The following is a 57,671-nucleotide window of genomic DNA, read 5'->3' as shown; positions in this document are numbered from 1 at the left end:
GCGTGCAGAATCAGGAAGCGCGCCGCGTTGATGCGCGTCGTCATGTCAGCCAGCATGTTGGCAATGCTCTGATGCTCGCGAATCGGTTTGCCGAATTGCTGGCGCTCGTTCGCATATTGCAGCGCCGCCTCGAACGCGGCGCGCGCGACGCCAAGCGCGAGCGCCGCGATCCCGATGCGCCCACCCTCAAGGTTCGACAACGCGATCTTCAGTCCCTGCCCCGGTTCGCCCAACATGGCGTCCTCGCCGACCTCGCAGTCGACCAGCGTAATCGGACAGGTGTCCGACGCGCGAATGCCCAGCTTGTGCTCGGGACGCCCGACCTCGAATCCCTTCGTATCGGTCGGCACGATGAAAGCCGAGATGCCACGCTTGCCAGCCGCCGGATCGGTCACCGCAAACACGATGGCCACTGCCGCGCGCTTGCCGTTCGTCACAAACTGCTTGTTGCCGTTGAGCACCCACTTGTCGCCGCGGCGCTCGGCGCGCGTCTTCAGATTGCTGGCGTCCGACCCGGCTTGCGGCTCCGTCAGACAGAACGCCCCGATCTTGCGGCCTGCCGCCAGATCCGGCAGCCAGCGTTCGCGCTGAGCGTCGTTGCCGAACTTCAGGATCGGCGCACAGCCGACGGAGTTGTGCACGGACATCATCGTGGCCGTGGAAGCGCAACCCGCCGCAATTTCCTCCATCGCCAGCGCATACGCCGTGTAATCGGTGTACGACCCGCCGCACTGCTCCGGCACCATCATGCCGAGCAGGCCAAGCTCGCCCATCTGCGCGACCATCGCGTCGGGCAAGGCACACTCGCGGTCCCATTGCGCTGCGTTCGGCGCGAGTTGTTCACTGGAAAACGCACGCGCCATGTCGCGAATCATGCGTTGGTCTTCGGTATAGAAATCCATGTTATGTCTCCTGCGCCGTGACGTAGTCGGAACGTCATCCGTAAGAATCGCGATAAGAATCGTCGACGCCTTCGCCTGTCGATAGATCCAGTGTAGGGATCGCGCCCCGTTGGCACCATAGCCAAAAACGGCAAATTGGATGAGCGGAATTGCCATCGGAATCGTCTGTATTCGGCTCAGGACAAACCCTCATGGCCGCAAGGAATCGCCACGGGCCTTGCCGGACAACGCCCAAGGCACGCCTGACGCGCGGCGAGATCCCCTGTTTGCGGAGTGGATAAATCCCTCACGAACTCTGACCCGATTGGACATTGCCTGTCGCCGACGCCACCCATTAGGATGAATTTCCCCTTGCCCGCGAGCGTCGCACCCGAGAACAGACGGTGCCGCGGGCGGTCGGCGAAGCGCTCAGAGGTCGCTGCATCGCAGGCGCGCTTGCCGACCGGCATCTGTCTACAGGAGACAACCTATGACTGCGGATTACGCCCAAGCCTATGAGGCGTTCGACCTCGACGCCACCGTGCGCGCCACACTGGACGGCAACCTCGACGCAATGAATGCCTGTGTCGAATGCTGCGACCGTCACGCCCTTCCCGGGCGCATCGCCCTGTTCTGGGAAGGCAAGGACGGCACGAGCCAGACCTGGACGTTCAAACTGCTGCAAACGCTGTCGGCGCGTTTCGCCAACTTCCTGCGCGAACAGGGCGTGCAGCCCGGCGACCGCGTGAGCGGCCTGCTGCCACGCACGCCGGAATTACTCGTCACGATTCTCGGTACCTGGCGCGCGGGCGCTGTCTATCAGCCGCTTTTCACGGCGTTCGGACCGAAGGCGATCGAACACCGTCTGCAAAGCGCTCAGAGCAAGCTTGTCATTACCGACGCGACCAACCGGGCGAAGCTCGATGAAGTCGCCAATTGCCCGCCGGTCGCGACGGTCGGCGGCCCTCGCGGTCAGGGTGTACGACGCGGAGACTTCAGCTTCTGGCACGAAGTCGAGCAACACGACGAGGTGTTCGAACCGGTGATGCGCCGGGGCGACGATCCCTTCATGATGATGTTCACCTCGGGCACGACGGGTGCGGCCAAGCCGGTGATGGTGCCGCTGCGCGCGATCATGGCGTTCATGGGCTATATGCGTGATGCCGTCGATCTGCGTCCGACCGACACGTTCTGGAACATTGCCGACCCGGGTTGGGCGTACGGGCTGTACTACGCCGTCACGGGACCGCTCGCGATGGGGATTCCTACGACGTTCTACGATGGGCCGTTCACCGTCGAGAGCACGTACCGGATCATCAACAAACTGGGCATCACCAACCTCGCCGGGTCACCGACGGCGTTCCGTCTGCTCATCGCCGGTGGCGAAAAGGCGGCGACTCCCGTCAAGGGGCGACTGCGCGCCGTGTCGAGTGCCGGTGAGCCGCTGAACCCGGAAGTCATTCGCTGGTTCGCCGAGCATCTCGGTGTGACCATTCACGACCATTACGGACAGACGGAACTGGGCATGGTGGTCTGCAACCATCACGCACTCGCGCACCCGGTGCAATCGGGGGCGGCGGGCTTTGCCTCGCCGGGACATCGTGTCGTGGTGCTCGACGACGAGGGCCGCGAGTGCCCTGTCGGGCAGCCGGGCGTGCTCGCGCTGGACCGCAAGCAATCGCCGTTGATGTGGTTCGGCGGCTATTGGGAGCGGGAGACGCCCGCGTTCATGGGCGACTACTACCTTTCCGGCGACACCGTCGAGCGCAATACCGACGGCAGCATCAGCTTCGTCGGACGTAACGACGACGTCATCACGTCGGCGGGCTATCGCATCGGTCCGTTCGACGTGGAAAGCGCGCTGATCGAACATCCGGCCGTGGTCGAAACAGCCGTAGTCGGCAAGCCGGACCCCGAGCGCACGGAGCTCGTCAAGGCATTCGTCGTACTGCACGCCCAGTTCGCTCCGTCGGACGCGCTCGCCCGCGAATTGCAGGAACACGTTCGCCATCGACTGTCCACGCACGCGTATCCGCGCGAAGTCGAATTCGTGACCGAACTGCCCAAGACACCGAGCGGCAAGCTTCAGCGCTTCATTCTGCGCAATCAGGAAATCGCCAAGGCCGCGCAAGCGTCGGCCAACGCCGCCTGAGCGCCACCACTACTTATTCAGGACTCGCAATGCAAATCAAGGATCGTGTCTTTCTCGTCACCGGCGCATCGTCGGGGCTCGGTGCCGCAACCGCCCGCATGTTCGTCGACGCAGGTGCAAAAGTCGTGCTCGGCGACATCAACGCAGAAGCCGGTGCCAAACAGGCCGACGCGCTGGGCGAGGCCACGCGCTTCGTTACGACCGACATTACGCGCGAAGACGATGTGCAGCGTCTCGTCGATACGGCGAAAAGCGCATTCGGCACGCTGAACGGCGTAGTCAACTGCGCGGGCATGGTCATCGGGGAGCGCATTCTCGGCAAGCAGGGGCCGCACCGGCTCGAGAGCTTTGCGCGCGTCATCAACGTGAACCTGATCGGCACTTTTAATGTGCTGCGCATTGCTGCTGCGGCGATGGCCGAGGGCGAAGCGGATGCCGAAGGTGAGCGCGGCGTCGTCGTGAACACGGCATCGGTCGCAGCGTTCGACGGACAGATCGGTCAGGCGGCGTATGCGGCGTCCAAGGGTGGCGTCGCTGCACTGACCTTGCCCGCAGCGCGTGAGCTGGCGCGATCGGGCGTGCGCGTCGTGACGGTCGCGCCCGGAATTTTCGAGACACCGATGATGGCGGGCATGACGCCCGAGGTACAGGCTGCGCTCGGTGCGTCGGTGCCGTTCCCGCCGCGTCTGGGACGTCCGTCGGAGTACGCCGCGCTGGTGCGCCACATCGTCGAGAACACCATGATCAACGGCGAAGTCATTCGCCTTGACGGCGCATTGCGCATGGCACCGAAGTAAGCCGAAGGAAGTCTCGACGTCTTACGCTGCAATCGAAACGCCTGGTCCGCCCATCGCGCCAAATCCGCGATTTCGGAATCCTCCGATTAGCGTTTCGGACGGCGACGGAAGCGCCGACAGGGGCCGCACTGCTAGAATTCCTGCGTCCCCCTGCTACGGCACTCCGCCGGCTCCGATTCGCGACGCATGGAAAAAGGCAGCATTTCGATTCATTTTGTGATCAACGCATTGGCGCACGTCGAACGACTCGGCGGCGATCCGACGGCATTGCTGCGCGCCGCAGACATCGCCCCGTCGTTGCTTGCGCATCCCCAGGGGCGTGTCTCGGCAGATCGATACGCGCATCTGTGGCGGCTGATCAGTCTCGCACTGGACGACGAGTTCTTCGGACAGGATTCGCGACGTATGAAGGTCGGCAGTTTTGCGATGCTGTGTCACAGCGTCGTCGCCTGCCACACGCTGGAACAGGCGTTGCAGCGTGCGTGCCGCTTCATGGGGCTGTTGCTCGACGATCTGGAGATGCATCTGGTGCGCGACGACGTACTGGCCCGGCTTGAAGTCCATGAACGGCAGGATGCGAAAGCGCCACGTATCTTCGGACACGAGACGCTGCTGATCCTCTTCTACGCACTCACCTGCTGGCTGATCGCGCGGCGCGTGACGTTGGGAACGGCGTACTTCGCCTTTGACGAACCGGTCTACAGCGACGAGTACCGGACCATGTATTCCGCGCGGTTGGTGTTCGGTGCTCCGCATACCGCTATCGAGTTCGACGCTGCGTGTCTGGACTTGCCGGTCGTGCAAAACGAAGTCACGGTGAAGGATTTCCTGCGGGCGGCACCGGGCAACATCATCCTCAAATACAAGAACACCAAGGGGATGGTGGCGCGGGTCCGGCGGCGACTGAAGACCATGCCGACCGATAGCTGGCCCGCGTTCGAAGCGTTGGCGGGCGAGTTTCACACGACGCCGTCGACGTTGCGCCGAAGGTTGGAAGACGAGGGACAGTCGTACCAGTCGATCAAGGATCAGTTGCGACGCGATCTTGCGATTCACGCGCTGTGCCACACGTCCAAGCCGATGCTGGAAATTGCGCTGTCGTTGGGCTTCGCCGATCCGAGCGCATTCTTCCGGGCGTTCCGGAAATGGACGGGGGCGCGTCCGGGAGATTACCGGCGTCAGGCGGTGGAAGCCTGACGCGGAACGACTTACGTCTCAGGCCGTGCGGGCCTCCCCGGTCACAGCAGCACTTTCCTTGCCGTCGTCGTCATCGTCGTCCAGTTCGATGCGTTTGACTTCGCCGAGCAACAGCAGGTAGCACAGCACACCAGCGATGGCGAAGATGCTGATGAGGCCGAGTGCCCAGCCGAACGATCCCGTCGCTTTGACGATAAAGCCAATCGCGATGGGCGTGATGATGCCCGAGAGGTTACCGGCGAAGTTCACCGCACCGCCGGTGATGCCGACCATGCCCTTGGGAGCGATGTCTGCCACGAGCGACCACGACGCCGACGCCACGCCTTGCGCGAAGAACGCGAACGACATGATGGCGATGACCAGCCAGTTGGCGTCCGTGAGTACCGTGAGCGACATCGTCGGCACCAGCAGCAGGCCGGTGACGATAGGCGTCTTGCGTGCCGTACCGACCGCCACACCGCGACGCAGCAGCCAGTCCGAAAGCAGGCCACCGCACACCACACCGATAGACGCCGCCACGAACGGCACCGACGTCATGCCACCGGCCTTGAGCACCGTCATGTGACGTTCGGTGATCAGGTACGTCGGGAACCACGTCAGGAAGAAGTACAGCGACGAGAGCGACGCGAACTTGCCCACGCAGATCGCGATGATCTGGCGATTGCGGAACAGCGCCAGCAGCTTGCGCCACGGGAATTTCTGCGCAGCCGCAGGTTCTGCCGATTTCACTTCGACGAGCGCCCCGCCGCTCCGAATATGTTCGAGTTCTGCGGCGTTGACCCACGAGCACTTGTCCGGGTCGCGATAGCCGACGAACCAGACACCGGCCCACACGATGCCCAGCAAACCCGTCGCGTAGAAAATCTCGCGCCAGCCCCACGTGTGGGCAATCCAGAACAGCACCGGCGTGAGGGCTGCCATACCGATGTACTGCCCGACGAGGTAGACGCTCGTGGCCACACCCCGTTCACGTTGGGCGAACCAGATCGAGACCACGCGATTGTTCACCGGGAACGTCGGGGCTTCGGCGATGCCCACGCCCAGACGCATACCGAAGAGCGTGGCGAAACGCGACGTGAAGCCTTGCATGAACGTCAGCACCGACCAACTGAGAATGGCGACGCCGTAGATCGCACGTGTGCCGAAGCGGTCGATGACCCAGCCGCCGGGAATGTTGGCGATCACATACGTCCATGCGTACGCCGAGAAAATGAAGCCCAGTTCGACCGGTCCGAGACCGAACTCCTGCTTGAGCATCGGGGCGGCGACCGAGAGATTGGCGCGGTCGACGTAGTTGATGACCGTGCCGACGAAGACCAGAAAGAGCATCCAGTAGCGCACACGCGAGGGGCGCTGGGAGGATGTCGGGGGCAGAGAAACTGACATGTTGAATCTCGTGAATCTCGAAATAGGCGGCGCCGTTTTACAAACGCCGCCGAGAATCCTGCAATCATCAACATCGCCGACATCGTCGGCATCGAACGAAGTCGACGCCAACAATACCGACGATATCGAGACTTAGACGCGACCTCAGAAGCTGTGATACATCCCGACGCGCAGCAGCATCTGATCGTGATTGCTCGATGCGCCGATCGGATACGACGCGGCGTGGTTATTCCCGGTCGCGCCGATGTACGTCACTTGCGCCTGCAACTGCGTACGCTTCGAGAACGAATACAGGTCGCCCGCTTCGATCTGGTTGTAGTGCGTGTGGTTGAACGACGAGTACGAATAGCCCAGCGTCAGCGCGTTCGCTTCCGTGACGCGGTATTCCGTGCCCACGTCGTAGTTGAACATGTTGCCCGAGCCGCCCGGCGCGCGAACTTCGCTGCGCGTGTAGAGCGCGTGCACGTTCCAGCGCGACGAAATGCGGTACGAAGCGCCGATGCCGGTGTTGTTCACCGCATCCGACTGGAACAGCTTCGTGGCGGAGAGGGCTGACTGACCGAAGATCGACGAAATGCCGAGGCGCGACGAAAAATCGAACGTCCGCTTGTTGATGCTGACGTAAGTTGCAGCCATCGACAGCGCGCCGTTGTCGTACTTCACGTAGCCACCGGCTGTACGTCCTTGGGCATTACCGCCAGCGAAGCCGTACATCAGACCGCCCGTCAGTCCGTGGAAGCTCGTGCTGTTCCACTTCACGGCGTTATCGATCTGCGACGAATTCGCCAGATTGTCGAGGTTGCCCGGGTGATAGGCGTACAGATTGTGCTGCCAGAAGCCGTTCGAGAAGCGGATCGAGACGTCTTGCATGAAGTCTGTCTGGTGCCCGATCGATACCGTGCCGAAACGATCGCTGGCGAGCCCGACCCAGGCCTGACGATTCCACTCGACGCCGCTATTGATCAGCGCGCCGGTGCTCGTATTGAAGCCTTGTTCGAGTTGGAAGACGGCGGCGAGACCGCCCCCGAGATCCTCACGTCCTTTAATGCCGAAGCGGTCGGGTTGACCGATACCGGCGTCCATTTTGAACAGACGTCCGCCGCCCTGATTGCTCACATAAGTGAGGCCGTCGTCGACCGTCCCGTAAATCTGCAACGAATTGCCAGCGGCATGTGCCGCGCCAACGCATGCCAATAGGCAGGCTGCGCCGATACTGCGTCTCTTCACCATCCACTCCTGTTTGCCTCTGATGCCCGGGGCTGTTGACGCCCGTTGCCGGCACGCTCGACGTCATTCCCAACGTCCCGGCTGCCGCATCGTTATTGTCTTACCTATGAAACACTGATTAATAGGTGAGACAATTATGTCGAAGTGGCTACTATGAGACAAGCAGAAAATAAGTAAGCATTTATTGATGTTGCGCAAATGCTAATGACAAAGGTGACGCGCGTCTGCGGGAAAAAATAGGGGAATGACACGACAGCGGCGCCAAGCGGGGCCGATCAACAGATGGCAAGACAATCGCGACAAAGCGCGCAACAAAGGGGAGGCGGAGAAAAATGGGGCGCGTGAGTGGCGGCGATCCCCGGCCCCCTGACGCAGTGACTTAAAGGTAGTGGAACGGAGTCAGGGGGCCGGGGATTGCTGCTGCCCGGAGGGTATTAGGGGTGGCGAGGGATTGGGCCAGACGGTTTTACGCGCCACGCCCCACACCGCAGCAACAAGCAAAATCGAGTGAGCGGTGCAAAAACGGGGGCGCGGGAGTGGCGTCAATCGCCAGCCCCCTGACGCAGTGACTTAAAGGTAGTGGAACGGAGTCAGGGGGCTGGGGATTGGCGCTGCCCGGAGGGTGATAAGGGTGGCGGAGGTATGGGACCGTCGGTGTCAAGACGGTCGGCGTTAAATCAGGGACGCCCACCCAAAGGCGCAACTCCGGCGCGCTCAGAGCGATAGTTCAGCTTGTGAGAAAGCTCATCGGCGGCAGAGACCACCTTCTCGACGATCCCGTTCTCGAGCAAATCGGCTTCGACGCGTGCCTGAGGAATCGTCACGCTGATAACCGCGGCAATTTGCCCGCGATGATTTCGCACTGGTGCGGCGATCGTCGAAATGTTCTGTTCGAAGAAGGCTTGGCTCATGCTGTAGCCGCGGGCGATGTCTTCCTGCACCACGCGGTGGAGCGCGTCGACCGTGGTGGGCGTATGCGCCGTGTAAGCCTCGAGCTTGCGCTCCGGATAGAGCTGCTTGAGCGACGGCAGCGAATAATCGCCGAGCAGAATGTGCCCGACGGCGGTCGCATGAGCGGGCAGACGCGTGCCCACCCGCACCGTACCGAACACCAGTTCGCGGCTGGCCGCCTTCGCGACGAACACCGCATCGCGCTGATCGAGAATCAGGATGTGACTGGAGAAGCCCGTCGCGTCGCGCAGCTTCTCGATCACCGGCGTCCCGAGGTCCGTCAGCTCAAGCGAGTTCAGATACTCGAAGCCGAGGCGCAGCACCGCCACACCGAGCCGGTAATGACGGTCGTCGCCCGCCTTCTCGATAAAGCCTTCGGCTTCCAGCGTCTGCAACAGACGGAACACCGTCGAGCGAGGAATGTCCAGCCGCCGGGCAAGGTCCGCCCCCGCCAGCACCGGCTCGCGCGCCGAAAAAGTCATGAGGATCCGCAGACCTCGCTCCAGGCCCGGGACCGAATATTTGTTATCGCTGTCGTTGCTCATGCCGTTTGCGCACAATGGCGCCGACCGGTGTGCGGCGGTTCCGCGCAGCCGATAGACGATATTCATGGAAGGCGCACATTATAGGCTACGGTCCCGCCACCCGACCATGACGGAAGACCATGAGTCGACCGGGCCACTTTCTCACCCTGCGAGACCGAGTTGCGCCGATGGTATCGCGACGGTTGCGCTTGGTTGCGCCCGTTCTCGAAACACCATGCCCTATGCAAGCGCAGGCTGGCACCCATCCAGGGCAAGCGGGGCGGGCTTTTGGGCGATTTCGGGGCCAGAAGCCCCCGCCCGGCAGCATGCACCGCAATGGGGGTAATTCCGAAGCGCGTCGACTCGCGGTTTTTGTCATGATTGCGGCTGCAAGCTTGACAAGCTGGCGCATGTGGAGCGAGACACCGTGGCCCGAGCCGAGAACAATAAACGATCCGGACTGGCCAAAAGGCACGTATTCCTTTTCTCCTGACGCTTTTGCGATTGCCTATCCCAATAGCCACTCAGGAGCTGCGCCCACCTGCCAAGTGGGCGTTTTTTTGCTGGTCAAACGCTCCCTTCGCAGTGTGGTTCGACCCGCCCGCGGCGTTCTTCAAAAGAGAACCCGATGTCCTGGCATGCTTGTTGCTTGTATTTCCAGCATCGGGGATCGACGCCGCCTTGGCCGAGTTTTGACGATAAGTACGCACCAGATTGCACCGGTTCGTACCAGATCGCGAAACCCGGACTCGCCCCCTGCGGCGCCTCCGTTTGTTTTGGGTCGAGGTGTTATGTTTAATGAACTGAGCGACGTTGAATGGCACGCCCTGCGTGATCTGATTTGCGACCGACCGGTCCGTACGGAACGACGCGGCCGCCCTCAAGTCGAGCAGCGCACGCTGACCAATGCTGTCTTGTGGGTGCTGTTCACTGGCGAGAGCTGGTCCAAGCTGCCCATGCAGTACCCCTCCGTGCCGACCTGCCGTCGCAAACTGAACGAATGGCGCGAATCGGGCATGCTCGATACGATTCTGAAACGCCTGCAACAATCGGGCCGCGATATCAGCGCCTGTGCAGGTCAGATCAGCAAACCGGCACGTAGCACGCCGTGCGGCGACACCGATCGCTTGCGTGGTGTGTTCTGGACGAATCCCGCTTCGTGGAAGCCGCCGGTCGCCGTGCGGTAATGGATATCGAGTGGCGCTGATGGGTCGCCGATGTGCCGACCCGCGCACCGGATCGAATCCATCGATGTCACGATGCCCCCGGACAGGATTGCTGCGCAACGTTCGCAGCACCGCCAGGAAGACATCACGGGGTTAGCCAGATAGCAGACATGTGCGAGATGTGGCCGGGCGGCCCATCTCGCGGTTTGTCGCCTGACGTCTCCCGTCAGGAAAGTGCGGTGCGCACTGCCTCCGCAATCGCCAGCGACGCCGTCAGACCCGGCGATTCGATGCCGAACAAATTGACGAGCCCCGCCACGCCATGCACCGCCGGTCCATCGATCCGGAAGTCTGCCGCCGGTTCGCCCGGTCCGCTGATCTTCGGTCGAATTCCCGCATAGCCCGGTTGTAACGCGCCATCCGCCAACGTCGGCCAATAGCGTCGCACTGTGGCGTAGAAACCATCGCCATCGGACGGATTCACCGTGTAATCGATCTCGTCCACCCACTGCACGTTCGGACCGAAACGCGCCTGACCTCCAAGGTCGAGCGTCAGGTGAACGCCCAGCCCGCCTGGCTCCGGCACCGGATAGATCAGATGCGTGAACGGCGCGCGCTGCGCACAGGTGAAGTAGCTACCCTTCGCGTAATACCGCTGGGGAATGTGTTCCGACGCCAGGCCGTCGAAGCGACGAGCGATATCGACAGCGTAAAGCCCAGCACTATTGATGACCGTGTTGGCGAGCAGCGTCGACGTGATGCCTTCGGTCTCCACATCGAGTTCGATGCCGTCGGCACCGCCCATGCGAGCGCCTGTCACACGCGCCTCGAAGGCCAGCATCGCCCCCGCGTTCTCCGCGTCGCCCTGCAACGCAAGCATCAGCCCATGACTGTCGACAATGCCCGTCGACGGGGAGAGTAATGCACCAAATGTGTGCAGCGCAGGCTCTCGTTGTGCCACTTCCGCCGCCGTCAGCCACTGAAGATCGTCGACCCCGCTCGCGCGCGCGTTGGCGGCAATCGCTTCGAGCTCGGCGACCTGATGGTCGGTCGTCGCGACGATCAGCTTGCCGCAGCGACGATGCTCCACGCCGTGCGAGGTGCAAAATTCGTACAGACGGTGTTTGCCCTCGACACACAGCGTCGCCTTGCGCGACCCGGGGGGGTAGTAGATACCGCCGTGGATGACTTCGCTGTTGCGCGAACTCGTGCCGGTGCCGATGGCGCGCTCGGACTCCAGCACGACGACTTCGCGTCCGGCCATGGCCATCGTTCGTGCGACGGCCAGTCCCACCACGCCTGCGCCGATCACGACGCAATCGACTTTGTCCATCGCTGTTCCCTGTTTGCCGTTCGAGATGTCCGATTCGGATGAAGACGCACTTGCACGCGTCTTCATCCGAATCGGCTGCGGGATCGACGCCCGCAGCCGAACGTCTTACAGCGCGCTCGTCAGTTCCGGCACGACGGTGAACAGATCGCCCACCAGACCGTAATCCGCCACCGAGAAAATCGGCGCTTCCGGATCCTTGTTGATCGCCACGATCACCTTCGAATCCTTCATGCCCGCCAAGTGCTGGATCGCACCCGAGATGCCGACCGCTACATACAGTTGCGGCGCGACGATCTTGCCCGTCTGGCCAACCTGATAGTCGTTCGGCACGTAACCGGCATCGACCGCTGCGCGCGATGCACCCAGCGCCGCACCCAGCTTGTCCGCCAGCGGCTCCAGCACCTTCGTGTAGTTCTCGCCGCTGCCCAGACCGCGACCACCCGAGACGATGATCTTCGCCGAGGTCAGCTCCGGACGGTCCAGCTTCGTCACTTCACGGCCCACGAACTGCGACACGCCTGCATCCGGCGTCGCGGCGATGCTCTCTACTGCGGCGCTGCCACCCGTGGCGGCTGCCGGGTCGAAGCCCGTCGAGCGCACCGTGATGACCTTCACCTTGTCGGCGCTTTGCACCGTCGCAATCGCGTTGCCTGCGTAGATCGGACGCTCGAACGTGTCGGCGCTGTCGACCTTTGTGATATCCGAAATCTGCGCGACGTCGAGCAACGCTGCGACGCGCGGGGCGATGTTCTTGCCGTACGCGGTGGCCGTGGCCAGGATGTGCGAGTAGTTGCCCGCAATCGACACCACTTCGTCAGCGATGTTCTCAGCCAGACCGTCGCCGAAGTAGGCCGCGTCTGCCAGCAGCACCTTCTTCACACCGGCGATCTGCGCGGCAGCGTCGGCCGCAGCCTTCGCGTTGCTGCCCGCGACCAACACGTGCACGTCGTCGCCGCATTGCAGCGCTGCCGTGATCGTGTTCAGGGTCGCCGATTTGATAGCGTTGTTGTCGTGTTCTGCAATGACCAGAATGCTCATATCGTCGTCTCCCTTAGATAACCTTGGCTTCGGTCTTAAGCTTGTCGACGAGCGCTGCCACGTCCGCCACCTTCACGCCTGCGCTGCGCTTGGGCGGCTCGGCCACCTTCAGCGTCTTCAGACGCGGGCTCACATCCACGCCCAGGTCCGCAGGCTTCACGGTCTCCAGCGGCTTCTTCTTCGCCTTCATGATGTTGGGCAGCGTCACGTAACGCGGCTCGTTCAGGCGCAAGTCCGTCGTGATCACGGCGGGCAGCGACAGCGACACGGTCTCGAGACCGCCGTCCACTTCGCGCGTCACTTGTGCACGGTTATCCGCGACCGACACCTTCGAGGCGAACGTCGCCTGCGGCAGCTTTGCCAGCGCCGCGAGCATCTGACCGGTTTGGTTGGAATCGTCGTCGATCGCCTGCTTGCCGAGGATCACCAGTTGCGGTTGTTCCTTGTCCACCAGCGCCTTGAGCAGCTTGGCAACGGCCAGCGGCTGCAACTCTTCGTCAGACTCGATGAGAATCGCGCGATCCGCACCGATGGCCAGCGCCGTACGCAGCGTCTCTTGCGACTGGGCTACGCCCGCCGACACCGCGATCACTTCCGTCGCTACGCCCGCTTCCTTCAGACGCACCGCCTCTTCCACCGCGATTTCGTCGAACGGATTCATCGACATCTTCACGTTCGCAATGTCGACGCCACTGCCGTCGCTCTTCACGCGAACCTTTACGTTGTAATCCACTACCCGTTTGACCGGTACCAGGATCTTCATGCGGAACTCCCTTGAATCAAAAAAACCGGACGGCCTGCCGACACTACGGCAACGGCCGTCCTCGAACATACGAAAACTGTGTTGCGAATTCTGCCAAATGCGCTGCGAACCGACTCGCGAACTTACTCGATCTCGCGCCCTTTCGTCTCGGGCAACATGAACGCGGTGATCAGCACGACGATGTACGCGCCACCGGCAAACATCCCGATGGCCGAGCCCAGACCGCTCGTCTTGGCGAGATAGCCGACCAAGCTCGGGAACAGTGCGCCGATGCCGCGCCCGAAGTTATACGCGAAGCCCTGTGCATTCGCACGCACCGCCGACGGAAACAGCTCCGTCAGATACGCGCCCATGCCGCTAAAAATGCCCGACGACGCGAATCCCAGCGGGAATCCGAGAATCAGCATCTGGTCGTTGCTCAGTTGAAGCTGCGTGTAGACGAAAATGCTCACGCCCGAGAGCACGGCAAAAATCAGCAGGTTCGCGCGACGCCCCAGACGGTCGGTCAGATACGCCCCCGTCAGGTAGCCGATGAACGAACCGAGAATGATCACCAGCAGATAGCCGCCCGTGCCGATCACCGACAGGTGGCGCTCCGTCTTCAGGAACGTGGGCAACCACGTCGTCACGGCATAGTACCCGCCCTGCACGCCCGTGCACAGCAGTGCCGAGAGTGCCGTCGTCTTGATCAGCGCCGGCGAGAAGATCGCCCACGCCGACGTGCGCTTTTCTGCGGCATCCTCGCGCTTGCGCGTGCGCTGGAACAGTTCGGGCTCAGGCACGTTCTTCCGGATGAAAAGCACGAACAATGCCGGAATCACACCGATCCAGAACAGCACGCGCCACGCATACTCTTCCGGCAGAAACGAGAACGACGCCGTATAACAAAGCGCCGCCACCGCCCAGCCGATGGACCAGCCGCTTTGCACGGTCCCCACAGCGCGGCCGCGATACTCGGTACGCACGATCTCGCCCATAAGCACAGAACCCACGGCCCACTCGCCGCCGAAACCCAGGCCCTGCAACGCGCGCAGTACGAAAATCTGCTCGAAGTTCTGCGCGAAGCCGATCAGCACCGTGCAGACGGAGAACCAAAGAATCGTGACCTGCAGGATACGCACCCGTCCGTAACGGTCGGCCAGCACCCCGGCAAGCCAGCCACCGATAGCCGAGAACAGCAGCGTCACGGTCGCCAGCATCCCGGCCTGTCCCTTGTCGATGCTGAACACGGTGATCAGTGTCGAGATCACGAAGGTGAACACCATGAAGTCGAGCGCATCGAGCGCCCACCCGCCGAACGCGGCAATAAACGTGTGCCGCTCGGTCTTGTTCATCTGGCGATACCAATCCATCTTGTCTCCTCCTGAACCTCTTGAACTTCAAGAGCGCTAAACGCGCCCGGAATGGGTAAAGAAATCAGATCGAAAATCAGATCGTTTTCGGAAAGCCGTACAGACGTGCCGGGTTGCCCACCAGAATGCGCCGACGTGTCTCGGCGTCGGGTGCCCACTGCGGCAGCAGATTGCGCAACGCGCCGGTGTTCGGCATGCGCGCGAGCGACACGTGCGGCCAGTCGCTGCCCCACACCATGCGATCGGGGGCGTCTTCGATGAGCGCCTGTGCGAACGGCGTCACGTCGTCGAACGTCGGGAAACGCTCGCTGATCCGGTAAGCGCCCGAGAGCTTCACCCAGTAACCGTGGTCGCGCACCAGCGAGCGCAGCGCCGAAAAGCCCGGCGAATTCAGGCCTTGCGCCACCGGCGTATGGCCCATGTGATCCACGATGCCCGGCACCGGCAGCGACGTCATGCGCGGCATGAGTTCAGGCAGTGCACTCACGTCCATAAGGAACTGCATATGCCAGCCCAGATCCTTAATGCGATGCGCGAGCGTCTCCATCGCCGTGAAACCGATACCGCCACCGAACAACACGTTGATGCGCAACCCGCGCACCCCTGCTGCGTGCATCGCTTCCAGTTCGGCATCGGTGACGTCAGGCGACACCACCGCGATGCCACGAAGGCGATCCGGATGACGGCGCAACGTTTCCAGCATGTACCGGTTGTCGGTGCCGTAGACGCTGATCTGCACCAGCACGCCATAGGTCATGCCCGTCGCATCGAGCATGGCGAGGTACTTGTCCTCGGGCGCGGGCGGCGGCGTGTAGCTGCGCTCGGGCACCATCGGGTACGCGTCACTCGCGGCGACCACGTGTGCGTGCGTGTCGACAGCGCCGAACGGCACCTCGAACGCGGGCGGATCGATCTCCGGCAGCGGGCCCAGACACAGCGGCGCACCGGCGGCGGAAGTTGCGGTCATGTCGACTCCTCAGGGAAAACGTCATCGGACGCCGAGGTTCGGCGTCCGCGATGCAGAAAACCGTTACAGCAGCTTGCCCGGGTTCATGATCCCGGCCGGATCGAACACGGCCTTGATCTCGCGCATCAGACGCAGTTCGAGCGGCGATTTGTACTTGGCGAAGTAATCGCGCTTGAGCTGTCCGATGCCATGTTCGGCGCTGATGCTGCCACCGAAGCGTGCGACTTCATCGAGCACTTCGGCCGTGATCGCTTCACCGTGCTTTGCCATGAAATCCGCCGCCTCGCCTGCCGGGCGCGACAGGTTGTAGTGCAGGTTGCCGTCGCCAAAGTGGCCGAAGATGAACGGACGCACCTGCGGACAAACACGTCGCACGCGCGCTTCGGCGCTCATCATGAATTCCGGAATCGATTCGATGGGCAACGAGACGTCGTGCTTCAGATGCGGGCCGTCGGCACGTTGCGCCTCGGAGATTTCTTCACGCAGCTTCCACATCTCTTCGACCTGGCCCAGCGTGGACGACACCACGGCGTCGGCACACAGATCGCGCTCGATAGCGGCTTCGATCACCCGTTCGAGCAGTGCCCCGAGGGCTTGTTCGTCCGCCGTATCGGCCAACTCCACCAGCACATAGCCCGGGTGACGCTCGCCAAACGGGGCGCGCACGCCCGGCACATGCGCCATCACCAGATCCACGCACTCGCCGGTGAAGAACTCGAACGCCTGCATGCGTGGGCCACATTCGGCGAACAGCAACTCATAGAGTTCGAGCGCCTGACGCGGCGACGTGACAGCGGCGATGACCACCTGCCGTACCGGCGTGGGCGCGTACAAACGCAGCGCCGCCGCCGTAATCACGCCGAGCGTGCCTTCCGAGCCGATGAGCAACTGCTTGAGGTCGTAACCGGTGTTGTCCTTGCGCAGCGTGCGAAGGCCGTGAAGGATCTCGCCGTTCGGCAACACGGCTTCCACACCGAGCACCAGATCGCGCGTCATGCCGTAGCGCACCACGTTCACGCCACCGGCGTTCGTCGCGAGATTACCGCCCAGTTGGCACGACCCTTCGGCCGCTAGGCTCAGCGGGAGCAGACGATTCGCGTCGCGCGCCGTGCGTTGCAGGTCTTCGAGAATGCACCCCGCTTCGGCCACGAGGGTATTGGCGATGGTGTCGAGACTGCGAACCGCGTTCATGCGGTCGAGGCTCAGCACCACGTTCTGCTCGGACTTATCGGGCGTCGCGCCGCCGCACAGCCCGGTGTTACCGCCGCGCGGCACGACCGGGGTGCCCGTGCTCTGGCACAGCGTGAGAATTTTGGCGACGTCCTGCGTCGAGCGCGGGCGCACGACGGCCTGCGCGTGCCCGCGATACATGCCACGCCAGTCGGCGAGCCAGGGCGCGACGTCCTCAGTCGAAGTGAAAACGCTCTCGGCGCCGACGGCGTCGATGAGACGTTGAGCAAAAGCGGTGATGGTCATAAGGTCACGCGTCGGGGGTTACGGTGTGAGGGGATGGCATCTGACGATGGCTCGGCCGCTCGCAGATCAATGGCGCTTCGGCGCAACCGCGCCGGTAATGATGTCGCGCCCGGGAAGCGTCAGGCCAAGACGCCCCGAAGCACGCAGCAGATGTGAGAGCGACGCCTCACGCGCGCGCATCGGATCGCGCGCCTTGATGGCGTCGAACACAGCAACGTGTTCCTGATGCACCTGCGCCGCGAGGCCTTCGTGACGCAACGTATTCGTGCGCGCGGCCTGCACGACCTGCCGAATTTGCAGATTCAGGTACTGCAACAGGTCGGCGTAATAGCGGTTGTGAGTCGCTCGGGCGATGGCCGCATGAAAAGCGGTATCGAACTCGACGCCGTTCTCCGGGTGATACAGATGCGTTTCGAGTTTGCCGAGAATCGTTTCGAGCTGACGAATATCCTCGTCGGTATGCCGAACGGCAGCGAGCGCGGCGGCCGTGCTCTCCAGATCCAGACGCAATTCGTAGACGCTCGCGAGATCGGCCGCGTCTTGACCGACAGGCACCTGAAAGCCGCTCTGCGGCGTGCGCGCCTTCACGGTCACGCCTGCGCCCTGACGGCTGTCGATCAGACCCTGTGCACGCAGACGCTCCGTCACTTCGCGGATCACCGCAGGACTCACGCCATACGATTCGGAGAGTTGCTTGCCGGTCGGCAGCCGGGTGCCGACGGGATAGACGCCCTGCCGGATCGCTTCCTGTAATTGCTGCGCGACCTGCTCGGTCAGGGTTCTGGGCTTGGTAGTCATCCGTTCCTGTCGTCTGATGCTTTTCTGGTTTGCATGTTATCTGAAAACTTTTATTGCCTCATATCGCGTTAACCCTAGTCATCTCACTAAAAAGAAAAAGCGGTGGTGGAGGCTGGCTCCATCACCGCTTTATCGGTTGCGCACCGATTGGATCGGACGCAGAACCGCTCCTGTCTTAGAAGCCGATCAGCGCTTCCGTCACATGGCCGACGTTCGGCGGCGCGGCGAAGCAATCGCTCACGAGCGCGCGCCACTGCTGGAAGGCATCCGAATTGCGGAAGTGGACGGTGTGGTCTTCGAGCGTTTCCCAGGTCACGACGAGGCTGTAATGCGTCGGTTGCTCGATGGACTTGAGCAGACGCATGCCGTGGCAGCCTTTCGATCCCTTGAACAGCGGCGCGGCCTTGGCGACACCTTGTTCGAACTCGGCTTCCTTGCCGGGCTTCACTTCGATCTGGGCGATTTCAAAAATCATGGGGTTCCTCAGAGATGGGTCCGTGGTTTTGCTGATGGATTCTATACCGCGTGCCGGTGACACGCATCGCGTGTGACATCCCCTCGCCTTTCACCGCTTTTCCATACTTCGCCATGTCCACCATGCCCGCATGCACGAAGAACGCCCGCAGCGTCGGCTTACGGCACCACGACCGTGCACCCCGAAGCACCGAATCTCACATCACCAGATAAAACTCGCATACATATCAATGCACTAGCGATTTCTGGCATCGCTCTTGCATATCTTCGTTTCTTCTCACACTTGCACCAAAAGAGCACATTCATGCCCAATTCCAATACACCCGGCGACGTGTTGTTCCTGCTGCTCGGCGCGATCCTGGTGCTTGCCATGCACGCCGGTTTCGCGTTTCTCGAGCTTGGCACTGTCCGCAAGAAGAATCAGGTCAACGCACTGGTCAAGATCCTCACAGACTTCGCCGTCTCCGGACTCGCGTATTTCTTCATCGGTTATCCGCTCGCCTATGGCGTCGACTTCTGGTCGAGCGCCACGGTGCTGTCCGAGCACAACGGCTACGCGCTGATCAAGTTCTTCTTTCTGCTGACGTTCGCGGCCGCGATTCCCGCCATCGTGTCGGGCGGCATTGCCGAGCGCGCCAAGTTTCATCCGCAGTCGGTGGCCACGTTCTTCCTCGTTGGCGTGATCTACCCGTTCTTCGAAGGCATTGCGTGGAACGGGCATCTCGGCGTTCAGGACTGGCTCACGCAAACGCTCGGCGCACCTTTCCACGACTTCGCGGGTTCGGTGGTCGTGCATGCGGTGGGGGGATGGATTGGTCTTGCGGCGGTGTTGCATCTCGGCGCGCGCCGCGGGCGCTACAACGGTCAGGGTCAGGTCGCCGCGCATCCGCCGTCGTCGATTCCGTTCCTCGCCCTGGGCGCATGGATTCTGATCGTCGGCTGGTTCGGCTTTAACGTGATGAGCGCCCAGCGCGTTGGTGGCATTTCGGGGCTGGTCGCCGTGAACTCGCTCATGGCGATGGTCGGCGGCACGCTGGTCGCCATGTGGGTGGGACGCGACGACCCCGGCTTCATCCATAACGGGCCGCTTGCGGGACTCGTTGCAGTATGTGCAGGGTCGGACGTCATGCACCCGCTCGGCGCGCTGGTCGTGGGCGCAGTCGCAGGCGGTCTGTTCGTGTGGCTGTTCACGGTGACGCAGAACCGTCTGCGCATCGACGACGTGCTTGGCGTGTGGCCGCTGCACGGCGTGTGCGGCATCTGGGGTGGGCTGGCGGCTGGCATCTTCGGACAGAAGGCGCTCGGCGGACTGGGCGGTGTGAGCTTCGTCTCGCAGATGGTCGGCACGGTGATGGGTGTCGCGATCGCCTTCGCCGGGGGCTACCTCGTGTATGGGGTCATCAAACGCGTCTCAGGATTGCGGCTCGACGACGAACAGGAGTACTACGGCGCCGACCTCTCGATCCACAAGATCACGGCCACGCCGGAGCGGGAAACGAATTGGTAAGTGGCCAAACCTGAACGACTGCACCATCAAACGTGCGCTGTGACGCGATTCATGCCAGTCACAGCGCACCGTTTGCAGGCTGCTTGAATCAGAAGTCCACTGAGGCAGACAGGTAGACCGTTCGCGGCGCGCCGAGCGAGATCGTTCCATACGACGCCACGCCGGACCAGTAGCGGCGATCGAACACGTTGCTTACACCCGCTCTGAACGTTGTGCTTTTGCCGACAATCTGTGTCTTGTACCGGACGCCAAGATCCGCCGTCACCCACGACGGCACCGACTGCGTGTTGGCCTGATTCACGTACTCACTCGCCGTGTACGTCAGGGCACTGGTGAGCGTCAGGCCGGGCACCCAACGCACGTCCCACTCGACACCCGCGTTGGCCATCCACTGCGGCACGCCCACGGGACGATTGCCCACCGTGGCGGGGTTCGGTGCTTTGGTGAGTTGCGCGTTCAACCAGGTCAATCCGCCGATAAGACGCACGCCCGTGAGCGGTTCACCCGCCATCGTCAGCTCAACACCGCGATTGCGCTGTTCGCCATTGACGCTGAAGAGCGTCCCGTTCAGCGAGCCGCTGGGCTTCGTAATTTCAAAGGCCGCCAACGTCGCGATAACGCCGCCGGTGGAGACTTTGACCCCAACCTCCTTCTGCTTGGTCTTGTACGGCGCGAACACTTCGCCAGCATTGCTTGCGGTCGTCGGTGCGACATCGCCCTTACTCAGCCCTTCGATGTAGTTCGCGTAGAGCGACACGCTATTCGTCGCTTTGAACAGCACGCCCGCGAGCGGGGTCACCGCGCTCTTGTCGTAAGCGCTAGACACCGCGCCGGAGGTTGCGTTGTAGTTGTTCGAGCGGATCTGCTGCCCGCGCACGCCGAGCGTGACCTGCAGCCTGTCGTCGAAGACACCGACCGTGTCGGCGAGCGCAATCCCGGAGAGCGTCGAAGTCGACGCGAGCGGCACGCGTGTCGGTGCACCGATAAACTGCTCGGGCCGGTCCACCGGTGAGTAGATGTTCGAGAACACCGTCGTCCCCGAATTCGCACCGGAGGCGACACGGTCACTGTAGTAGTTGGCTTGCGCGCTCAGCGCGTGAGAGATCGAGCCGGTACGGAATTTCGCTCTGACGCCCGCATCCACCGTCGCACGATTGACCTGGAACTTCCAGTTCTGCGGCACCGCTGAAGTGTTTCCCAGGCTGTCCAGAATCGTCGGCGTCTGATCAGACAGACGTGAAACGTCGGACTTTGCCGTGCCCGCATCGGCGAACACCGTCACGTTGTCGGTGAGGTCGTATTCCGCATGCCCGAGCACCGATAAGTCGTTCGACTTCCACCAGCCCCATTTCTGCGTGACGTTTCGCGCACCGTCCGGCGCCGACGGGACCGGTACGCCCGACGCGACGAGAAAGGGTCGCGTCGGTGCATCAACCCACTGGTATTGCTCGATGACGTCGAGCGAGGCCCGCAGACGCGTCCCGGTGTAGTCCAGCGACAACGCGCCGACTTCGGCCCGCGATGACTGATTGTCGAGCGCAGTCGGGCCCTGACGATGCAACCCGTTAAAGCGAATGCCCCACTGACGCTCGTCGCCGAAGCGACGGCTCACGTCCACGGCAACGCCTGCCTGCCCCTTCGTCGCGTAATCCAGCGTGACGCGCGTCAAATCCTTGGATAGCGCGCGCTTCGGCACGATATTGACGACACCGCCCACGCCACTGTTCGGGGACATCCCATACAACAAGGCAGCGGGGCCACGCAGCACTTCGACACGCTCGATATATTCCGTGAAGAGGTGATAGTTGGGAGCGATGCCGTACACGCCGTCAAACGCGACTTCGGAGAGATTGCCTTCGTTGATCGGGAAGCCGCGAATGAAGAAGGAATCCGTCACGCCGCCAATCTGGCCGGTAAATCGTGCGGAAGGGTCCGCGTTCAACACCTCCGCCAGCGTGACAGCCTGCTGATTCTCCAGTCGTTCGGACGTGTAGTTCGTGACAGAGAACGGCGTCTCCATCACACCCTTATCCCCCAGCAAACCGACTCGCCCGCCTCGCGCCACCTGACCGCCCGGGGCCGGTGCCGTCTCGCCCAATGCCGACGCACTCACGGTCGTGGGTGCCAGATGTCCCTCGACACGCGCCTCGACGCCCTCGCCTCGCGGACTGTCGACCGCGTCTTTTTCCCCTGACGTCTGCGCCAGCGCGGCACAGGAGAACAGGGTCGTCATCAACAGAATCGTTGCCTGGGAAATGCGTCGCGGAACGGCAGGAACAGGACGACGTCGGAAATTCGCTTCGGTGTGCTTCATTTGATGAGACGTACCACACAGGGCTAAAGATAGTTAAAGGGCGTGCATGAGACCGCGCTGCCCATCCGGACAACACGAAGTCCCGCTGGAATCGGGGAAACAGGATCGTCACCTTGCCGTGAATTCGCGAGATGACGTGACGGAACGCTCATGCATCCGGTCGATGCACGTGGTCTGAGAGGGAAGCGAAGCGAGATCGGCCTGGCGGTTAGGCCCTCCGCCGGAGGGCTACACGCTCTTTCGCTGGAGCGCGATGTTAGCCCCATCGCGGAGCGTGATCAACGTGCATCGCCCATCCAAATCACGGACGCGCGCCGATATGTCGCCTATTAGCAAATCACTTAAAAAGTTGTTGCATTCATCAGGTAACCGAAATATATTGCGAATAATTCTCATTACTTTTTCGCCTGCATCGATGTTCGTTGGCAAGGCGCGACAAGGACATCGTGGCATCGAGCGAGGCAGAACTCCGCCAGCAAGTGGCGGGGTTATATGTTGATCACTACAGTTGGTTAACGGGCTGGATACGTCGCAAACTCGGCGACGCCAGCATCGCCTCCGATTTGGCGCAGGATGCTTTCGTCAGCATCATTCACACCGGAACTGTTGCAGGAATACGTGAGCCTCGTCCGTTTCTGGCGACGGTCGCTCGACGTTTGCTGTCCCACTACTATCGTCGCGAAGCACTCGAAACCAGCTATCTCGAACTCCTTGCCGAACTTCCGCAAGAGCATGTGCCACCACCGGAAGTGCGCCTGATCGCGTTGCAGACGTTATCGGCGATCGATCGCGCACTGGACGGCCTTCCCGCCAAAGTCAAAGAAGCCTTCCTGCTGGCGCATCTGCTCGATCTCAAGTATTCCGAAATCGCAGAACGTCTGAATGTCTCCTCCAGCTCCGTCAAACAGTATTTGCTGCGCGCGAACCGGCAGTGCGTGCTGACGCTTCTGGACTAAGGAGCATCGATCGACATGCCCGGCCAGAAGGATGCCCGCTTCAGTCAAATGACGCCGCCCGCCGCAGTTTCATCCGTCCCCTCGCCCTCTCGTTCCGCGCTCGATCAGGCCGTGGAATGGTTCACCGTGCTCAAGTCCGGCGACGCAGGAGAACGTGACCATGCGCAATGGAGTGCATGGCTTCGTGCGTCGAACGACCATCGGAGCGCATGGGCCAAGGTGGAGTCGGTGTTCGGCCAGATTCGCTCGCTCGACACCGAGCGGGCCTATCGGACGCTGACACCTTATTCGCCCTATGCCGCCCATGTGCCACCACGTGCCGTTAGCGAGCATCGGGCACGACGACGCAGCGTTGTCAAAGGTCTGGCGCTCACCGGGCTTGTTCTCGGCACCGGCGCCATCGCCACACGAAGCCAGATTGCGCTAGCCCTCTCGGCCGACTACCGCACGGGCAAGGGAGAAACGAAAGCGGTCCAACTCCCGGATGGCTCCTACCTGTTGCTCGACACCGAGTCCGCCGTCGCCACCCGATTTCGCGACGGGCAACGTCAGATCGAATTGCTTGAGGGGCAAGTGTGCGTCCGGATGGCGGCGACCGCCGCGCGCCCCGGCGGACGCGAGCCGCTGGCGCTCGTCACCGGTCACGGCGTCATTCGTGCGACGAATGCGGAATTCATGGTGCGCGTACACCGTGACCACACCCGTTGCGTCGTACTGCGTGATCGGGTCGACATCAGTTCCGCCCACGCATTGCAAGCCGCGACAACGCTCAGCCAAGGCGAGCAGATCGACTTCGACAACGACGGACTGGGCGCGATCCGGCCGTCCGGCGAGGCACAGACAGCGTGGCTGCGCGGTCAGATCGTCGCCGACAACATGACGCTCGGCGCATTCGCAAACGAAGTCGCGAGATACCGCACGGGCCTGCTGCGCGTCTCGCCGGACGTTGCCGACCTGCGCATCTCCGGCGCGTTTCCGACGTCGGACACCGATCGCATTCTGGCGTCGTTACCCCGGGTGCTACCGGTTCGCATCCGCAGCATGACGAAGTACTGGACGATGATCGAAGCCAGCACGTCCTCCCCGTCGCGCTAAAAAAATTAAAAACTTCTGCCCGTTTTGAATTCTCGCGGCACCTACCTGATGAAGACGGATTTTTGGGTATCTCATTCAGGTAAATAGACCATGTCACGCAGTCATAAGAACAAGCAAGGCCGGAACCGGCAGCACGCTTCCACGGGGATGTCTCTGGTGCCGAAACGTCAGGCCGTTACGCTGGCCGTTTCCGCCACCCTTTATGGCGCAGCGTTGTACGCCGCGAGCGCGACGCCTGCACTGGCGCAAGCCGTCACGAACAAGGCGGCGCAAGGCGCGACGCGCACCTACAGCATTCCGTCCGGCCCGCTCACGCCCGCACTGCATCGCTGGGCCAGCACGTCGAACGCTCTGCTGTCGTTCACGCCGGATCAGGCCGCCGGAAAAGTGACCGCTGGCGTGAGCGGTCAATACACCGCCGAAGAAGCGCTGAACGTCTTGCTGAGCGGCTCCGGGTTGAAAGCCGTCCGTTGGCCGGACGGCAGCTACGGCGTGCAGAGCGCCGCCAACAATGGCGCAGCCGACACGCCGCATGTCGTCTTGCCTGCGGCCACCGTGACGTCCAACACGCTCGCCGCCACATTGCCGCCCTCGAACGTGACCGCCGATCCTCTAGCGGCGGGCAACCTGCTCCACGCAGAGACCAATATCGCGCGCATGTCCGGACCGATCCGCGAGATTCCGCAGGTCGTCAACGTCGTGCCGCAGGACGTCATGCAACAGCAGCAGGCCACCACACTTGAGCAAGCCCTGCGCAACGTGCCCGGCATCACCGTGGCCATTGGCGAGGCGAACGGCGGGGCCAACGGTGACCAGTTCCGTATTCGCGGCGCGACGACGAAGAACGACGCTTACCTCGACGGACTGCGCGACTTCGGCGTCTACGTGCGCGACACCTTCAACACCGAACAGGTCGACGTGATCAAAGGGCCGTCGTCCGAGAACTTCGGGATGGGATCCAACGGCGGCGCGATCAACAGTGAGACCAAGCTGGCGCATCTGGGCAACGCCGCCTCGATCGAAGGCATGATCGGTAACGGCCCGATGAACCGCGAGACGGTGGACATCAACCGCCAGCTGGGCGACACCACCGCGCTGCGCGTAAATGCCATGCGACAGGACCAGAACATCGTGGATCGCGATGGCGTGAAGTCCGATCGGTGGGGCATGGCGCTGTCGTTCGCGGCGGGACTGACAACGCCTACGACGTGGTACGTGAACTACCTGCATCAGGACAACAAGCGCACGCCCGACTATGGGCAACCGTTGATCGGCCGTACCGCGACGTCGGTACGCGAGCCGGTCGCTTCGGCCTATGGCCTGCCCCGTTCGAACTATTACGGCAAAGACACCGACCGCGATCACTCCACGGCCGATATCTTCACGTCGTTGCTCAAGCACAAGATCAGCGACACGACGTCGATCAGCAACGACACGCGATTCGGCTACTACGAGCGCATGTTCAGCTCGACGTCCGCCACCTGCGATCAGGCGTGCGCCGATTCCTTCTTCAAGACGGGTGACGGACCCATCGTGCTCGGCTCGGGCGGCGGGCCGCGCTACTCGCAACGCTCCACCGGCTTTCAGAACGTGACGACGCTGTCGAGCGCGTTCGACACGGCAGCGCTCAAGCACGATGTCCGTCTGGGTCTGGACTTCTCGTATCAGACCGACCATCGGCAGGCCTACGCCTACATGAAGCCCGATATGTCCGGCACCACGACGAAGATCCCCGGCACGCTTCTGCGACCGAACACGTCGTCGAGCAACTACCTCGTGGCCATCGATCCGAAGGGCACCAACGACGTGCGCGACTCCACGCTCACGGACATCGCACTGTTCGCGAGTGACCGGGTGCACTTCACGCCTGAGTGGTCGATTCTCGGTGCCGTACGCTGGGACTACTACTCACAGACCTCGCGTCTGTCGACGCTCAGCAGCGGCAGCGAGACGTCCAACGTCAGCACCAGCTCGAACTTCTTCAGCCCGCGTCTTAGCCTGATCTGGGAGCCGACGGCTCAGCAGTCTTACTACCTGTCGTACGGATGGGCCTCCACGACGCCCTGGGCGGGTTCGATCACGGCCGACGCAAACCCGCTGGGCGTGAACAGCACCACCACGGCCAGCAACAACCTGCGCGACCTGTCGCCGGAAAAGACCAAGACGCTGGAGCTGGGCGCGAAGGTGGACCTGCTCGGTGAGCGTCTCGGCGTGTCGGGCGCGTTGTTCCACACGGAAAAGAACAACTCCTACTATGACGACGGCACCGGCAACCTGACCGCAACCGGTAACAAGGAGCGCTATTACGGTGTCGAACTCGGCCTGTCGGGCAAGCTCACACCGCAGTGGACCGCGTACATCGGCTATGCATGGCTGCACAGCGAGATCGTGGACTCGGCGACCAAGAGCAATATCGGCAACCCGGTTCAGGGCGCGGCGCGCAATTCCGCCACGTTGTGGACCACGTACGACTTGACGCCGCAATGGTCGAAAGTCCTGCCGGGACGCTTCATGGTCGGCGGCGGGCTGACCTATCGCGACAGCATGTACATTCGCGACGACATGATGGCGAAGGTGCCCTACAGTTTGTCGTTTGACGCGATGCTGGCCTGGGAGTACAAGAACGTTCGCGTCGCGCTGAACGGGTACAACCTTACGAATCGCATCAACTACGACAATTACTTCTCAGGCGAGAACGCGAACACCGCGCGCGCCATCCCGTCGGCGGGCCGCGCAGTGATCCTGAGCACGCGCATTTCCATGTAATCACGACGCCATCGGCAGGACGCTCTGCCGATGGCCCCATCAAACGCGAAAAGCGACGCGACAAACGAGCAGCGGCCCATGATCGTCACCATCCCCAAAGTCCTCACGCCGGAAGAGTTGGCCCAGTGCCGCGAGGTCCTCGGTAAAGCGTCGTGGGTCGACGGCAAAGAGAGTGCGGGCGAGCAGGCGCGCGACGTCAAACGCAACGTGCAGATACGGATCAATTCGGAGACGTACGAGGCGTTGGGCGATCTGATCTTGCGCGCGCTTGGACGTAATGCCCTGTTCAATTCGGTCGCCATTCCGCTGCGCGTACGCTCGCCGATGTTCAACCGCTACGACACCGGCATGAGCTACGGGGCGCACGTCGACGGTGCGATTCACACCGTGCCCGGCGCGCCGCGCATGCGTGCGGATCTGTCGTCGACCCTGTTTCTCTCGGACCCGGCGGAATACGACGGCGGAGAACTGGTGATTCACCGGCTGCACAGTACGGAGACGTACAAACTGCAAGCAGGTGACCTGCTCGTCTATCCGACCGACACGATCCACAGCATCAGTCCCATTACCCGAGGCTCGCGGCTGGCCGCTTTCTTCTGGACGCAATCGACCGTGCGCTCGCACGAGCAACGGGCGATCCTGCACGAGCTGGATATGGCCATCATGCAGATCCGACAGGCGATGCCGGACGATCACCCCGCCGTCCTGTCGCTGTCGAATACCTATCACAACCTGCTGCGACTCAACGCGGACTGCTGACCGGGCGCGTCATCGGGCACTCAGCGCCACGACGATGCGAAAAATCCACACTCAGCGGAATACGATTTAATTTGCGAACGATTCTCATTTATACTTTGGAATCTTTCGCCAAATTTCCCTGAAATCGTGCGCTCCATGTCAGACCCGTGCGTGTCGCCGCTGATCGCTGCACTGGTTCGTCATTACGACGAACTGGTCGATCACGTTCGCCGACGGTTCGGTGGACGAGGCTTCGCCACCGAGGTGGTGCACGACGTTTGCGTGAGCCTCATCGAGAATCCGCCGCAAGGGGCCGTCGTCACGCCGCTGGCGTTCCTTCGTACGGCGTCCACGCATCGCGCGATCGATCTGGCGCGCGCCGCCGACCGTCTGCACGGCTGGCAAGTGCCGACCGGCGTCATGCCAGATACCCGGCTGGACGAAAACGATGGGCTGGCGCACGTCGAGTTCATGCAGTTGCTCGACCGGCTCGAACGGGTGATTCAGGCGCTGCCTGAGCGGTGTCGACTCGTCTTCCTGCTTCATGCGCTGCACGAGATACCGCAGGCGGAAGTCGCCGCGCATATGGGAATTTCGCGCAGCATGGTCGCTAAACATATGAACCGCGCTATGCACGACATCGCGCAGGTCTTCTGCGAATCGATACCCGTCGAGTCGTCCGGGTGCACCGTTGCCGGTGCCACCGCGTCACCCGCACGCGACAACGACGGCCTGAATGTCATGCCGCAGTTCTCCTGTTCCTGAGGCGGCGACGGCGCGATGACTTCATCCGACGAAACGGCTGCCACGCCGTCGAATGCCGACTCCGGTCGTGCCAGTGCCGAACTGCACGGTCGCGCGCCGGACCTGGGCCCCTTCCGTTCCGAATTGATCGCCCGGTTTCCCGCTAAAGACGAACTCCTTCGGCAGGCCGTCGAATCGCGCCGGAAGACACGCGCAAAACGCGTGACCGCAGTGCTGCTGGTGTGCGCGGCCGCGGCAGGCACCGTGTATCTCAATCCGGTGTATCGCAGCGAGACGTTGACGACGCAGGCGACCGCGCCGCGAACGTGGCAGCTTGCCGACGGCACGCGGCTTTCGCTCGATGCAGACTCCGCGATCACCGTTCAGTGGCGCATTCGGTCACGTGAACTGGCGCTGACGCGCGGTGCCGCGGCATTCGATGTCGGCCAGTCGCCGCGACCGTTCACGGTCACGGCGCATGACGTCACCATCCACGACATCGGCACGCTGTTCGGCGTACGAACCGGCGACACCCGCGACAGCGCCACGCGCGTGAGCGTCGAACATGGCGAGGTGCGCGTGGCGTCCGGCGACCAGTCCGCAACACTTCAGCGCAATCAGGGCGTTGTCGTTCTGAACGGCAACGTGGGCCCGGTCAGCAGCGTCGACGGCGCCTCCGAAATTGCCTGGAAAGACGGCCGACTGCAATTCGACGGCACGCCACTCAGCGTCGCCGTGGCGCAGATCCAGCGCTATTACCCGCAACGCATCGTGCTCAAAGACCCCGGCGTGGCGCAGTTGCGGCTCTCAGGTCAATACGATATTGCGGACGTCGAATCGTTGCTGCGCGCTCTGCCCTCGATTCTCCCCGTGGCCGTGTCCCGTCAGAACGACGGGGCCTACGTGATTGCCAGCCGCCGCTAAATGTAACAATTTGTAACTGCACGTCTACATTCTTCCGTCTCAATTCGCCAACTCCCATGAAAGGCCCGATGCCGTCGGGCGACGACAGATAACGATTAGGGGGAAGTGGTGGGAATCGAGAACGGGAGCAAGCGTCGCGTGGGATTCAGATTTCGTCTTTGCGCGCTGGCGGCATGCAGTGTGTTCTATGCGTCGGCATACGCACAATCGGGTGCGATGGCCTTTGACCTGCCAGCACAGCCGCTGGATCAGGCACTGAGTGCTGTGGCACGTCAGTCGGGCGCGCAGGTCATTTTCGCGACCGACGCAGCACAAGGCCGTAAAGCACCGGCGCTCAAAGGCAACTATTCGGTCAGCGAAGCGCTCAAGCGACTCACCGACGGTACGGGGCTGGTGGTCGAGTCGTCGAGCGAACGCGGCTTCGTGGTGCGTCAACCGGCAACGCAAGGTCAGGCCACCGATTCTCAAATCCGTCTGGCCGAAACCAATGTGTTTGCCTCCCGCCCGTCGCTCTACGCTTCGGAAGGCGTGAGCGTGGGCGCGCTCGGCACGAAGCGCCCCGAGGATCTGCCCTTCTCCATCCAGTCGTACAACAGCGAGCTGATGAATTCGCAGGACGCGCGCACGTTGATGGACGTGCTGAAGAACGACCCGTCGATTCAGGACGCGACGCAAGCAGGTGCCTACGAAACCGTGCGCATTCGCGGCTTCTTCGTCGACTGGACGAACACGGTGCGCCGCGACGGCATGTCCGTCGCGCCGTACTACGAGATTCCGCTCGAGAACGTGGAGCAGGTCGATATCATGAAGGGGCCGTCCGGCTTCCTGTATGGCATTAACTCCCCCGGCGGCACGATCAACTACGTCATCAAGCGCCCGACGCGCGACCGCTTCACGACGATCAAGACCGGCGTGCGTGACCACGACGGCTATTACGCCAGCGTCGACACCGGCGGCCCGCTGGTCGACGGCAAAATCGGCTACCGGTTCACCGTCGCCGGTGAGAAGACCGGAGACTTCGGCCACAACCTCGACGTCTCACGCAAGTTCATCAGCGGCGCGCTCGACTTCGGCATTACGCCGGATGCCCTGTTGCAAGTGAACTTCGATTATCAGCAACGCAAGCAAGCGGCACAGCCCGCCATCGGCCCCTATCTCGACGGCCAGTTGCCCGCACCGGTCGACCCGCGTGTGCTGCTTGGCCAGCCGTGGCTTCAATACGAGACGAAGACGTACAACATCGGTGCGGACTTCAACTACAAGTTCAACGACAAGTGGAAGTTCACCACCCGCATTGCGCAGTCGTACAACGCGCGCATCGCTGCGTTCCCCGACATTTATAACGTGGCGACGAACGGGAACATTCTCTCCGGCGACATTTATCTGAATCCGGATCAGAACTTCCGGGTGCTCTCCACCGACACGTACGTCAGCGGTAATTTCGACACCGGCCCCGTCAAACATCAGATGGTCGCAGGGTTCTCGACGCGCAACTTCCAGGCGGTGGAGTCCGGCTTCACCGTGCTGCCGACGACGGTGGGCAACATCTACAACCCGGTGTATTCGCCCGAGCCGAGCAACCTGACTTTCCCGAAGAAGAACTTCTCCAAGAACTATCAGCCCAGCGTCTTCGTGAGCGATATCGTTTCGCTGACCTCGCGTTTGGACGTGATGCTGGGCCTGCGCCACGTCAACTACCGGAACGACAGCTTTCCCGCGAAGGGTGCTGGCACGTCGCAGGAAGCCAGTATCAATGCGCCCTCCTTCGGCGTGACGTTCAAGCTGACGCCCGCCATCTCGACCTATGCAAGCTACGCCGAAGGCTTCGAACAGCCCGGCCCGGCCGGGTACGACACCAACAACGCAGGCGAGAACCTGCCGCCGCTGAAAACCAAGCAGTACGAAATCGGCGTGAAGAGCGCCATCACGCCCGATTTGCTGATGACGGCCGCAGCCTTCCGCCTTGAAAAGACGTTGCAGTATCGCAATAGCGACAACTTCACCGTGCAAGGCGGCAAGCAGCGTCATACGGGCATCGAAGTCACTGCCAACGGTCGCCTGACGCGCGACTTGTCGCTGATCGCGGGCTCAGCCTATCTCCATACGGAGGCCGACAATCCGGCCGACCCGAGCGTTTCGGGCAAGCAGATTGCCGACGTGCCGAAGTTTCAGGCCAACCTGTTTCTCGACTACCGTGTCCCCGTCGTGCAGGGCCTCAGTCTGAACGGTGGTGCTTATCTGGTCGGACGCCGTCCGCTCAATGCGCAGAACACCAGTTGGATGCCCGGCTACGTGCGTTTCGACGCTGGCGCGAAGTACCGCACCAAACTTGCCAGCGTGCCGACCACGTTCGCGCTGAGCGTGCAGAACCTGACCGACCGTCGCTACTGGGCCGCAGGAGACCCCGACATCAACGGCGCATGGGCGGGCAAGCCGCGCACTTTCTGGCTGACGGCACAGTTCGACCTCTGAGTTTGCCGATGCTGGACGCGACGTGACGACGAGGTTCGTTCGTCGCGTCCCGTGGTTTTCGGTATTGACCGACGCAACAAATGAAATGATAATCAGTCGCATTTAACGACTGTATCGGCACTCCGAACCTTCAGGTTCGGTCCAAGACTTCCTCGTGCTTTCCCATTCCTTCCGTCATCGCGTCGCCCGCCGGGCCGGTCTTTCCGGGCGCTTTGCGCCACTCGATTGATGGCAAGCTCGACACGCCCTCGCGGCATCTTCGCCTACTACGACGAATTGCTTCGCACGTGGACGGGGAAGCTCAGCAACCGGCATCAAGCGGAGGATCTGGCGCAGGACTCGCTGCTGCGAGTGCTTGAACTGGAAACGCCGCCGGAACAACCGCGCGCCTATCTGCATCAGACCGCACGCAACATCGCCATCGACGCCTTTCGCCGCGAGCGCGGACGAGAACAGACGACGCTCGATGCGCTGTCGGCGTTCGAAGCCCCGACAGGTAATCCGGAAGAAGAAGTCCACGCGGCGCAACTCGCGCACGCCATCGAAGCAGCGTTGTCCGAACTTCCGCTGAAGTGCCGACAGGTTTTCGTCTGGCAGCGCATTGACGGTTGCAGCCAGCAAGAGATCGCCGAGCGGCTCGATCTTTCGAAAAACATGGTCGAGAAGTATATGATTCGGGCGATGAAACATTTGCGCGAACGTCTCGGTCCTCTGGCGCCTCAGTGACGCGCACGCCTATGTCCCGTCTGCCCTCCCTCTCCGCCTCTTTCGATGCCCGCCTCTGAACGTATTCGCGAAGAAGCCGCGCTCTGGTTCACGAGAGCCCATAGCGGCGCGTTTTCCGATGCCGACCGCGCATCGCGCGACGCGTGGCTGTCTGCCGACCCCGTGCACCGCGCGGAATACGCCGCGCTGGATCGCGTATGGCAGGCAGCGGCGGCTGTGCCGGTTGAGCGTCTGCGCGCATTGGCCAAACCTGAAATCGCCGGTCCCGGGGCGGGGCTGGTCAATCGCGGGGCAAGCCGCAGCACTGCCGGTCGATGGATCGCCGTCGCTTGCGTTTGCGTACTCGGCATCGGGCTGGGCGCGATGATGCTGCCCTCCGTGACCCGGTCACCAGAACACGTCGCGCAACTCACGACATCCAGCCCCCCACCCGCTCAGACGCAAGAGATCGCCACCCGTCCGGGCGAACGACGCAGCGTGACGCTTGCCGACGGCACGGTGGTCGAACTCAACACCCGCACGCACATTCAGGTGAGCTTCACCCCCGCGCAGCGCAACGTGACGTTGCTCGACGGCGAGGCGATGTTCTCCGTCACGCACGATGCCTCGCGCCCCTTCGTGGTCGATGCCGGTACCGGGCGGGTCACGGTCACGGGGACTCGCTTCGACGTGCGACGCATCGAGAAGCATGTGGCCGTGGCCGTCGAATCGGGATCGGTGAAGGTCGACGGCGTGCCCGCACAAGCGGCAGGCGCGACGGGAAAAACGTCCGCACTGCTTACGAAAGGCCTTGGCACGACAGTTCGTCCGGACGGCACCGTCGCGTCGGCCCGCCCGGTGGATCTGTCGACGGCGCTGGCCTGGCGCGACGGGAAGTTGATCTTCCAGAACGCGACGCTGGCCGACGTGGTGCGCGAAGTGACGCTGTACCGGCCATCGCCGGTGATCGTCGCCAACGACACGGTCGGACAACTTCGCGTCACCAGCGTCTTCAGCGCGGACAACACCGACGAACTGCTCGCGGCGCTGCCCCAGTTCCTGCCGGTCAAGGTGCAGACGCTCACCGACGGCACCGTAAAAATTTCTTCGAAATAATTCAGGTTTTGGTCCGGCATTTCGTCTTCCGATAGTTCGCCTTAGTCGCTGAGCGGCGAATCCATCAAAATTCGAAACGAGACCAACAGCCGTGAAAGGTTCTACACACGCCCGCCGTTCCCGATCGCACCGTCCGCAGACGGCCGCATCACTGATTTTTCTCGCCGCGCTAGCTGCCCTGAGCGCCCAGCCCCAGCGAGCCGCCGCGCAGACGGCAAACGGCGGCACCGCTGCAAAGGCCAGTGCTGTGATTGACGTCAATGTGCCCGCGCAGTCGCTGTCCGACGCGCTCGTGCTCCTCGGGCGTCAGGCCAATCTGCAACTCTTCTTCTCCCCTGATCTGGTGAGTGGCAAGACCGCCCCCGCCGTGCGTGGCACCATGACCGCCGAGGCCGCGCTGTCCGCCCTGCTTCAGAACAGCGGCATCGCTTACCGCCGCAGCGGCAATCAGGGCTACACGCTGGTGTCGGCCTCGGAGAAGAAGGCCGAGACACCCGCCGCCGCGCCCGCGAGCCCGCTGGCGTTGGCCCCGGTCGAAGTAACGGCGTCGCGTACGTCGAGCGATCTGGTACGTCCGACACGTCAGGTGACGGTCATCGAACGCGCCGAGCTGGACGAGTTGAAAGCCGCCTCCGGCACCCTCGCAACGGTGCTGGCCAAAGTCGTGCCGGGCATGGCCGACTCCAGCCGTACGGTGACGGATTACGGGCAGACGCTTCGCGGACGCGGCATGTTGGTGTGCTCGACGGTGTGCCGCTGAACACCAACCGCGACTCGTCGCGCAATCTCGCCAACGTCGATCCGGCGTTGGTGGAACGCATCGAAGTCTTGCGCGGCAGTAGCTCCATTTATGGCGGTGGCGCGACGGGCGGTATCGTCTCCATCACAACGCGGCCTGCCGGTGGCGAGCCCAAGGCGGATACCACCGTCTCGTTGAGTTCACCGCTATCGCGACTGCGTGCAGACGGCCTGAGTGCGGACATTCAGCAGCACTTTTCCGGTAGCCACGACATGATCGACTATGCGTTCGACGTCGGTGGCCGCCGTATCGGCAACAGCTACGACGCGCGCGGCAATCGCATTGCCCCCGAGCCGAGTCAGGGCGACCTGTTCTCGTCGAACAACTACAACATCGGCGGCAAACTCGGGCTGCGTTTCGCCCCGGACCAGCGTGTCCAGTTGTCGGTCAGCCATATCAACTCGTCGCAGGATACGAGCTACGCGTCGGATCCATCCGTCGCCCGCCTGCCTGCGGGTAGCGTGCCCGCACGCGGCATTGACGGACTTCAGCTCGACGATCAGAACCAGATCCGTAATACGCTCGTGAATCTGGAGTACGAACACCGCGACCTGCTAGGAAGCCAGCTCTCGGCACAGTTCTACTACCGCGATTACTTCACCCGATTTACGCCCTTCGATGCCCGTGCGGTGGCGACACGCGGGGCGAACGTCGACCAGACGATGCAGGACTCCACCGTCTTCGGCAGTCGTCTGACGATCAAGACGCCGTTTGGGGCGGAGAAGAAGACGCGACTCGTCTGGGGTATGGACTTCGAGCAGGAAAAGAGCGATATGCCGCTCGATATCTTCGACCCAAAGTTGTATGACGCGAGCGGCGGCCGCGTCTTCCGCAAGATTGGCGAAGCGACCTATCTGCCGCCGCTGACCACGCGCAGTCTGGGTGGTTTTGCGCAGCTTCAGCACAAGTTCAACGATCACTGGTCGACGGAAGGCGGCCTTCGCTATCAGTATGCGACGGCAAGCTTCAACGACTTCGTTCCGCTATCGCAGTCGAAAGTCGCGAATCCCGTCGGCGTGAAAGGCGGTACGGTGAACTACAGCGCCGTGCTCGGCAACATCGGTGTGACGTACTCGCCGGTCAAGGGCCACGAGTTCTACGCCGCCTTCAGTCAGGGCTTCAGCTTGCCCGACATCGGCGTGCAGGTGCGTAACGCGCGACCGGGCTTCGACATCAATTCGTCGGATCTGCGTCCGGTCAAGACGAACAACTACGAGCTGGGATGGCGCGGTGTCTTCGGCAACACGCTCACGTCGCTCGCCGTCTTCTACACGACGTCGGATCTTGGCGACGTGCAGAGCTTCAATAACGGCCTGATCCTCACGCGCACGGCGGAACATATCTTCGGCGTCGAGGGTGCTGCGGACTACCTGTCGGAAGACGAGCGCTGGGGGCTGGGCGGAACGTTTACCTGGATGCAGGGCCGTGAGACGCCGCAAGGCGCGAACAGTCAGGACATGAGCGGCTACCGCATTCCGCCGCTCAAACTCACGGGTTATGTCCAATTCAAACCGACCCCGAAGTGGAGCAATCGCCTTCAGGTCACGTACTTTTCCGCACGCGACTACCGCCTGAACGGTGTGAACGGTTTCGGTCGGATGGATGCGACCAGCTACACAACGTTCGACGTGATCAGCCGCTACGAAGTCACGAAGAACGACACCGCGACGATCGGCATTCAGAACCTGTTCAACCGGTATTACTACCCGCTGTACAGCCAGTTGATGCGTAACAGCAACAACACGAGCCACTTGCCCGCACCCGGCATCACGCTCACCGCCACGTATCAGCACCGGTGGTAATCAAGCGGTGAGATGTGCGGTCCTCCGGGACTGCACACTTCCATCGTTGGCGAACACGACAGTCAAGGACACGCGCTATGCCCGCGATGAAACCTCACGGCCCCCGGGCGTCCAGTGCAGACGAAGCGCCAAGCGCCGCCGAGCGGATTGCCGCGTCGCCCCTGCGGGTCACGGAAAACCGGGTCATGGTCCTCAGCGCCATCGAGGCGCAAACGGAACCCGTCACCGTCGAAACGTTGATCCGCTATTTTTTGAAATCGAGACACTCGATCAGCGTCGGCACCGCCTACCGGGTCCTGAGCGATCTGGCAGACGCTGGCCTGCTGATACGGCAATGGATCGACGGGGTTGCCGGACCCCGCGTGGTCTATCTGGCGCGCCAGAACGCGTCGCAAGTCGCGTCGCATCGGCTCATCTGCCGCGTTTGCAGATCCGAAGTGCAGTTCTTCAGCAGCGAGCTGACGCCTTGCATTACCCGGTCGCTCGGCAAGAACCTGCTGGGTTCCGCGAACCACTCGCTGGACATCCTCTACTGCTGCGCGAAGTGTGCGGAACCCGATTAGCATCCGATTAGCCCCCGGCTACCACAGTCTTATTCGACCGATTTAGGACGAAGTACGGCCTTGAGCAGCGCGGGGAGCGCCAGAAGGACCAACGGCATCTGAACGATAAGGCCCGCGATGATGGCCACCGCCAAAGGCTGTTGCATGGCGGAGCCTTGTCCGATGGCAAACGCCAGCGGCAGCAGAGCAAGAATCGCCGCCAACGTCGTCATCGCAATGGGCCGAAGTCGATTCTGCCCGGCGACAACCAGCGCCTCTTCCAGCGGCATGCCCTCCCGCGTCAGGCTTTGCAGTTCCGATACATAGAAGATCGCCACCTCCGTCACGATGCCGATGATCATCGTCATCCCCATCATCGCCGTGATGTTCAACTCGATGCCGGTCGCCCATAAGCCGACGAATACCGCGCCTGCGGCGAGCATCGGCATCGCCAGCACAGCGGCCGCCACACGAAAGCGCTCATAGAGGAACAGCAACAGCGCAAAGACCAGGGCGACGGCCGCCCCGAACACGACCATCAGACCGTGAAACGCGATTTGCTGCTGCTCGTAAAGCCCGCCCAGCGCGTAGTAAGTCCCCTTCGGTAACAACGGCTGCGAGCCGAGCATCTGCTTCACATCGCCGATCACCGAGCCGAGATCTCGCCCGCTAATGCGGGCCGTGACCGCCACCATCGGCTTCAGGTTGTCCCGTTCGATTTCGGGCTGCCCGGTGACCGGGACAAGTTTGGCCACGCGGTCCAACGGAAACAGATGACCGTCGGGGGCGCGCAGCAACAGTTGCGCAAGTCCGGTATCGGTCAACGCCTTCGCACCGGCCAACTGGACGCGAATCCCCATGGCTTTGACGCCGACCTGATAGGTTGTCGCCACATTGCCTGCCAGCAGATCCGAAACCTGTTGGGCCACCCATTGCGGATCAACGCCCTGCGCCGCCGCCGCGTCGGGCTGGATCTGGATGTCGAGCGCGTCACCGGCGGGATTGATCCCGTCATTGACGTCGACGACGCCCGACACGTGCGCGAGGGCCCCTGCGACCTTGCGCGCCGTTGCCTCCAGCACCGCCTGATCGTCACCGTAGATCTTGATTTGCACCGGTTGAGGCACCGCCGTCAGATCGACGATGAGATCCTCCATCAATTGCGCAAACTCAACGCTCACGCCGGGCACCTTCGCTTCCACTTGCGTGCGAATGTCGTTCATGACGGTATCGATCGGTTGCCTGCCGCTGGACTTCAACCGCACGAAGAAGTCCCCTCGATTCGGCTCGCCCAGACCGCCGCCCAGCCCAGTCCCCGTGCGTCGCGAGTACGTCTGCACGTTCGGGTTGGACTGAACGATCTGCTCGATCTGGCGCACCAGTCGATCGCTTTCGGTCACCGATGTGCCCGGGGCCGTGTGATAGTCCAGCACGAAGCCCCCCTCGTCCATGCTCGGCATGAAGCCGCTGCCGACTTGTGTGAACGCGAATGCGGCAGCCGCCGCGAGCGGGATAATCCCGAGCAGCATGCGCGACGGGCGCAGCGTCAACCCCTTGACGACACGGGTGTAGCGGGCGTCGACCCATCGCGCAATCTTTCCGCTGCTGTCCGCATGCGCGTCCTTTGCCGTCAACCAGTGATCGCAAAGCAGCGGGATCGCCAGCCATGTCACACAGAACGACACGAAGAGCGCGCTCGCCATCGTGACGGAAAGCGCCTTGAAGAACGCGCCGGTGACGCCAGTCAGAAAAGCCAGCGGCACAAAGATGATGAGTGTGGCGGCCGACGAACCGGCAAGCGGTCGCGTGAACTCAAGCGCCGCCGCCATGACCCGGCCGTGAAACTTCTCTGCGCCATGCTCGTGCATGCGCCGCACGATGTGCTCGATCATCACGATGGCGTCGTCGATGATCAGACCGACGGCCGCCGCCATGCCGCCCAGCGTCATGATGTTGAGTCCCATGCCGAACAGATGGAGCACCAGAAACGTTGCCGCCATCACCACAGGCACCTGCGCGACCGCGATGGCGGTGATTTTCCAGTTCCGCAGAAACAGCAGCAACGTGAAGGCGGCCAGCACCACACCGATGAGCATGGCGTCGCGAACGCTGGCCGCAGACGCGATGACAAGCTCGCTTTGGTCGTACCAGTTGGAGAGCTTCACATCCGACGGCAACTGCGCCTTGAAGTCCGCCAGCTTTGCCTGAACGTCGCGTGCAATCGCCACGCTGTTGGCGCCAGGCTGCTGATAGATGTTGAGCAGCACAGCGTCGCGGCCATTGGCGGTGACGCGCAGCCATTGCGGCACCGTCCCCTGCGCGATGTTAGCGACGTCCGACAAATGGACCGGTCCGCCTGGCGTGTTCGCCACGACCACCCCGGCAAGCGTCTCCGGTGACGTCAGCGACGCATGCGCGATGGCCAGATAGAGCTTGTCGTGATCTTCGAGGCGACCGCTCGCGAGCAACACGTTGCTTGCCCCGACCGCCTTGACCACATCGCCAATCGCCAGCTTGTAGGCGGCGAGTCGAAGCGGGTCGACAGTGACTTCAAGCTCGTCTTGCGCGCCGCCCGCAGCCTCCACTCTCGCCACCCCGGCCACGGCCGACAACAACGGACGCAACTGATACTGGGCAAGGTTGTAAAGCTCCGAAGGGGACCGCTTCGCACTTGTCAGGCTATAGGCGATGACGGGGAACACCGTCGGGTCCATGCGCCGGACCCGCGTCGACGTTCCAGGCGGTAGCGAGGGCAACGTCTCTGCGATGGCCGACTGAATCTGAAGCGTGGCCAACGCCATATCGGTGCCCCAATCGAAGTTCACCGCAATCTCGGCGCTGCCACGACTCGTTCGGGACGTCACGCCGCGCACGTTCGGCGCACGATGCAACGCCTCTTCGACCGGCATGGTGACGAGTGTCGCCATTTGCTCGGCCGGGCGATCACCCGCGTCCAGCGAGACGACGACGCGCGGGAACGCCACGTCCGGAAACAGCGAAATCGGCAACTGCGTCGACATGAGTGCGCCCGCAATCGCGATCATCGACACGACGAACAGCAACGAGCGCCGGTGCGCCTGCATCCATTGCACGAAGCTCATTAGTGGTCTCCTGCGACGGTCACCGTCATGCCTTCGGTCAGCTCATAGTTGCCTGCCACGACGACCGGCGCCCCTTTGAGCAGATCGCCGTCGACACCGTACTTCTCCCCGGCATCGACCTCCGGACGCACCGCGATTCGGTGCGCACGGTGCAAGCCGTCGATCTGGAAGAGATACGCGCCGTCCTTGTCGCGAAGCACGGCGCTGCGAGGCACGACCCAGTGCTGCGCCGGGCGCGTCTGGATCGATGCGCTCACGCGTGTACCGGGAATCAGGCCCGGGCTCGCGGGCACATAGGCTGTCACAACCACGGCTTGCGTGACCGGATCGATGGCGGCACCGATGGTGGCGACGCGTCCGGAAACAACACCCCCCGTCAGGTTGGCCGACACCGGCCGGACCTCGACCACATCTCCTGGGTGGATGCTGGCCACGAGAGACGGCTCGACGTTCAGGACAAGGTTCGGCACCTGTGCATGCTGCGCGTCGCGCGCCAGAAGGCCGAGCGGTGCACCGCTTGCGACCTGATCGCCCTGCCCTGCATTCAATTGAACGACCACGCCGTCAAAGGGCGCGCGCAGCGTTTGCGTCCCATTCGTCGCGCCGACACGCTGTTGAACCGCCTCGGCCTGCACGGCGTCATCCAGCGATTTTTGCGCCGCATCGAGTTGCGACTGCGTTGCCAGATGAGTGTCGTAGAGCGCGCGCGTGTGCGCCAAATCCCGTCGAGCCGCTGCCAACGCCGTACTCGCCTGATCGCGCGCGAGGGTGGCGGCAGCGTCCGCCACCACGTCCATCAGCGGTGTGCCCTTGGCGACCCGCTGACCGGGCGCGACGCGCAGCGCCGCAATCCGCACCGTATAAGGCAACGTAACTGACTGGACCGCCGCGCCGGACGCCGACACCGCACCGTACGCGCTGACCGGTTGCGCAATCACCGCTTGCCGCACGGGTAACGCCGTCACCGAGACGGTGGAGGCATCCGCCGCTGCGCTGCCGCTAAACGAGGCGAGCAGACAGCCAAGACCGAGTACAACGGCCTGCCCCAGCGAGAGAATTTGCGGGCGTGCACTGGCCCATCGGCGTGCGGCCGCTTGATTATTTCTGTTCATGATTGGATTCCTTGGACGGGGTGCTTTCGGACACCATGGCCAGCCCGGCCAACGTTTCGATGGTGATGTCCTGCTCTTCGACGGTCTCACGCAGCGACAACGCCTCGATGGACTTTGCCAACCACGCCAGACGGCTGTCGGTGTAGGCAGTGAGCGTGAGATTGCGGGCTTGAAACTCGCGGGTTGCGTCGGTGCTCACTTGCGACAGACCGGGAAGCACGCTTTCGACGTCGCGAAGCTGCGCACGCGAGATCGTGCGATCCGCGCGCAACCGGGCGATATCGGCGTAGGCCTGATTCAGACGAATCTGGTATTCGTCGTGCAACCGGTTGCGCGTCGCGGATTCGATGGCGACGTTGCCCTGATTGCGATTGAAGATGGGCAGGCTCAGATTGATCTGAAAGCCCGAGGTGTAGACGTTCGAGGTGTCGCGCGCTCTGACAAAACCAACCGTCAGACTCGGGAACTGCTTGAGGATGGCTTGCCGGTATTGGGCGTCCTGCGCCGCATAACCTTGTGCCAGCGCCAGCAAATCGGCGCGACGTTGTGCGAGATGACCGACGGCCTCATCCAGTGCTACGTCGGACGCCGCAACATCGCGCGCACCGCCGATGAGCGTGAGTTCCGTCTCCGGCGACAAACCGAGCAACGCGTTGAGATCGGCATGCGCCTGAAGATCCGCATGCTGCAAGTCGGTGTATTGCTTGTGGGTATCCTGTGCGGAGGTCAGTGCTGCGCTGACGTTATCCGAGGTCAGATTGCCTGCGCTGACCGCCGCCCGATAGGTGTCATAGCGTGCCTGCGCCAGCTCACTTGCCTGACGCGCCAACGGGAGCAGTTCGTCCTGCATGCGAACCTTCGCGAACAAACGGCGTGCCTGAGCGATGATTTGCTGCTCTTGCCAGAGCAATCCGAGGTCGAGCTTGCCGACGTTGTGTTCCGCCACGGCTTTCGCCCCGGGAATCGAGGCAATCGCCATCAGATCCATCGTGATGCCGTAGTTGAACGCGCGCGTCGCATTACTGCCCCCCGGGGTCACGTAATCGCTCGATATCCCCACCTGCGGATCCGGCAGCAACCCGGCGGCGTAAGACTGGGCATGTGCAATCCCCAGGTCGTCGCGCGCCAGCTTCAGGTCGGGATTGTTCGAGACCGCGAGCATGGCCACCTCGACACTGTCCAGACCGTCCGACGGATCGAAGTGGTGCGCCGCCAGCGCGGGAAAGCGCAACGTTGCGGCATCGATGGGAATGCGGCTGACGCTCGACGGGGCGTCCGGCTGCGTCGGCAGAGGCACCGAGTGATACATCGTGCAGCCGCCGAGCAGTACAGCGCTCAGGAGCGTCGAACCAGCGACGATACGACAGGGTCTGGATAGCAATCTGGGCCTCCAACGGCAAGGAGTGGTGACGTTGGGGCCGATTCTAGAAAGCGGTGCCTTAAGAACTGCTTAAGCAAGCCATACAAGCGGGCGCATTGACGGTGGACGGCACGACCACTGCCGGTTAAGCATCTCCTAAGGAAAGCGGTGGCAGAATGCCTGTTTATCGATGCGCGGCATGTGGGCGTTTGGGGGAACTACGGGATGAGACTACTGCTGGTCGAAGACGACCCGATGATCGCCGAAACGGTGCAGGACGCCATGCGTAGCGAAGGCCATGCCGTGGACTGGGCCTCCGATGGGCGCGCAGCGGAATTGTCGTTGGGCAACGCCGTCTACGAGCTGGTGCTGCTCGATCTGGGGCTGCCGAAACAGGACGGTATCGAAGTCCTGAAACGCTATCGCAAGGCGGGTGGCACGTCTCCCGTCCTGATTCTCACGGCCCGCGACGCCCTTACGGATCGCGTGCAGGGGCTGGATGCCGGTGCCGACGACTATCTGGTCAAACCGTTCGAACTGGACGAGCTGGCCGCCCGGGTCAGAGCGCTGGGTCGTCGCAGAGTCGGGCAGGCCGCACCGCTCTACGTGCATGGCACGCTGACGCTGGACCCTTCCGCCCACACGGTGTCGCTCGATGGGCAGGCGGTCGACCTTCTCCCCCGCGAATTCGCGTTGCTCTCCGCGCTGATGGAAACGCCGACGCACGTCTTCACCCGGCGTGAGCTTGAAGAGAAGCTCTATGGCTGGGGAGAGGAAGTCGGCAGCAATACCATCGAGGTGCACGTTCATGGCTTGCGGCGAAAGATCGGCGCGCAGCGCATCGTCACCGTTCGCGGCGTGGGATATCGCATGGCACAAACCCAATGAAATCGATCCGCTGGCGACTGATCGTCTGGCTGGTGGCCGGGCTGGTCCTGCTTGCGCTAGTCGCAGGATACGCGCTGTATCGCACGGCCCGGAACGAGGCCGCAGAACTGTTCGACTACGAGTTGCGCACGGTTGCGCTATCGCTGCCGGTCACGTCGGCAGATGGCGAGATGCCGAAGTCGCCGGACAGCGCCGACTGGGGCGGCCTTGCCGAGGATCGCCTGCTAATACAACGCTGGGACAGCGATAACAAGCCGCAGTACCACAACGAAGCCGCCTTATCGATGCCGCGTCTGACACCGGGATTCCACGAAAAGGAATGGGACGAGACGCACTGGCGCACGTACGGCATCCAGCTTCCCGACCGATACGTTCAGGTCGCGCAGCCGATTGCGGTGCGCGATACGTTGGCCGTCGGCATGGCGCTTCGCATCATTGCCCCGCTCTGGATGCTCGTGCCGGTCATCGTGCTGTTCGTCCTCTGGGTCGTCTCCAAAGGACTGCAACCGATTTCGGCGATCTCTCGCTCCGTTGCGCAGCGCTCGTACGAGTCGCTTTCGCCGTTGCACTTCGAGCAAGCCATTCCGAGTGAAATTGCCTCGCTGGTCGATTCGCTGAACGATCTGCTGGCGCGGCTGGATCAGGCAGCGTCGGCACAGCGTGTCTTCATCGCCAACGCCGCCCACGAACTTCGTTCGCCGCTGGCCGCGCTCAAGCTCCAATTGCAGCACGCCAACCTTCAGGGCGCCTTAGGCGCCAACCCGACCGTCGTCGCAAAGCTGGAGGGCAGGCTCAATCGACTGATTCATCTTGTGCAGCAGTTGCTCGACCTTGCCCGGGCAGACGCCGACCAGATCGACATCCGGAACGTTGTCGATGTTCGGGCTATCGCGGAACATGTCGTGGCCGATTACTCCTTCATCGCAGAGAGTCGTAACGTCGATCTCGGGCTGGTCGGGTCGGACGGCCCGCTTCACATCCACGGCGACAGCACCAGCCTCACCATGCTGCTGGCGAATCTCGTCGACAACGCCCTGCGCCATACGCCGCAAGGCGGTGCGGTCGACGTGCGGCTGTCGAGCGATAACAATGGCGTGACACTGGAAGTGATCGATACCGGACCCGGTGTCGCCGCGAATGAACTTGAGAAGGTCACCACACGGTTCTATCGCGGTGACGAGGCCGTCGGGCAAGGCAGCGGCTTGGGACTGTCGATTGTCAGCCGGGTCGCCGAGCGTCATCGTGCACGACTGGTGCTGGAGAATCGAACCGACCGGACGGGCCTGATCGCGCGCGTGGCGCCGTTGTCGTCGGCTAACGCTTGAGCGGTTGGCCGGTCGACGTCCCAAATGAAATCTAAAAAGGAGCCGACGGCAATCGCCACCGGCCCCGTCCCATCGAACGGCATCTTGCCTCAGTGACTCTGCGCCGCCGGTTGCATCCGCTTACGCTCCGCGTCGCTCAGGCTGCGCCAAAGTGCAGGATCGACCTTGCCGCCCATGCCGAGAATCTGCACGGGGCTTGATGCATCGTACCGATAGCCTGCACCGTAGCGCGCCGCGTCGCCGTTGGCCGCCGACGGCTTGCCTTCCGCCTCTCCGTGCGTGCCCTGTACCGACGCCCCCAGCATCCGCACCGTGAAGATCGACGACTGGCCGGCCCGCTGGCTGGCCCGGTCGCGTGACACAGCATCCTGCGCTGCCGCAGCCGCCTGCGCGGCCGTCGCACTCGCGTTCGTCAACGCTCCCACATTCACCGCTGCGATGGTCGGAATGCCCACCGACTTACCCTGCACCTGAATGTTGTCGGCGTTCAGTACGCGCAGTGCCGCGATGTTGACGTTGCCGGACACGCGAATGCCCGCTTCGCCCGCATCGATCGTGCCGAGCGGCGCGATCAGGTCGATGTCGCCCGGCGGAATCTCCGGAATCGGGTTGAGCGTTGCGATACCGGCTCCGGTGTTCGGTGTCGTCGGCGACAGCGAAACCATGCCCATTTCGTCGTACACGCGACGCTGCGGCGTGTAGACCACCGTCGACTTCGAACCGCGCCCGGCGTTGATGTCGCCCTGCGCCGACCACGCCAGCACATTGCCGCCGAACGTCGTGAAGATACGGCTCTGTCCGAGCAGAATGCTGTCTCGCGAATACAGATCGACGTTACCGCGTCCCTGCGTGAGCACCCCCGAGCCGTCGCCCGGTACGAAACCACCGTCCACGCCGACCAGCGTTCGTCCGCCCGGCGTGACGATGCTGATCCCGCCACCGAAGTCCGTGTGAATCCCAGCGTCCTGCACTTCGTAATGCGGCACGTCGTATTGCGGGCTGCCACGGGCAATCCATTGGGCCTGCGTCAGATACTGAACGCCCGGCAGCGGACGCACTGTCGCCTCGCGATTCAGGTTTTGCAGGTAATACTTCGCGCTGCTGTACATCGTGACGCTGCCCTCGTATGTCAGCGGGTTTCCGGCGGCGTCGTGCGTTGGGAACAGCGTGGCGATGGCTTCGCGTCCGCGCAGATAACTGCCCGCACGCGCGCCGCCAGTCTCGTTGTACTCGCGCCCGGACGCCCGCAGCTCCGCAAAGTACACGTCGCGCAGATACGTGCGTTGTTGCTCAGGCGCGAGCGCGTCGAAGAACTGACGCGCGTTCATGGACGTCGCATCGAAATGCAACCCTGCGTTGTTTGGCCCACCGTAGCGCGTCGTCAGCCAGTTCACGAGATGCAGCTGGCTCTGCTGCGCGTACTCGTTGCGCAGGTCGCGCTTTGCCGCGCCACCGCCCGCCTGACTCGCCGTGTTGGCGGCGTTGGCAGCGTTCAGCTCGGCCTGCTTGCTCACGAGGAAGGCGTCGGCACCGGCTGCGTCGCCGCGATAACCGAACTCCTGTTGCAGCCACCCCACGAGCGTGAGTTCGCCACCGTAGACGACCACGGCCTTGCCCGGTTGATCCGACAGCGTGCGGCCGGGATCGGCCAGATTGGCCGCGTCGAGATAGCGTGCGGCGAAGGCCTTGAAGTCGACACCGTCGAGCCCCTTCGGACCGACGCCCGCCGCGACCGCAATCGCAGCGCCATTGCTTCGGTCGCCGGGTTTAACGTTGACGACCCCACCGAGGCTGCGCAACTCCGCCGTGTCGCCCATGAACACGTCACGTCCCGCCGTCACCTCCAGCGCGCCCGGCCCGATGACGTAGAACGTGCTGTAGCGCACGTCGCGTCCGGCGGAGACCACGGAGACGTCGTCGGCGCGGTTGTGAACAATCACGTTGCCTTGCGTCACCACACCATTGCGCCGGCTCGGCGTGCCCGGCTTGGATGGATCGAGCGGGTCGCGCGTCATCGACCAGCCAGCAAAGTCGCTGTTGGAGACCAGATACGTGCCGAGCGGCGTGCCGGAATTCACGATGTCGCGTCCCGCACGGATCGCCACCGCCCCGTTGCCCTCGTACCACGTGGCCTCCAGCCCCTGCTTCGGGGACAACGACGCCCGGTAGTTGATGCCGCCCGTCTGAAGGCCCACGATGTCGCCTGCTACCGCGTAGAAGCGTGCCGGCGACACATGGCCGACGTCATAGCCCGAAACGGTGGCCGGCGTCAGGCTGAACATGGGGAACACGTTGGCACCAGAGGCGCCGTAGTAGTAGAAAAGATCGGGCGCGAGCGCGTCCTGACGCACGTTCGTGAGATACGAACGATTGCCTGGGATATCGGCCACACCCCCGGCAAACGCAGGCGATTGCGGCGTGGGCAACGCGCGCGGATCGGCCGCCGAGCGGCTCATCGGGAACCCGCCGCCGAACATCGATTGCCCCGCGAGCATTTCGAGCGCCCCACCGTCGCTGCTCACCTTGAACAAACTGCTGACCGGCTCGGGCGCGAGCAGCATCGGTGTATCTGCCGTTGTCTGTGCGCCGTTCGCGAAGAAGCTGTCAGTCGCGGCGGGGCCGTTGAAGATGTTGCCCGCGCCCGCCGTCACGCGCAGCGTAGCGGGCAGTACGAAGCGGCCGTCGGTCGGTGAATGGTTGCCCCCCACACGGGTGCGATCGGCGATGGCGGTGAGCGGTGCCACGCTGCCCCCGGCGCTGAAGAGATCGATGGCGGTCGAAGGGGTCCACAGCGTGAACCAACTGAAACCCTCGCCGCTGTAATCCACGCCGCCCACCGAGAACGGTGTGCCGTTGTTGCTCTGCTTCGTGCGGGTCGCGTCGCCATAGCCGCCGATGACGAGGTCGCCACGGGTTTCGACGCGCGCCCCCGAATCCCCGAGCACAAGCGTCGGGCCACCGCTGGCCATGCCGCCCGACACCACGAACGGGCTCGTCGCACGCGACTCACGCAGATCGGCTCCGCCTGCAACAGCACCGCTGCCACCCAGAGCCCCGGCTTCTACGCGCGTTGCGCCGCGCAGGTTCGTAAAGGTGCCGTAGAGGGACAGATTGGCATTGCGCCACGCCGTCGACTCGCTGATCTCGTTGTTGGCGGGTGCGATCGCGCGCACGTCTCGCACCGGGTTGAGTCCGCCGCCGATGCGAATGTCCAGATCGCCGCCGCCTGTCAGCACGATCTGCGACCCGTCGGCAGACACACGTCCCGTACTGGCCACCGCGACGTTCACGCCCTGACTACGTGCAAAGACTTTCGTCGCATCCGAATTGCTCGGGCCCATGCGTGATTCAAGCATCCCCGCGTTGCCACCGGCCTCCATGACGAGATTGCCGCCGCCGAGCGTACCCAGCCCGGTGAAGCCGACCAGATACGGCATCTTGGCGAATGCGTCGTAACCTTCGGACGGACCCACGGTGTAGGTCCCGAAGTTGATCCACCACGCGCCCGGCACGCCGCCGTCGGCAATCGCCGAACCGGAGCCCTGTCGCCAGAGCCAATTGCCCACGTTCGACATGTCGGCCGCTGCGCGCGGCATCCCGAAGCTCGTCGTGCGACGAAAGCCCGTGCCGTCCGCCGCGATGTCGCCGCGAATGTCGCCGCCCGCGCGCACGAACAGGTTACCGCCATGCTCCGGATACCACGCGCCGTAAAGACTGTCTGTCTTGCCGTCGACGTATTTCTCAAACGTCGCGCCGTCGGCACCGAGCACGTTCGCGCCCTTCACTTTGCCGCGAGCGAGGTTGTACGCCCCCGTGACGTTGGCGGCTTGCGTGCCTGCGGTGTAGACGCCGAACGGCGAATTCATCGTGAAGTTGCCCGCCGCGAGCATATCGAGATCGCCGGTCCCGGTACGCAACACGCTGAACGCCGGTTCGCGTGCCGGCAGCGAATTGAAGGTGTACGTCGGCGGCGTGCCTGGCGTGACGAGACGAATCACGTCGTAGCCGCCGTTGATGCCGTCGATGTCGCCGTCTTCCACAATGCCCAGCATTTCCAGCTCGGCCTGCGTCACGATCTCGCCGGGAATGCCGCCGTACCAGTCGCCGTAGTCGCCCCATCTGAAGACGCCCGGCGACCCGCTGCCCGGCACCTTGACCCGCTCTTCCCCCATGCCGTAGTGCGTGTCGGAAAGCACCAGATGCCCACGCTTGCTGTCGGGCTGCAATGCGCGCGGATCGGCCGCTGTCGTGTCGGCTCCCGCCACGAATCGCATCGACCATGACGCCGAACCCGGCGCGAGCATCGGTGCGATCGCGAGCAAGTTGCCCTGCACGCCGTCCGCGTCCGCCGGGCGCAGTTTGACGACCGTCGCGCCGCCCGGCAACTTCACATCCGTTTCCGCAGGAATGATCGCGCCCTTGCGCAGATCCACGGCGTTCGCGAGCACCAGCTTTACCGGCACGATGGCACCGGCGGGCCACGTGAGCGCCGCTACGGCAGTCGCAGCAGGCAGCACGTTACCGGCGTCGAGTTGCGTTGCGCTGCGCAGCGTCACGGCAGACGGCAATACGGCACCTGCGGCGTAGATCACGTTGCCTGCGGCGTCGCGCACCGCGCCGCCAAGGACCGTGCCGGCCGGCAACGTCAGCGTGCCTGTGAGCGAGACGCGCGTCGGTAAGCGCAGGCCGACCGGCAGTGTCGTCGCCTGTACGGGGATGTCGTAGTTGAGTGCGCGCCCGACCGGGAATGCCGTCCCTGCGGTCAGCGTCACCAGCCCGCCCACCGGCACGACCGCATCTCCACCCCAACCGGCCAGGCCGCTCGTGAGCACCCAGCCCTTGCTGTCCGTGCCCGGCGTAAGACGGGTGGTGTCGAAGCCGTCGCTCACGCTGCCATAAACCTTCAGGTCGCCCCCCGCCCGAATCGTCAACGCGCCCGCCTCCCCGCTGCCGTACACGCCTGTCTTCTGCGTATGCGGGTTCAGACTCGCGTAGCGATAGCGAGACAGGTCGATGTCGCCGTCGAGATGGATGTCGCCGTCCGGCGTCTTGCTCATGATCTCAACGCCCGGACGCAGATGGAACGCGTCCGTATAGCGACGCAGCCCCGCCAGCCGTGCGAGCATTGCCCCGTTGGCGAGCGCGTTCGTCATAAACGTTTCGTTCTTCGCGTGGAGTGCGTCGAGGTACGCCTGATTGACGACCTGATAGGTGCGGCCATCGACCGCCGTATCGGTGCCCGTCGGGGCATCCAGATCGCGATACATCCCGTTGACGGTGATGGCGCGCGCGCCGTCGATCACCACATTGCCGCCGGCGTCGATGGCAATATCGTTGTCCGTCGCACCACCTCCGGCACCGAGACGTTTGGCGCTGATCTCCAGCGTGCCAACGTTGAGCGACGTACCGTTCGTGCCACCCCGCACATCGAGACGTGCGCCGTCTGCGAGCACCACGCGCCCTTCGTTGCCGTTGATTTCGATGACGGCGCGATTCGCCGCTTCGATGATCTGACCATAGCTGTCGCGACGAGCGACCTTGCCGTGCGCATCCAGCACGGCTGCGCCGCTCACGCTCACGCCATCGCGCGCCGACAGGCGAATCGTCCCCACCTGATCGCCGCTGGCGTCCACGCGGCCCCGGACTTCGAGATGTCCGCCGTCGACCGAAAGCGTGATCTCGCGCGCCCTGAGTTCGTCGCCGACGACGAGATCGCCTTGTTTGATCTGGAAGCTGCGGCTGCCGAACACGCCGCCGTCGGTCAGGCGCGCATTGAGTGCCGTGAAATCGTCGATGCGTTGCGCGCGCACATCGATCCCCCCGGCGGAGAACGGCACGAGCGTGCCGCCCGCATCGTACTGGCCGGTCGCGCTGCCCAGCAGTTTGCCCAGCAGCGAAACGTTGCCACCCGAGGCGCCCAGCGCCACCACCGACAGCTTGCCCGCACGGTTTTCCATCGCCGACAGATCGATGCGCGATCCAGCCGCCTGACGCACGTTGCCGTTGGCGCTCGACAGCAGGACGTCGCCGCCCCAGCTGTACTTGCTCACGTCGAAGAAATCGAGCTTGCGACCTGCGAGATCCAGTTGCGCGTTATCGCCCAGCGTCACCTCGCCCTGCGCCGCCACGCTCAGGCGACCGCTCGGCAGCACCACACCGGTGTCGAGGTTCACCGTGCCACCGGCCTTGAGGGAGACGTCCGCGCCCAAAGCCCCCACGAAGTCGGCATTGGTCAGCACCGGTTTGGCACGGGCACTGGCGTTGGTCACCGTCAGGTTACCCCCGGTCGTGTAGCGGCTCGTCGAACCGGCAGCGCCTGTGAGCAGCGGCGTATCGATGACGAGGTCGCCGCCGCTGTAGTCGTAATCCTTCGTCTGCGCATTCCAGCCTTGCTGCGACCGGTAGACGGACAGACCGCCCTTGTAATTGGCGCTCACGCGCTCGCTGGCGTTCAGATTCACCGTGGAGAACCCGAGCGCCATCCGGTTCTGGTCGTTGTTGCTGTCCGGCTGCGTGGCGGGCCCGTAGCCGAGCACGATCTCCTTCGCGTCGATGACGAAGCGCCCGCTGCCGGTGCCCGCGCCGTCGGCCGTCACCGCACCGGCCGGGGACTTCGAACCGCTCCATACGAGGCGATCGGTACGGATGCGCGCGAGTGCGTCGGCCGAGCCATAGCCGAAGATGGCCGGTGTGCCGAGCACGAGCGTGTCGATGCGCGACTTGCCCGTTGCCGGGTCGAGGGTCGAGAGTTCGACGGAATCGAAGAAGTTGATCGAGTCGCGCGCGACGAGCGACAGACTCTCGAGCGCGGGCGTGCCGTACGCGGTATCGCCACGCAGCAGGCGGCCAAGCATGGATTGGTCGAGCGTCAGCCCGTCGGCTAGTCGTCCCTTGGCGGCGAGTGCGTCGAGCGACACCTGACTGCCGACGTTCACCCGGCCGACCGTCAGCGCCAACTGACGCGCGCCGTAGCGCACCGCATCGGTGATCGTGAAACGTTTGTCCGTCGACACGGCGATGCTGCCTTCGGAGAGTAGCAGCGTCTCGCCCGAACAGGTCGCGCCCGGCGCGCACACGCCCAGATCGATGGCGCCCGCCCCCTCGGTCGGACTGCCCGCCTCGGGTGCCAACATCGTCAATCGACCATTGGAGACGGCCAGTACGGCCTTCGAGCCGGGCGCGTAGACATAGCCGAGCGTGGAATCCCACATCGGCTTGCCGTAGCCGAGCGTGCTGATGCCGCTACCCTGCTCGATACGAATGCCGTCCTGCGGCGAATTCGACGAAATGAAGACTTCGCTGGCGCGCAGCATCGCGCCGCCGCGTAGCACCACATACTTGAGTGCACCGTTGATCGACGCCCTCATGGCCGACGCCAGCAGGCTGCTGGCGCTCGTCGTCGCCTCCGGCAACCCGCCGATCCCGATACGCGCCGCACCGACGGCGTTCAAATCGGCGGCGTTGAGTGAGATGAGCGTCCGGTCGCCCACGGTCGGCGTCGCGCGTGGCCCGAGAATCTCCACGCGCTCACCGTGCGAGGAAATCAGCAGACTGCTGCCGTAACCGTCCTTGGCTGCGGCGCCCGCCATCAGTCCGTCGAAGCGCAACGCGGGTACATCGACCACCTTGCCCGCCTCTCTGTCGCTCAGGAATTTCAGATCCAGCCGCTTAGCATCGGCTTCGACAAGCGAGCGAGACACGCCATTGCGCGCCGAGCTCGCACGGACATAGTCCGCGTAGCTCATTTCGTTGTACTGCGCATATGTGCGCAGCACGCTCGCCGGGCTCAGCACGGCTTGCGTCGGCGCGGCATTGCGAATGCCGGTGTTGTTTACGCTCAGGGTCACCGGTGCGGTGAGCGAACCGTTGCGCATGGCGACCGGACCGAGCGAAGCGTCGACGGTGGCCTGCGTCTGCAATTCGACGCGGAACGCGCCCGGCAGCAGGGCAAACGTCGACGGCAGCAATGTGTAGGTGCCCGCAGGCAATCCGGGCACACCGGCGCCGATCGTGATCCGCTGGCCGATGAACGGGGCACCAGCACCGCGCTCGCCGAGCACCGGGGCGTAGGCCGGTTGCGCCCCCGGCACGATGGCGTAGACCGGATTGGTCGACAGCGCGGGCAAACGGAAACTTCCCTTGTTGCCGGTCTGCACGACTTGCATGAGCGGCGAGAGGCGAACGTCGACGGAGCCGCCACGTCCGGCCAGGAACGCTGCGCCGCGAATCTCGCCGCCGCCCGACAGATCGATCACGGCCCCCTTTTCCACCGCGACGGCGTGACTGGTGACGATGACGGACGGGCCACCGCCCGGCCAGAAGGTCTGCACGTCGTTGCCCGCGTACATGTAGCTGAGCCCGTCGAGCGAGCCGCCGTAAGGCATCACGAGACCGTTCGCGCTCACCGACGTCACGCTGCCGGGCAGCAGATGAAACATGCCGACGCCCTCCCCGCCAAACTGACTACCGACCGTGATCGTGCCCATCGGCGCGCGCAACACGCCGCCCTGACGGATCGTCGGCGCGACCAGCATGAGACTGCCGAAGAGAGAATAGGGCTGCTCGGGCAGCGCCTCGGTCGTGCGAGCGATCGTCAGTACGCGCTTCGGGTCGAGTTCGATAGCGCCGTTCGACGTCCTATACTGGCCCACCACGAACTTGCCGCTCGCGTTCGCCGCCGGATAGATCTGCGCGGCGGCCAGCGTCAGGTCGCCCGGCACGTAGAGTTCCTGCCTGTCGAGCAGACGTATGTCCCCAGCGCTGCGCAGCACAACGTCGCCGAACGCCAGACGCTCCACCTTGACCGGTGTCCCGCTGTTCGTCTCGATGGTCCCGGCGGTGCCGAACTGAACCATGCCCGTGAGATCGATGAGCGACGCGTCGATGTCGAATCGAGCGTCAGGGGCGAATTTGGGCACACCGAGCACGCCGATGCCGCGCCCGCCGTTCTTCGAACCGTTGACCGGATTGGGCAGGATGAAGTTGTCGTCCTGACCGCCCCCCGCCGACGCGACTTGCACGTATGGTGCGGCGAGTTTCACGCGCGTGGCAGGTGCCGCGCCACTCGCCAGCCCCAGCGAGCTTGCCGCGATACGCAGACTCTGGCCCATCGACAGGCTCACGTCCCCCGCGAAATCGAGCATGCCGTTGGCCATCAGCGACAGGTTGTCGAAGCCACCGGCCTTGATGCGGTCGACGCCGATACGCGCGCGTCCGAGCACCAGCCCTCCGGCCCCGCCCATCTGACCGGGCAGCAATGCGTCCGACAATTCGCTCGGGCCTTGCGTTTGCGCGAGGATCATTTCCCGCGCGACGCGTACGGCATCGTCGACGTTGGCACCCTTGAGGCTGGTGCGATCCACGCGCCCGTAAAGCGGCGTGTCCAGCGCCACGTTCAGCGTGCCGCCCGCCGCACCTGCGCCGCCAGCCTCGGCCTTCATGTCGCCGTCCAGATACAGGCCGCGACCGGACGCCAGCGAGATCACGCCGCCGTTGCTGGCAACGCGAGTGCGGCCCAGCCCCGGCAGGTCGATGTCGGCGACGGCGCCGGAAGCGTCGAGCGTCGCCCCCGGACGCACGACGATGAACGCGTCGGCCCCGACCAACTTCGTCGCACCGGGCACATACTTCGCTCCCATCTGGATCGTGCCGCCCTCGGCCACCTTGCCGGTGTATGTGCCGGTAGCCGAGCGCGCCACGAACGGACGCGCCGCCACGTCGAGTACGGCGTTCTCGCCGATCCACATGGAGGTCGGTGTGAGACGACCTTCGGGCAGATTCGAGCCTTCGGTGAGGAATTCGCCCGCCAGCACGCTCAGGGTGCCCGACGCCGCATGCAGGCCGCCGAGCAACGTCATCTGACGATTGCCGGTAAGCGTGATGCTGCGACCGGCGTCCACCGAGATTTGCGAGCCGCTGCCCAGACGCAAGTCTGCGCGTTTGTACGACGCGCCCGCCGACAGCGCAATGTCCGCGCCGCCGCGTTGCGACACAGTGCCCTTCGCTGCGTCGGCCTGCCATTCCGGCGGCAGCCAGACGGACAGCATCTGTCGCGGATCGGTGCCGCTTTGGGCGTCACGCGCAGCTTGTATGTCGACGTTGAGGACCGGCATCGCGACGTCGAGTCGCACGTTGTCCGCGACGACCAAGCCCAGTTGTCCCTTTACGTCGTAGCGGGCGAAGCCGCTGGAGAAGAGACCGGTGCCGAGCGACGTAGGGGAAGCAACGCGCACGGCATCGACCAGCGAGAGACCGGCCGGAATCGTCGCGCCTTTTTCCAATCGAACGTCCGCCGGAAGCGGCTGCCCGGCCTTCGCGACGACGTCGTAAGCCACTACCGTCCAACCGGCCGGAAACACGTTCGCAGGCACGACATAACCGCTGGCAATCATCCCCTCGCCGCGGGAGATTTTGCGATCGACGGGCACGACGTCGCCTGAGCGGAACGCGTTCCCGTACTGATCGTAGACGACGTAAGCCGTGCCGTTCACGCCGGCGGGCACCGTCCAGGGGGCCGACAGCACGCCGGGTGCTGCCGTGGTGAAGACCGGCTGCGTCGTCAGCACTTCGCCGGCGCGCACGGTGGAGACGGTCTGCACGAAGTCCGTCGACATGACCGTGCCGGCTTTGATCACGTACTCCTGCAAGAGCGTGAGCGCGACCGGCGACGTTTCGCCAACGCCGAGCCAACCGTCTTTGACCAGCCCCGGAGCACCGACGATCACGCCGTTACCGGTGTCGATCTTGAGCGTGCCGCCGCCGTTGACGCCGAAGGCGCGCAGGTCGCCGTCGACATGCAACGCGCCCACGCGGGTGCCGTTCGTGTCGTACTGGCTCGCGAGCAACGACACGCTGCCGCCCTTGCCGCCGCGTACCGTGCCGTTGGCCAGCAGCGCGGCCCCGGACGAGACGTCGATAGCGCTGCCCTTGGACAGGATCACGTCGCCCGTGCTCGATAGCACGACGGACCCGCCATCGAGATACGGCATGCCGTGAACGCCCGCCTCACCGTCGATGGCCCGGCTCCACAGCCCGCGCGCGTCGAGCGTTGCGCCGCTCGCGACCTTCACGTATTGCGTCCCCGCGACTCTGGCGGTGTCGACGACCGGCAGGTCTTGCCATAACCCGCCGCCCTGATTCTCGTTCACGCGACGCAGCATGTTGCCGGCGTTGATCGCGCCGCTTCGCGCGGTGAGGTTCGCGTCGATGTCTACGCGCGTCGCATGCAGGCCGATGTCGCCGCCATCCGCCACACGCAGATCGCGGGAGAGGCCAACGCGCTCGGTCGCGAGCAATTTCACGCCGCCGAAGTGCTGCCGATTGAGCCAGCCGGCGTCGAGCGAAATCTTCCCCGCGCGTTGCGCATCGATGTCGGCATCCAGCGCAATGGACGCCGCCAACGCCTGAATATCGCCGACATCGATCGTACGCACGACGGCGTTCGGACTGTCGCGCAAGGTGAGCGACGTGTCGTCGTAATACGGCGTGAGCTTGCCGACGATCAACTGCCCGCCACGCGGCGCGGCGAGTTGCGATTGCAGGTAACCGTCATACAGCCCCCGATCCGCTGCTTGCGTCTGACGCGAGCCTTGGTAGACGGTGGTATCGACGTCGCCTTCGAGCACCGCCGACTGTCCGGAGACGATCAGACGTCCGGCGTCGCGCCCCACGGTGTAGCCGTTCTCCAGCCGCTCGCCCGGCGCGATGAACGGCGTGGCATACGCCTCGGTCGTGTTCTTGCCCCAGCGCGCGTGGGCAACTTCGAATCCGCGATACACGCCGAGGTAGCGCAGGTCGCCCGGTGCGTTGTCGACGCGATAGAACTGGCCGTCTTCTGCGCGCAACCAGCTTTGCCGGATCATGCCCGTCTGCACGTCGAGCGTGCCACCGGCCAGATTGATGAGCGAACTGGCACGCGTGACGACTTGCGCGCCGCCCAATTGCACCGTGCCACCCTGCGCGGCCCATTCGCCAACGCCGTGCTGCGCGGTGTTGAGATAGCCGCTGACTTCCAGCAAGCCGCCCGACGTGTACCAGCGATCGGTCGAGTAGCCTTGCGTGCCCGCCGGCACGCGCACCAGATAGCGACGATCGATGAAGACGGTCAGACTGTTCAGTCGTTGGGTGTCGCGGTTGGTGGGTGCGTCGCGCTGCTCGTTGCCCTGAATGTTGACTTCGAGATTGTTGGCCGCCATCGCCACTTGCACACCGACCGCGCCCGACACGTCAAGTTTGGCGCGTTCCATGGCAATCATGCGTCGCGTTGCGGCGACGTTGATCTGTCCACCGGTCGCGAGCGTGAGCGTGTCGCTGTCGAGCAGGACATCGCCCGACGAGACGATCTGCACCAGCGACTGATCGCGACGGTTGTACAGACCCGATTCCGCCACCTTCGCCGTGTCGGCAAGCAACGTGGAGCGCTGCACGTCGAGCGCCGTGTCGCCTGACGTATCGAGCACGATGGCATTCAGTGCGCCCGGTGCCACGCGCACCAGCGCGTTCGTGTCACCACTCGCCGTCAGGTGAATCGTGCCGCGCGTGTTGACGGACGTCGTCGTGACCAGCACGCCGCTTTGCTCGACCTGACGCCCCACCAGCGAGATGTCGCCCAGCGGGGCCTGAATCAAACCGCCGTTGCTGACGCGCCCGGCCGTCGATCCCGCGAGGAGGCTCGGCGTGACTTCGTTGCCGCGCGTGCTGGAATTCGGATTACCGTCCGTGCCCATGCCGCGACGGATGACGAACGCGTCGCCGCCCGCGATCACCGTCTGGCCCGAGGGCGTGACGATCGTGCCCCGGTTATGCGCTTCGCGTCCCAACAGCAGCACGTAGCCGCCGCCTTCGGTCACCGACTGCGGCTTGCGCGTGTTGATGCGCGCACCAGCATCGACGACCACATTGGCCGTAGCTCCAGTGTGCGTGAA

The 57,671-nt window shown here is 63.5% G+C and carries 34 protein-coding genes and 1 pseudogene (1 of these 35 running past the window's edge); 18 read left to right on the top strand and 17 right to left on the bottom strand.

Annotation, left to right across the window (positions count from 1 at the left end):
* Positions 1 to 902 carry the 5' portion of an acyl-CoA dehydrogenase family protein gene (locus ACIQWO_RS00175; protein ID WP_402817616.1) on the bottom strand. The gene continues 232 nt to the left of window position 1, outside the view, so 902 of the gene's 1,134 nt are visible here — the first part of the coding sequence; it begins with the start codon at positions 900 to 902; the stop codon falls past the left edge of the window.
* 469 nt (positions 903 to 1,371) lie between these two features.
* Between ACIQWO_RS00175 and ACIQWO_RS00170 the strand changes: the two genes are divergently transcribed.
* The 3 genes from ACIQWO_RS00170 (at position 1,372) to ACIQWO_RS00160 (ending at position 5,027) form a co-directional block, all read left to right on the top strand.
* Positions 1,372 to 3,033 (top strand): acyl-CoA synthetase, encoded by a 1,662-nt coding sequence (locus ACIQWO_RS00170; protein WP_402817613.1) that lies wholly within the window; start codon positions 1,372 to 1,374, stop codon positions 3,031 to 3,033.
* Between the two features lie 29 nt (positions 3,034 to 3,062).
* Complete coding sequence (locus ACIQWO_RS00165) at positions 3,063 to 3,830, top strand: SDR family NAD(P)-dependent oxidoreductase (RefSeq protein WP_402817610.1); 768 nt, start codon at positions 3,063 to 3,065, stop codon at positions 3,828 to 3,830.
* A 186-nt stretch (positions 3,831 to 4,016) separates the two neighbouring features.
* The gene (locus ACIQWO_RS00160) at positions 4,017 to 5,027 is read left to right on the top strand and encodes an AraC family transcriptional regulator (protein ID WP_402817607.1); all 1,011 of its coding nucleotides are present in this window, start codon (positions 4,017 to 4,019) and stop codon (positions 5,025 to 5,027) included.
* Between the two features lie 18 nt (positions 5,028 to 5,045).
* Here the strand turns inward: ACIQWO_RS00160 and ACIQWO_RS00155 are convergent, their stop codons facing one another.
* The 3 genes from ACIQWO_RS00155 to ACIQWO_RS00145 all read right to left on the bottom strand — a co-directional run bounded on the left by ACIQWO_RS00155 (position 5,046) and on the right by ACIQWO_RS00145 (position 9,136).
* On the bottom strand, positions 5,046 to 6,413 hold the full coding sequence (locus ACIQWO_RS00155; protein ID WP_402817604.1) for an MFS transporter: 1,368 nt from the start codon (positions 6,411 to 6,413) through the stop codon (positions 5,046 to 5,048).
* Positions 6,414 to 6,557: 144 nt separating this feature from the next.
* Positions 6,558 to 7,643 carry a porin gene (locus ACIQWO_RS00150; RefSeq protein ID WP_402817601.1) on the bottom strand — a complete coding sequence of 362 codons (1,086 nt, stop codon included), beginning with the start codon at positions 7,641 to 7,643 and terminating at the stop codon, positions 6,558 to 6,560.
* A 674-nt stretch (positions 7,644 to 8,317) separates the two neighbouring features.
* Positions 8,318 to 9,136 (bottom strand): IclR family transcriptional regulator, encoded by an 819-nt coding sequence (locus tag ACIQWO_RS00145; protein WP_402817598.1) that lies wholly within the window; start codon positions 9,134 to 9,136, stop codon positions 8,318 to 8,320.
* Positions 9,137 to 9,906: 770 nt separating this feature from the next.
* On the opposite strand from ACIQWO_RS00145, the gene ACIQWO_RS00140 reads away from it, so the two are divergent.
* Positions 9,907 to 10,302: a transposase gene (locus tag ACIQWO_RS00140; protein ID WP_039399697.1), complete on the top strand. Its 396-nt coding sequence runs from the start codon at positions 9,907 to 9,909 to the stop codon at positions 10,300 to 10,302.
* 205 nt (positions 10,303 to 10,507) lie between these two features.
* On the opposite strand, the gene ACIQWO_RS00135 is transcribed toward ACIQWO_RS00140, so the two are convergent.
* From ACIQWO_RS00135 to ACIQWO_RS00100, 8 genes are all read right to left on the bottom strand, one after another.
* Positions 10,508 to 11,614 carry an NAD(P)/FAD-dependent oxidoreductase gene (locus tag ACIQWO_RS00135; RefSeq protein ID WP_402817595.1) on the bottom strand — a complete coding sequence of 369 codons (1,107 nt, stop codon included), beginning with the start codon at positions 11,612 to 11,614 and terminating at the stop codon, positions 10,508 to 10,510.
* A gap of 105 nt (positions 11,615 to 11,719) precedes the next feature.
* Complete coding sequence (locus ACIQWO_RS00130; RefSeq protein WP_402817592.1) at positions 11,720 to 12,652, bottom strand: electron transfer flavoprotein subunit alpha/FixB family protein; 933 nt, start codon at positions 12,650 to 12,652, stop codon at positions 11,720 to 11,722.
* Positions 12,653 to 12,665: 13 nt separating this feature from the next.
* Complete coding sequence (locus ACIQWO_RS00125) at positions 12,666 to 13,415, bottom strand: electron transfer flavoprotein subunit beta/FixA family protein (RefSeq protein WP_039399700.1); 750 nt, start codon at positions 13,413 to 13,415, stop codon at positions 12,666 to 12,668.
* 122 nt (positions 13,416 to 13,537) lie between these two features.
* The gene (locus ACIQWO_RS00120) at positions 13,538 to 14,767 is read right to left on the bottom strand and encodes an MFS transporter (RefSeq protein ID WP_402817588.1); all 1,230 of its coding nucleotides are present in this window, start codon (positions 14,765 to 14,767) and stop codon (positions 13,538 to 13,540) included.
* A gap of 76 nt (positions 14,768 to 14,843) precedes the next feature.
* Positions 14,844 to 15,734: an amidohydrolase family protein gene (locus tag ACIQWO_RS00115; RefSeq protein ID WP_402817585.1), complete on the bottom strand. Its 891-nt coding sequence runs from the start codon at positions 15,732 to 15,734 to the stop codon at positions 14,844 to 14,846.
* 63 nt (positions 15,735 to 15,797) lie between these two features.
* Entirely contained in the window at positions 15,798 to 17,210 is a 1,413-nt protein-coding gene (locus ACIQWO_RS00110) for an FAD-binding oxidoreductase (protein WP_402817582.1), read from the bottom strand.
* A 66-nt stretch (positions 17,211 to 17,276) separates the two neighbouring features.
* Complete coding sequence (locus ACIQWO_RS00105) at positions 17,277 to 18,008, bottom strand: FadR/GntR family transcriptional regulator (protein WP_402817579.1); 732 nt, start codon at positions 18,006 to 18,008, stop codon at positions 17,277 to 17,279.
* Positions 18,009 to 18,183: 175 nt separating this feature from the next.
* Positions 18,184 to 18,483 (bottom strand): antibiotic biosynthesis monooxygenase family protein, encoded by a 300-nt coding sequence (locus ACIQWO_RS00100; RefSeq protein WP_402817576.1) that lies wholly within the window; start codon positions 18,481 to 18,483, stop codon positions 18,184 to 18,186.
* Positions 18,484 to 18,786: 303 nt separating this feature from the next.
* Between ACIQWO_RS00100 and ACIQWO_RS00095 the strand changes: the two genes are divergently transcribed.
* A complete protein-coding gene (locus tag ACIQWO_RS00095) occupies positions 18,787 to 19,989 on the top strand; it encodes an ammonium transporter (RefSeq protein ID WP_402817573.1) in 1,203 nt (400 codons plus the stop codon).
* Between the two features lie 88 nt (positions 19,990 to 20,077).
* Here the strand turns inward: ACIQWO_RS00095 and ACIQWO_RS00090 are convergent, their stop codons facing one another.
* Complete coding sequence (locus ACIQWO_RS00090) at positions 20,078 to 22,222, bottom strand: TonB-dependent receptor (RefSeq protein WP_402817571.1); 2,145 nt, start codon at positions 22,220 to 22,222, stop codon at positions 20,078 to 20,080.
* A 527-nt stretch (positions 22,223 to 22,749) separates the two neighbouring features.
* Between ACIQWO_RS00090 and ACIQWO_RS00085 the strand changes: the two genes are divergently transcribed.
* The 11 genes and pseudogenes from ACIQWO_RS00085 to ACIQWO_RS00035 all read left to right on the top strand — a co-directional run bounded on the left by ACIQWO_RS00085 (position 22,750) and on the right by ACIQWO_RS00035 (position 36,983).
* Complete coding sequence (locus ACIQWO_RS00085) at positions 22,750 to 23,259, top strand: sigma-70 family RNA polymerase sigma factor (protein WP_402817568.1); 510 nt, start codon at positions 22,750 to 22,752, stop codon at positions 23,257 to 23,259.
* Between the two features lie 15 nt (positions 23,260 to 23,274).
* Positions 23,275 to 24,354: a FecR domain-containing protein gene (locus ACIQWO_RS00080; RefSeq protein WP_402817565.1), complete on the top strand. Its 1,080-nt coding sequence runs from the start codon at positions 23,275 to 23,277 to the stop codon at positions 24,352 to 24,354.
* 90 nt (positions 24,355 to 24,444) lie between these two features.
* The gene (locus ACIQWO_RS00075; RefSeq protein ID WP_402817562.1) at positions 24,445 to 27,120 is read left to right on the top strand and encodes a TonB-dependent siderophore receptor; all 2,676 of its coding nucleotides are present in this window, start codon (positions 24,445 to 24,447) and stop codon (positions 27,118 to 27,120) included.
* 78 nt (positions 27,121 to 27,198) lie between these two features.
* Entirely contained in the window at positions 27,199 to 27,879 is a 681-nt protein-coding gene (locus ACIQWO_RS00070) for a Fe2+-dependent dioxygenase (protein WP_402817559.1), read from the top strand.
* A 135-nt stretch (positions 27,880 to 28,014) separates the two neighbouring features.
* On the top strand, positions 28,015 to 28,623 hold the full coding sequence (locus ACIQWO_RS00065; protein WP_402817556.1) for an RNA polymerase sigma factor: 609 nt from the start codon (positions 28,015 to 28,017) through the stop codon (positions 28,621 to 28,623).
* Between the two features lie 15 nt (positions 28,624 to 28,638).
* Positions 28,639 to 29,526 carry a FecR family protein gene (locus tag ACIQWO_RS00060; protein WP_402817553.1) on the top strand — a complete coding sequence of 296 codons (888 nt, stop codon included), beginning with the start codon at positions 28,639 to 28,641 and terminating at the stop codon, positions 29,524 to 29,526.
* A 138-nt stretch (positions 29,527 to 29,664) separates the two neighbouring features.
* A complete protein-coding gene (locus ACIQWO_RS00055) occupies positions 29,665 to 31,998 on the top strand; it encodes a TonB-dependent siderophore receptor (RefSeq protein ID WP_402817550.1) in 2,334 nt (777 codons plus the stop codon).
* 228 nt (positions 31,999 to 32,226) lie between these two features.
* On the top strand, positions 32,227 to 32,724 hold the full coding sequence (locus ACIQWO_RS00050) for a sigma-70 family RNA polymerase sigma factor (protein WP_402817547.1): 498 nt from the start codon (positions 32,227 to 32,229) through the stop codon (positions 32,722 to 32,724).
* Between the two features lie 45 nt (positions 32,725 to 32,769).
* Positions 32,770 to 33,819 carry a FecR family protein gene (locus ACIQWO_RS00045; protein ID WP_402817544.1) on the top strand — a complete coding sequence of 350 codons (1,050 nt, stop codon included), beginning with the start codon at positions 32,770 to 32,772 and terminating at the stop codon, positions 33,817 to 33,819.
* A gap of 178 nt (positions 33,820 to 33,997) precedes the next feature.
* Positions 33,998 to 36,420, top strand: a pseudogene (locus ACIQWO_RS00040) (TonB-dependent receptor).
* Positions 36,421 to 36,497: 77 nt separating this feature from the next.
* Positions 36,498 to 36,983 carry a Fur family transcriptional regulator gene (locus ACIQWO_RS00035; RefSeq protein ID WP_402817542.1) on the top strand — a complete coding sequence of 162 codons (486 nt, stop codon included), beginning with the start codon at positions 36,498 to 36,500 and terminating at the stop codon, positions 36,981 to 36,983.
* A gap of 29 nt (positions 36,984 to 37,012) precedes the next feature.
* Here the strand turns inward: ACIQWO_RS00035 and ACIQWO_RS00030 are convergent, their stop codons facing one another.
* The 3 genes from ACIQWO_RS00030 to ACIQWO_RS00020 are packed head-to-tail and all read right to left on the bottom strand — an operon-like array spanning position 37,013 to position 42,556.
* Positions 37,013 to 40,063, bottom strand: coding sequence for an efflux RND transporter permease subunit (locus tag ACIQWO_RS00030; RefSeq protein ID WP_402817539.1), 3,051 nt, complete (start codon positions 40,061 to 40,063; stop codon positions 37,013 to 37,015).
* Entirely contained in the window at positions 40,063 to 41,175 is a 1,113-nt protein-coding gene (locus ACIQWO_RS00025) for an efflux RND transporter periplasmic adaptor subunit (RefSeq protein WP_402817536.1), read from the bottom strand. Before ACIQWO_RS00025 ends, ACIQWO_RS00030 begins: the two co-directional genes overlap by 1 nt.
* Positions 41,162 to 42,556, bottom strand: a complete 1,395-nt coding sequence (locus tag ACIQWO_RS00020) for a TolC family protein (protein WP_402817533.1) — start codon at positions 42,554 to 42,556, stop codon at positions 41,162 to 41,164. The genes ACIQWO_RS00025 and ACIQWO_RS00020 overlap by 14 nt, the downstream gene beginning before the upstream one ends.
* Before the next feature lie 204 nt (positions 42,557 to 42,760).
* Here ACIQWO_RS00020 and ACIQWO_RS00015 point away from each other — a divergent pair, with 204 nt between their 5' ends.
* Positions 42,761 to 43,423, top strand: coding sequence for a response regulator (locus ACIQWO_RS00015; protein WP_150660336.1), 663 nt, complete (start codon positions 42,761 to 42,763; stop codon positions 43,421 to 43,423).
* Complete coding sequence (locus ACIQWO_RS00010; protein WP_402817528.1) at positions 43,420 to 44,748, top strand: ATP-binding protein; 1,329 nt, start codon at positions 43,420 to 43,422, stop codon at positions 44,746 to 44,748. Before ACIQWO_RS00015 ends, ACIQWO_RS00010 begins: the two co-directional genes overlap by 4 nt.
* Positions 44,749 to 44,837: 89 nt before the next feature.
* Here the strand turns inward: ACIQWO_RS00010 and ACIQWO_RS00005 are convergent, their stop codons facing one another.
* Positions 44,838 to 57,644 carry a filamentous haemagglutinin family protein gene (locus ACIQWO_RS00005; RefSeq protein ID WP_402817525.1) on the bottom strand — a complete coding sequence of 4,269 codons (12,807 nt, stop codon included), beginning with the start codon at positions 57,642 to 57,644 and terminating at the stop codon, positions 44,838 to 44,840.
* Between the last annotated feature and the right edge of the window lie 27 nt (positions 57,645 to 57,671).

This window comes from Pandoraea sp. NPDC090278 (assembly GCF_044772185.1).
Classification (GTDB): domain Bacteria; phylum Pseudomonadota; class Gammaproteobacteria; order Burkholderiales; family Burkholderiaceae; genus Pandoraea.
The sequence above is the reverse complement of the archived record's forward strand: the minus strand, read 5'-3'. Positions and strand labels throughout refer to the sequence as shown.

Coding starts and splice junctions, on each gene's coding strand:
- ACIQWO_RS00170 (WP_402817613.1), top strand. CDS start 1,372: ATGACTGCGGATTACGCCCAAGCCTATGAGGCGTTCGACCTCGACGCC.
- ACIQWO_RS00165 (WP_402817610.1), top strand. CDS start 3,063: ATGCAAATCAAGGATCGTGTCTTTCTCGTCACCGGCGCATCGTCGGGG.
- ACIQWO_RS00160 (WP_402817607.1), top strand. CDS start 4,017: ATGGAAAAAGGCAGCATTTCGATTCATTTTGTGATCAACGCATTGGCG.
- ACIQWO_RS00155 (WP_402817604.1), bottom strand. CDS start 6,413: ATGTCAGTTTCTCTGCCCCCGACATCCTCCCAGCGCCCCTCGCGTGTG.
- ACIQWO_RS00150 (WP_402817601.1), bottom strand. CDS start 7,643: ATGGTGAAGAGACGCAGTATCGGCGCAGCCTGCCTATTGGCATGCGTT.
- ACIQWO_RS00145 (WP_402817598.1), bottom strand. CDS start 9,136: ATGAGCAACGACAGCGATAACAAATATTCGGTCCCGGGCCTGGAGCGA.
- ACIQWO_RS00140 (WP_039399697.1), top strand. CDS start 9,907: ATGTTTAATGAACTGAGCGACGTTGAATGGCACGCCCTGCGTGATCTG.
- ACIQWO_RS00135 (WP_402817595.1), bottom strand. CDS start 11,614: ATGGACAAAGTCGATTGCGTCGTGATCGGCGCAGGCGTGGTGGGACTG.
- ACIQWO_RS00130 (WP_402817592.1), bottom strand. CDS start 12,652: ATGAGCATTCTGGTCATTGCAGAACACGACAACAACGCTATCAAATCG.
- ACIQWO_RS00125 (WP_039399700.1), bottom strand. CDS start 13,415: ATGAAGATCCTGGTACCGGTCAAACGGGTAGTGGATTACAACGTAAAG.
- ACIQWO_RS00120 (WP_402817588.1), bottom strand. CDS start 14,767: ATGGATTGGTATCGCCAGATGAACAAGACCGAGCGGCACACGTTTATT.
- ACIQWO_RS00115 (WP_402817585.1), bottom strand. CDS start 15,734: ATGACCGCAACTTCCGCCGCCGGTGCGCCGCTGTGTCTGGGCCCGCTG.
- ACIQWO_RS00110 (WP_402817582.1), bottom strand. CDS start 17,210: ATGACCATCACCGCTTTTGCTCAACGTCTCATCGACGCCGTCGGCGCC.
- ACIQWO_RS00105 (WP_402817579.1), bottom strand. CDS start 18,008: ATGACTACCAAGCCCAGAACCCTGACCGAGCAGGTCGCGCAGCAATTA.
- ACIQWO_RS00100 (WP_402817576.1), bottom strand. CDS start 18,483: ATGATTTTTGAAATCGCCCAGATCGAAGTGAAGCCCGGCAAGGAAGCC.
- ACIQWO_RS00095 (WP_402817573.1), top strand. CDS start 18,787: ATGCCCAATTCCAATACACCCGGCGACGTGTTGTTCCTGCTGCTCGGC.
- ACIQWO_RS00090 (WP_402817571.1), bottom strand. CDS start 22,222: ATGACGACCCTGTTCTCCTGTGCCGCGCTGGCGCAGACGTCAGGGGAA.
- ACIQWO_RS00080 (WP_402817565.1), top strand. CDS start 23,275: ATGCCCGGCCAGAAGGATGCCCGCTTCAGTCAAATGACGCCGCCCGCC.
- ACIQWO_RS00075 (WP_402817562.1), top strand. CDS start 24,445: ATGTCACGCAGTCATAAGAACAAGCAAGGCCGGAACCGGCAGCACGCT.
- ACIQWO_RS00070 (WP_402817559.1), top strand. CDS start 27,199: ATGATCGTCACCATCCCCAAAGTCCTCACGCCGGAAGAGTTGGCCCAG.
- ACIQWO_RS00065 (WP_402817556.1), top strand. CDS start 28,015: ATGTCAGACCCGTGCGTGTCGCCGCTGATCGCTGCACTGGTTCGTCAT.
- ACIQWO_RS00060 (WP_402817553.1), top strand. CDS start 28,639: ATGACTTCATCCGACGAAACGGCTGCCACGCCGTCGAATGCCGACTCC.
- ACIQWO_RS00050 (WP_402817547.1), top strand. CDS start 32,227: ATGGCAAGCTCGACACGCCCTCGCGGCATCTTCGCCTACTACGACGAA.
- ACIQWO_RS00045 (WP_402817544.1), top strand. CDS start 32,770: ATGCCCGCCTCTGAACGTATTCGCGAAGAAGCCGCGCTCTGGTTCACG.
- ACIQWO_RS00035 (WP_402817542.1), top strand. CDS start 36,498: ATGCCCGCGATGAAACCTCACGGCCCCCGGGCGTCCAGTGCAGACGAA.
- ACIQWO_RS00030 (WP_402817539.1), bottom strand. CDS start 40,063: ATGAGCTTCGTGCAATGGATGCAGGCGCACCGGCGCTCGTTGCTGTTC.
- ACIQWO_RS00025 (WP_402817536.1), bottom strand. CDS start 41,175: ATGAACAGAAATAATCAAGCGGCCGCACGCCGATGGGCCAGTGCACGC.
- ACIQWO_RS00015 (WP_150660336.1), top strand. CDS start 42,761: ATGAGACTACTGCTGGTCGAAGACGACCCGATGATCGCCGAAACGGTG.
- ACIQWO_RS00010 (WP_402817528.1), top strand. CDS start 43,420: ATGAAATCGATCCGCTGGCGACTGATCGTCTGGCTGGTGGCCGGGCTG.